Source organism: Pseudomonas sp. AB39(2026) (assembly GCF_059831485.1).
In genome coordinates, this window is record NZ_CP195212.1 from 4559300 (window position 1) to 4615700 (window position 56401).

Annotated in this window: 51 protein-coding genes and 3 tRNA genes (2 of these 54 cut by a window edge); 39 read left to right on the forward strand and 15 right to left on the reverse strand. The window is 62.3% G+C overall.

Annotated features, from left to right (window positions below):
- The 18 genes from leuC to ACSAMW_RS21130 form a co-directional block, all read left to right on the forward strand.
- Window positions 1-908: the 3' portion of a 3-isopropylmalate dehydratase large subunit gene (gene leuC / locus ACSAMW_RS21045; protein WP_500591918.1), read on the forward strand. Its footprint begins 526 nt before the window's first position; only the last 908 of its 1434 coding nucleotides appear in the window; the start codon falls outside the window, past its left edge; it ends in the stop codon at window positions 906-908.
- Complete coding sequence (gene leuD, locus ACSAMW_RS21050; protein ID WP_500591919.1) at window positions 905-1543, forward strand: 3-isopropylmalate dehydratase small subunit; 639 nt, start codon at window positions 905-907, stop codon at window positions 1541-1543. The genes leuC and leuD overlap by 4 nt, the downstream gene beginning before the upstream one ends.
- A 69-nt stretch (window positions 1544-1612) precedes the next feature.
- A complete protein-coding gene (gene leuB / locus ACSAMW_RS21055; protein ID WP_500591920.1) occupies window positions 1613-2695 on the forward strand; it encodes a 3-isopropylmalate dehydrogenase in 1083 nt (360 codons plus the stop codon).
- 66 nt (window positions 2696-2761) lie between these two features.
- Window positions 2762-3874, forward strand: a complete 1113-nt coding sequence (gene asd, locus ACSAMW_RS21060) for an aspartate-semialdehyde dehydrogenase (RefSeq protein ID WP_168081555.1) — start codon at window positions 2762-2764, stop codon at window positions 3872-3874.
- A gap of 84 nt (window positions 3875-3958) precedes the next feature.
- The gene (locus ACSAMW_RS21065) at window positions 3959-4960 is read left to right on the forward strand and encodes an aspartate-semialdehyde dehydrogenase (protein WP_500591921.1); all 1002 of its coding nucleotides are present in this window, start codon (window positions 3959-3961) and stop codon (window positions 4958-4960) included.
- A gap of 76 nt (window positions 4961-5036) precedes the next feature.
- A complete protein-coding gene (locus tag ACSAMW_RS21070) occupies window positions 5037-7655 on the forward strand; it encodes a motility hub landmark protein FimV (RefSeq protein WP_500591922.1) in 2619 nt (872 codons plus the stop codon).
- A gap of 71 nt (window positions 7656-7726) precedes the next feature.
- Entirely contained in the window at window positions 7727-8581 is an 855-nt protein-coding gene (gene truA, locus ACSAMW_RS21075; RefSeq protein WP_500591923.1) for a tRNA pseudouridine(38-40) synthase TruA, read from the forward strand.
- A gap of 57 nt (window positions 8582-8638) precedes the next feature.
- Window positions 8639-9262 carry a phosphoribosylanthranilate isomerase gene (locus tag ACSAMW_RS21080; RefSeq protein WP_500591924.1) on the forward strand — a complete coding sequence of 208 codons (624 nt, stop codon included), beginning with the start codon at window positions 8639-8641 and terminating at the stop codon, window positions 9260-9262.
- Window positions 9263-9468: 206 nt separating this feature from the next.
- Complete coding sequence (gene accD, locus ACSAMW_RS21085) at window positions 9469-10407, forward strand: acetyl-CoA carboxylase, carboxyltransferase subunit beta (RefSeq protein ID WP_500591925.1); 939 nt, start codon at window positions 9469-9471, stop codon at window positions 10405-10407.
- On the forward strand, window positions 10404-11711 hold the full coding sequence (folC, locus tag ACSAMW_RS21090; RefSeq protein ID WP_500591926.1) for a bifunctional tetrahydrofolate synthase/dihydrofolate synthase: 1308 nt from the start codon (window positions 10404-10406) through the stop codon (window positions 11709-11711). The genes accD and folC overlap by 4 nt, the downstream gene beginning before the upstream one ends.
- Window positions 11695-12366 carry an SPOR domain-containing protein gene (locus ACSAMW_RS21095; protein WP_500591927.1) on the forward strand — a complete coding sequence of 224 codons (672 nt, stop codon included), beginning with the start codon at window positions 11695-11697 and terminating at the stop codon, window positions 12364-12366. Before folC ends, ACSAMW_RS21095 begins: the two co-directional genes overlap by 17 nt.
- Before the next feature lie 99 nt (window positions 12367-12465).
- Window positions 12466-13047 carry a CvpA family protein gene (locus tag ACSAMW_RS21100; RefSeq protein ID WP_500591928.1) on the forward strand — a complete coding sequence of 194 codons (582 nt, stop codon included), beginning with the start codon at window positions 12466-12468 and terminating at the stop codon, window positions 13045-13047.
- Window positions 13048-13063: 16 nt separating this feature from the next.
- Complete coding sequence (purF, locus tag ACSAMW_RS21105; protein ID WP_500591929.1) at window positions 13064-14569, forward strand: amidophosphoribosyltransferase; 1506 nt, start codon at window positions 13064-13066, stop codon at window positions 14567-14569.
- 11 nt (window positions 14570-14580) lie between these two features.
- Entirely contained in the window at window positions 14581-15795 is a 1215-nt protein-coding gene (locus ACSAMW_RS21110; protein ID WP_500591930.1) for an O-succinylhomoserine sulfhydrylase, read from the forward strand.
- Window positions 15795-16568 (forward strand): SDR family oxidoreductase, encoded by a 774-nt coding sequence (locus ACSAMW_RS21115; protein ID WP_500594097.1) that lies wholly within the window; start codon window positions 15795-15797, stop codon window positions 16566-16568. Before ACSAMW_RS21110 ends, ACSAMW_RS21115 begins: the two co-directional genes overlap by 1 nt.
- Window positions 16569-16687: 119 nt before the next feature.
- Window positions 16688-16763, forward strand: a tRNA-Val gene (locus tag ACSAMW_RS21120).
- A gap of 45 nt (window positions 16764-16808) precedes the next feature.
- Window positions 16809-16885 (forward strand) — tRNA-Asp (locus tag ACSAMW_RS21125).
- 96 nt (window positions 16886-16981) lie between these two features.
- Window positions 16982-17058, forward strand: a tRNA-Asp gene (locus ACSAMW_RS21130).
- Between the two features lie 128 nt (window positions 17059-17186).
- Here the strand turns inward: ACSAMW_RS21130 and ACSAMW_RS21135 are convergent.
- Complete coding sequence (locus tag ACSAMW_RS21135; RefSeq protein WP_500591931.1) at window positions 17187-18278, reverse strand: sensor histidine kinase; 1092 nt, start codon at window positions 18276-18278, stop codon at window positions 17187-17189.
- Entirely contained in the window at window positions 18278-19063 is a 786-nt protein-coding gene (locus tag ACSAMW_RS21140) for a response regulator (protein WP_500591932.1), read from the reverse strand. The genes ACSAMW_RS21135 and ACSAMW_RS21140 overlap by 1 nt, the downstream gene beginning before the upstream one ends.
- Before the next feature lie 344 nt (window positions 19064-19407).
- Between ACSAMW_RS21140 and kdpA the strand changes: the two genes are divergently transcribed.
- The 5 genes from kdpA to ACSAMW_RS21165 are packed head-to-tail and all read left to right on the forward strand — an operon-like array spanning window position 19408 to window position 27104.
- Window positions 19408-21102 carry a potassium-transporting ATPase subunit KdpA gene (kdpA, locus tag ACSAMW_RS21145; protein ID WP_500591933.1) on the forward strand — a complete coding sequence of 565 codons (1695 nt, stop codon included), beginning with the start codon at window positions 19408-19410 and terminating at the stop codon, window positions 21100-21102.
- A gap of 9 nt (window positions 21103-21111) precedes the next feature.
- The gene (gene kdpB, locus ACSAMW_RS21150; protein ID WP_500591934.1) at window positions 21112-23157 is read left to right on the forward strand and encodes a potassium-transporting ATPase subunit KdpB; all 2046 of its coding nucleotides are present in this window, start codon (window positions 21112-21114) and stop codon (window positions 23155-23157) included.
- A 23-nt stretch (window positions 23158-23180) separates the two neighbouring features.
- On the forward strand, window positions 23181-23738 hold the full coding sequence (kdpC, locus tag ACSAMW_RS21155) for a potassium-transporting ATPase subunit KdpC (RefSeq protein ID WP_500591935.1): 558 nt from the start codon (window positions 23181-23183) through the stop codon (window positions 23736-23738).
- Window positions 23739-23757: 19 nt separating this feature from the next.
- Window positions 23758-26397 carry an ATP-binding protein gene (locus ACSAMW_RS21160; protein WP_500591936.1) on the forward strand — a complete coding sequence of 880 codons (2640 nt, stop codon included), beginning with the start codon at window positions 23758-23760 and terminating at the stop codon, window positions 26395-26397.
- 2 nt (window positions 26398-26399) lie between these two features.
- Window positions 26400-27104, forward strand: coding sequence for a response regulator (locus ACSAMW_RS21165; RefSeq protein ID WP_500591937.1), 705 nt, complete (start codon window positions 26400-26402; stop codon window positions 27102-27104).
- Between the two features lie 156 nt (window positions 27105-27260).
- Here ACSAMW_RS21165 and ACSAMW_RS21170 read toward each other — a convergent pair whose 3' ends face one another.
- A complete protein-coding gene (locus ACSAMW_RS21170) occupies window positions 27261-28367 on the reverse strand; it encodes a patatin-like phospholipase family protein (RefSeq protein ID WP_500591938.1) in 1107 nt (368 codons plus the stop codon).
- Window positions 28368-28514: 147 nt separating this feature from the next.
- Here ACSAMW_RS21170 and ACSAMW_RS21175 point away from each other — a divergent pair, with 147 nt between their 5' ends.
- The 4 genes from ACSAMW_RS21175 to ACSAMW_RS21190 all read left to right on the forward strand — a co-directional run bounded on the left by ACSAMW_RS21175 (window position 28515) and on the right by ACSAMW_RS21190 (window position 32714).
- Window positions 28515-28793, forward strand: a complete 279-nt coding sequence (locus ACSAMW_RS21175; RefSeq protein ID WP_168081518.1) for a hypothetical protein — start codon at window positions 28515-28517, stop codon at window positions 28791-28793.
- A 65-nt stretch (window positions 28794-28858) separates the two neighbouring features.
- A complete protein-coding gene (locus ACSAMW_RS21180; RefSeq protein WP_500591939.1) occupies window positions 28859-29776 on the forward strand; it encodes an AAA family ATPase in 918 nt (305 codons plus the stop codon).
- Window positions 29773-30723 carry a DUF58 domain-containing protein gene (locus ACSAMW_RS21185; RefSeq protein ID WP_500591940.1) on the forward strand — a complete coding sequence of 317 codons (951 nt, stop codon included), beginning with the start codon at window positions 29773-29775 and terminating at the stop codon, window positions 30721-30723. Before ACSAMW_RS21180 ends, ACSAMW_RS21185 begins: the two co-directional genes overlap by 4 nt.
- Window positions 30720-32714, forward strand: coding sequence for a transglutaminase TgpA family protein (locus ACSAMW_RS21190; protein ID WP_500591941.1), 1995 nt, complete (start codon window positions 30720-30722; stop codon window positions 32712-32714). The genes ACSAMW_RS21185 and ACSAMW_RS21190 overlap by 4 nt, the downstream gene beginning before the upstream one ends.
- A gap of 6 nt (window positions 32715-32720) precedes the next feature.
- On the opposite strand, the gene ACSAMW_RS21195 is transcribed toward ACSAMW_RS21190, so the two are convergent.
- Together ACSAMW_RS21195 and ACSAMW_RS21200 are read right to left on the reverse strand one after the other, a co-directional pair.
- A complete protein-coding gene (locus ACSAMW_RS21195; protein WP_500591942.1) occupies window positions 32721-32942 on the reverse strand; it encodes a hypothetical protein in 222 nt (73 codons plus the stop codon).
- A 141-nt stretch (window positions 32943-33083) separates the two neighbouring features.
- Entirely contained in the window at window positions 33084-33890 is an 807-nt protein-coding gene (locus ACSAMW_RS21200) for a TatD family hydrolase (protein ID WP_500591943.1), read from the reverse strand.
- Window positions 33891-34030: 140 nt separating this feature from the next.
- On the opposite strand from ACSAMW_RS21200, the gene ACSAMW_RS21205 reads away from it, so the two are divergent.
- Both ACSAMW_RS21205 and ACSAMW_RS21210 read left to right on the forward strand, forming a co-directional pair.
- Window positions 34031-35428, forward strand: a complete 1398-nt coding sequence (locus ACSAMW_RS21205; RefSeq protein ID WP_500591944.1) for an MltF family protein — start codon at window positions 34031-34033, stop codon at window positions 35426-35428.
- Between the two features lie 172 nt (window positions 35429-35600).
- Window positions 35601-35909: a class I SAM-dependent methyltransferase gene (locus ACSAMW_RS21210; RefSeq protein WP_500591945.1), complete on the forward strand. Its 309-nt coding sequence runs from the start codon at window positions 35601-35603 to the stop codon at window positions 35907-35909.
- 6 nt (window positions 35910-35915) lie between these two features.
- On the opposite strand, the gene greB is transcribed toward ACSAMW_RS21210, so the two are convergent.
- The 3 genes from greB to ACSAMW_RS21225 are packed head-to-tail and all read right to left on the reverse strand — an operon-like array spanning window position 35916 to window position 39595.
- Window positions 35916-36389, reverse strand: a complete 474-nt coding sequence (greB, locus tag ACSAMW_RS21215; RefSeq protein WP_500591946.1) for a transcription elongation factor GreB — start codon at window positions 36387-36389, stop codon at window positions 35916-35918.
- A 15-nt stretch (window positions 36390-36404) separates the two neighbouring features.
- A complete protein-coding gene (locus ACSAMW_RS21220; protein WP_500591947.1) occupies window positions 36405-38912 on the reverse strand; it encodes an ABC transporter permease in 2508 nt (835 codons plus the stop codon).
- Complete coding sequence (locus ACSAMW_RS21225) at window positions 38912-39595, reverse strand: ABC transporter ATP-binding protein (RefSeq protein ID WP_500591948.1); 684 nt, start codon at window positions 39593-39595, stop codon at window positions 38912-38914. Before ACSAMW_RS21225 ends, ACSAMW_RS21220 begins: the two co-directional genes overlap by 1 nt.
- Window positions 39596-39606: 11 nt before the next feature.
- Here ACSAMW_RS21225 and ACSAMW_RS21230 point away from each other — a divergent pair, with 11 nt between their 5' ends.
- The 3 genes from ACSAMW_RS21230 to ACSAMW_RS21240 all read left to right on the forward strand — a co-directional run bounded on the left by ACSAMW_RS21230 (window position 39607) and on the right by ACSAMW_RS21240 (window position 41659).
- The gene (locus ACSAMW_RS21230) at window positions 39607-40212 is read left to right on the forward strand and encodes an arylesterase (RefSeq protein WP_500591949.1); all 606 of its coding nucleotides are present in this window, start codon (window positions 39607-39609) and stop codon (window positions 40210-40212) included.
- Between the two features lie 92 nt (window positions 40213-40304).
- Window positions 40305-40601, forward strand: a complete 297-nt coding sequence (locus tag ACSAMW_RS21235) for a hypothetical protein (RefSeq protein ID WP_168084173.1) — start codon at window positions 40305-40307, stop codon at window positions 40599-40601.
- Between the two features lie 95 nt (window positions 40602-40696).
- Window positions 40697-41659, forward strand: a complete 963-nt coding sequence (locus ACSAMW_RS21240; RefSeq protein WP_500591950.1) for a L,D-transpeptidase family protein — start codon at window positions 40697-40699, stop codon at window positions 41657-41659.
- 64 nt (window positions 41660-41723) lie between these two features.
- Here the strand turns inward: ACSAMW_RS21240 and ACSAMW_RS21245 are convergent, their stop codons facing one another.
- Entirely contained in the window at window positions 41724-41975 is a 252-nt protein-coding gene (locus tag ACSAMW_RS21245) for an Lpp/OprI family alanine-zipper lipoprotein (RefSeq protein WP_168084175.1), read from the reverse strand.
- A gap of 436 nt (window positions 41976-42411) precedes the next feature.
- On the opposite strand from ACSAMW_RS21245, the gene ACSAMW_RS21250 reads away from it, so the two are divergent.
- Window positions 42412-42693 (forward strand): GNAT family N-acetyltransferase, encoded by a 282-nt coding sequence (locus ACSAMW_RS21250; RefSeq protein WP_168084176.1) that lies wholly within the window; start codon window positions 42412-42414, stop codon window positions 42691-42693.
- Window positions 42694-42738: 45 nt separating this feature from the next.
- Here the strand turns inward: ACSAMW_RS21250 and ACSAMW_RS21255 are convergent, their stop codons facing one another.
- Window positions 42739-43815 carry a 3-deoxy-7-phosphoheptulonate synthase gene (locus ACSAMW_RS21255; RefSeq protein ID WP_500591951.1) on the reverse strand — a complete coding sequence of 359 codons (1077 nt, stop codon included), beginning with the start codon at window positions 43813-43815 and terminating at the stop codon, window positions 42739-42741.
- Between the two features lie 228 nt (window positions 43816-44043).
- On the opposite strand from ACSAMW_RS21255, the gene ACSAMW_RS21260 reads away from it, so the two are divergent.
- Together ACSAMW_RS21260 and cysB are read left to right on the forward strand one after the other, a co-directional pair.
- Window positions 44044-44544 (forward strand): universal stress protein, encoded by a 501-nt coding sequence (locus tag ACSAMW_RS21260; RefSeq protein WP_500591952.1) that lies wholly within the window; start codon window positions 44044-44046, stop codon window positions 44542-44544.
- A gap of 114 nt (window positions 44545-44658) precedes the next feature.
- A complete protein-coding gene (gene cysB / locus ACSAMW_RS21265) occupies window positions 44659-45633 on the forward strand; it encodes an HTH-type transcriptional regulator CysB (RefSeq protein ID WP_500591953.1) in 975 nt (324 codons plus the stop codon).
- 32 nt (window positions 45634-45665) lie between these two features.
- Here the strand turns inward: cysB and ACSAMW_RS21270 are convergent, their stop codons facing one another.
- The 5 genes from ACSAMW_RS21270 to rloA all read right to left on the reverse strand — a co-directional run bounded on the left by ACSAMW_RS21270 (window position 45666) and on the right by rloA (window position 51111).
- Window positions 45666-46400 (reverse strand): phosphoadenylyl-sulfate reductase, encoded by a 735-nt coding sequence (locus ACSAMW_RS21270; protein ID WP_500591954.1) that lies wholly within the window; start codon window positions 46398-46400, stop codon window positions 45666-45668.
- 242 nt (window positions 46401-46642) lie between these two features.
- Window positions 46643-47986, reverse strand: a complete 1344-nt coding sequence (gene pabB / locus ACSAMW_RS21275; RefSeq protein WP_500591955.1) for an aminodeoxychorismate synthase component I — start codon at window positions 47984-47986, stop codon at window positions 46643-46645.
- Between the two features lie 64 nt (window positions 47987-48050).
- The gene (locus tag ACSAMW_RS21280; RefSeq protein ID WP_500594098.1) at window positions 48051-49025 is read right to left on the reverse strand and encodes an alpha-L-glutamate ligase-like protein; all 975 of its coding nucleotides are present in this window, start codon (window positions 49023-49025) and stop codon (window positions 48051-48053) included.
- A 2-nt stretch (window positions 49026-49027) separates the two neighbouring features.
- Entirely contained in the window at window positions 49028-50569 is a 1542-nt protein-coding gene (gene rloB / locus ACSAMW_RS21285) for an osmotic stress tolerance membrane protein RloB (RefSeq protein WP_500591956.1), read from the reverse strand.
- A 5-nt stretch (window positions 50570-50574) separates the two neighbouring features.
- Entirely contained in the window at window positions 50575-51111 is a 537-nt protein-coding gene (gene rloA / locus ACSAMW_RS21290) for a retropepsin-like aspartic peptidase RloA (RefSeq protein ID WP_168084183.1), read from the reverse strand.
- 217 nt (window positions 51112-51328) lie between these two features.
- Here rloA and ACSAMW_RS21295 point away from each other — a divergent pair, with 217 nt between their 5' ends.
- The 4 genes in view from ACSAMW_RS21295 to acnD are tightly spaced (at most 49 nt apart) and all read left to right on the forward strand, a layout consistent with a single transcriptional unit that may run on beyond the window.
- Window positions 51329-52048: a GntR family transcriptional regulator gene (locus ACSAMW_RS21295; protein ID WP_500591957.1), complete on the forward strand. Its 720-nt coding sequence runs from the start codon at window positions 51329-51331 to the stop codon at window positions 52046-52048.
- The gene (prpB, locus tag ACSAMW_RS21300) at window positions 52045-52932 is read left to right on the forward strand and encodes a methylisocitrate lyase (protein WP_500591958.1); all 888 of its coding nucleotides are present in this window, start codon (window positions 52045-52047) and stop codon (window positions 52930-52932) included. Before ACSAMW_RS21295 ends, prpB begins: the two co-directional genes overlap by 4 nt.
- 49 nt (window positions 52933-52981) lie before the next feature.
- Window positions 52982-54109, forward strand: coding sequence for a bifunctional 2-methylcitrate synthase/citrate synthase (prpC, locus tag ACSAMW_RS21305; protein WP_500591959.1), 1128 nt, complete (start codon window positions 52982-52984; stop codon window positions 54107-54109).
- 26 nt (window positions 54110-54135) lie between these two features.
- Window positions 54136-56401, forward strand: the 5' portion of a protein-coding gene (acnD, locus tag ACSAMW_RS21310; RefSeq protein WP_500594099.1) for a Fe/S-dependent 2-methylisocitrate dehydratase AcnD. The gene runs 335 nt beyond the window's last position; 2266 of the gene's 2601 nt are visible here — the first part of the coding sequence; it begins with the start codon at window positions 54136-54138; its stop codon lies off the right edge, out of view.

A 56401-nucleotide genomic window follows, 5' to 3' on the forward strand; every position in this document is an offset into this window, starting at 1 on the left:
AAGGCACCTTACCCTTTGGTGTAACGGCCAAAGACATTGTGCTGGCCGTAATCGGCAAAATCGGCACGGCGGGCGGTAATGGCCATGCCATTGAGTTTGCGGGCAGCGCCATTCGCGACCTTTCTGTCGAAGGCCGCATGACCATCTGCAACATGTCCATCGAGGCCGGCGCACGCGTAGGCCTGGTGGCCTGTGACGAGAAAACCATTGCCTACGTGAAAGGCCGGCCATTCTCACCGACGGGTGATAACTGGGCTAGGGCCGTAGACGCCTGGCAGTCGCTGAAATCTGACGACGATGCCCACTTCGACACGGTAGTGCGCCTGGAAGCGGCGCAGATCAAGCCGCAGGTCAGCTGGGGCACGTCGCCTGAAATGGTCCTAGCGGTTGACCAGGCTGTGCCGGACCCGGCCGCTGAAGCCGACCTGGTCAAGCGAGGGTCCATCGAACGTGCCCTGAAGTACATGGGGTTGCGCGCGAACCAGCCGATCACCGAGATTCGCCTGGACCGTATCTTTATCGGCTCCTGCACCAACTCGCGCATCGAAGACCTGCGCGCCGCAGCCGTCGTTGCCAAAGGCCGCAAGGTAGCCGCCACCGTGAAGCAGGCCATCGTGGTGCCCGGTTCCGGGCTGGTCAAAGCCCAGGCTGAGCAGGAAGGGCTGGATCGCGTCTTCATTGACGCCGGCTTCGAGTGGCGTGAGCCTGGTTGCTCCATGTGCCTGGCCATGAACCCGGACCGTTTGGAAGCCGGTGAGCATTGCGCGTCCACCTCCAACCGCAACTTTGAAGGGCGCCAGGGGGCCGGTGGCCGTACTCATCTGGTCAGCCCCGCCATGGCCGCCGCTGCGGCCGTGACCGGCCACTTCATCGATGTGCGTGAATTGACCCAGGAGAGCGCAGCATGAAAGCCTTCACCCAACACACCGGCTTGACCGTGCCGCTGGATCGCGCCAACGTTGACACCGATCAGATCATTCCCAAGCAGTTTCTCAAATCCATCAAGCGCACGGGGTTTGGTCCCAACCTGTTCGATGAATGGCGCTATCTGGACGTAGGCCAGCCCTACCAGGACAATTCCAAGCGCCCCTTGAATACCGAGTTCGTGCTCAACCAGCCACGCTACCAGGGCGCCAGCGTGCTGCTGGCCCGTGAAAACTTCGGTTGCGGCTCTAGCCGCGAACACGCGCCTTGGGCGTTGGATGAATATGGCTTCCGGTGTGTGATTGCGCCCAGCTATGCGGACATCTTCTTTAATAACAGCTTCAAGAACGGCCTGTTGCCGATCATTCTTGACGCTACCGACGTAGACGACCTGTTCAAACAGGTAGAGGCTGAGCCCGGCTACCAGCTGGCTATCGACCTGGATACCCAGAGCGTGACTCGCCCGGACGGCAAGGTGTACCGTTTCGAGGTAGACGCCTTCCGCAAACACTGCCTGCTTCATGGCTTGGATGACATCGGCCTGACCCTGCAGGATGCCGAGGCTATTCGCGCGTTCGAAGCAGGCCACAAGGTCAGCCAGCCCTGGCTGTTCCGCTGAAGCGAACCACCCACGCACGCATTTCTACCGGCACCCTGTGGGGTGCCGTTTGCCTATGAAGAGGAACGCATGAGCAAGCAGATCCTGGTTCTCCCCGGCGATGGTATCGGCCCTGAAATCATGGCCGAAGCTGTCAAGGTACTGAACGTTGCCAATGAGCGTTTCAGCCTCGGCCTGACGTTGACAGAAGATGTGATTGGCGGTGCCGCCATCGACCGTCATGGCGTGCCCCTGGCCGACGAGACCCTGGACCGTGCCCGGGCTGCCGATGCGGTGCTGCTAGGCGCTGTCGGTGGCCCCAAATGGGACAAGATCGAACGCGACATCCGCCCCGAGCGCGGGCTGCTGAAAATCCGCGCCCAGTTGGGCCTATTCGCCAACCTGCGACCGGCCATCCTGTACCCGCAATTGGCGGACGCCTCCTCGCTCAAGCCGGAGATCGTTGCCGGGCTGGACATTCTTATTGTGCGGGAGCTGACGGGCGGCATCTATTTCGGCGCCCCTCGGGGGACTCGTGAGCTGGAAAACGGAGAGCGTCAGGCCTATGACACCTTGCCCTACAGCGAGAGCGAAATCCGGCGTATCGCCCGAGTGGGCTTCGACATGGCCAAGGCGCGCGGCAAAAAGCTATGCTCTGTGGACAAGGCCAACGTGCTGGCCTCCAGCCAACTGTGGCGTGAAGTGGTGGAGGAGGTTGCAAAGGATTATCCTGAGGTCGAACTCAGCCATATGTACGTGGACAACGCTGCCATGCAGCTGGTGAAGGCGCCCAAGCAGTTCGACGTGGTGGTAACAGACAACCTGTTCGGTGACATTCTGTCCGACGAGGCGTCCATGCTTACCGGTTCCATCGGCATGCTGCCCTCGGCCTCCTTGGATGCCAGCAACAAAGGCATGTACGAACCCTGCCATGGTTCGGCCCCAGACATTGCAGGGCAGGGTATTGCCAATCCATTGGCGACCATCCTGTCGGTGTCAATGATGCTGCGCTACAGCTTCAACCAGGGCGACGCTGCCCAGGCCATCGAGACAGCGGTCGGGAAAGTGCTGGATCAGGGCCTGCGTACCGGCGACATCTGGTCGGCAGGTTGCACCAAGGTGGGTACACAGGAAATGGGCGACGCGGTAGTCGCGGCCCTGCGAAATCTGTAATCTCTCGGGCCCGCCGTCTCGCTTGCCAGAGCGGCGGCTCACATTTTTTCCAAGGGTACAGTTGCGATGAAACGTGTAGGTCTGATCGGTTGGCGCGGTATGGTCGGTTCCGTGCTCATGCAGCGGATGCTGGAAGAGCAGGACTTCGACCTGATCGAACCGGTGTTTTTCACTACCTCCAATGTGGGCGGCGAAGGCCCGGCCGTGGGCAAGGAGGTGGCACCGCTCAAGGATGCCTACAGCATCGATGAGTTGAAAACCCTGGACGTCATCCTCACCTGCCAGGGTGGCGACTACACCAGCGAAGTGTTCCCCAAATTGCGCGAGGCGGGCTGGCAGGGCTACTGGATCGATGCGGCCTCTACCCTGCGTATGCAGGACGACGCCGTGATCGTGCTGGACCCGGTCAACCGCAAGGTGATCGATCAGCAGCTCGATGCCGGTACCCGCAACTACATTGGTGGCAACTGCACGGTTAGCCTCATGCTCATGGGCCTGGGCGGGCTGTTCGAAGCCGGGCTGGTGGAGTGGATGAGCGCCATGACCTACCAGGCGGCCTCGGGTGCAGGTGCCCAGAACATGCGTGAGCTGATCCGGCAAATGGGCGCTACCCATGCCGCAGTGGCCGACGACTTGGCCAACCCGGCCAGCGCCATTCTGGACATCGACCGCAAGGTGGCCGAGGCCATGCGCGGTGAAGCCTTCCCTACCGAACAGTTCGGCGTGCCCCTGGCCGGTAGCCTGATTCCCTGGATCGACAAAGAGCTGCCCAACGGCCAGAGCCGCGAGGAATGGAAAGGGCATGCCGAGACCAACAAGATCCTAGGGCGCTTCAAGAACCCGGTGCCGGTCGATGGTATCTGCGTACGCATCGGCGCCATGCGGTGCCATAGCCAGGCGCTGACCATCAAGCTGAACAAGGATGTCCCCATTGCGGACATCGAAGGCATGATCAGCCAGCACAACCCATGGGTTAAACTGGTGCCCAACCATCGCGAAGCCAGCATGGCAGAGCTGAGCCCTACCCAGGTCACCGGTACGCTGAACATTCCCGTAGGCCGCCTGCGCAAGCTCAACATGGGCTCGCAGTTCCTGGGCGCCTTCACGGTAGGTGACCAGCTGCTGTGGGGCGCAGCCGAGCCGCTGCGCCGTATGCTGCGTATCCTGCTGGAGCGTTGATACCCGGCAAGGCCTGCGACAAACCCCTGCCGTATGGCGGGGGTTTTGTTTTCTGGCAACCTTATTTTTTCAACAGGAACCCTGATGTCTGCAACCTTTGACGTGGCGGTAATCGGTGCTACCGGCACCGTAGGCGAAACCCTTGTGCAAGTGCTCGAAGAGCGCGATTTTCCGCTTGGGCAGCTGCATGTGCTGGCAAGCGAAGCCTCAGTGGCGCAGTCCATACCTTTTCGTGGCCGGAACGTGCGGGTAAAGTCGCTGAACGGTTTCGATTTCAACCAGGTGAAGCTAGTGTTTTTCTGCGCTGGCGACGCCGTGACGGCCGCCTTCGCAGGTCAGGCGAGCGAGGCTGGCTGTCAGGTGATCGACCTGGCTGGTGGGACGGGCGCGCCGGTGGTGGTGCCTGAAGTGAATGCGCAAACCCTTCAGGGCCTGCCAGCGCCCAGCCGCGTAGGCACACCCGGCAGCATCGCAACGGCATTGGCCCTGGCCCTGGCACCCCTACAAGGGCTATTGGACATCGAGCACGTTACGGTCACCGCTTGCCTGCCCATGTCTGCCAGTAGCCGTGAGGCGGTACGCGAGCTGGCGCGGCAAACCACCGAGCTGCTGAACGCAAGGCCCCTGGAACCTCGGGTGTTCGACCGCCAGGTGGCCTTCAATATGCTCGCCCAGGTCGGCGAGCCGGATGCAGCGGGTCAACTGGCGCTGGAAAAACGTGCCCACCGGGAATTGCGCGAACTGTTGAACCTGCCTTTACTCAAGGTATCCATCAGTTGCATTCAGGCGCCTGTATTCTTTGGCGACAGCCTCACAGTGAGCGTACGTTCGCGCACCCCCGTGGATGTGCAAGCTGCTACACAGGCCCTTGAACAGGCGGCGGGTGTGGAGTGGACAGGCGCTGACGACTACCCAACGGTAGTGGGGGATGCCGTGGGCCAGGATGTGGTTTATGTGGGTCGCGTACGCGGCGGGTTGGGCGACCCTTGCGAGCTTAACCTCTGGCTGGTGCTGGATAACGTGCGCAAAGGTGCAGCCCTCAATGCAGTGCAAGTGGCTGAGTTGTTGATAAAACGCCTTTCGTAAAAGATACTTGGGCACTTTTTGTAAAAAAATTTCTCGGATTACGTTGCAAGCCCGGCACGCACAAAAGGATCTGGCCATGGTTCATGTTCGAAAACTGGTCTTGGCGATAGCCGCTGCCACCGCGCTGTCTTCCGGTATGGCGCAAGCCTTGGAACTGGGCGAGCTGACGCTCAAGTCAGCCGCCAACCAGCCGTTGGTGGCAGAGATCGAGCTGCGTGATGTGGCTCAGCTCACCGCACCTGAGATTGTGCCAGGCCTTGCCTCGCCGGATGAGTTCGCGCGCGCAGGCCTGGAGCGTCAGGCCTTCCTCAACCAGCTCAGTTTTACGCCCGTAATCAATCCCGGCGGGCGTAGCGTGATTCAGGTCACGTCGCCTGCGCCACTGTCCGAGCCGCTGCTCAAGTTCCTGGTGCAGGTGATCTACCCCAGCGGGCGCCTGATGCGCGACTACAGTGTTCTGGTCGATGCGTCCAAGTTCTCGCCGCAAACTGCAGAGGCGGCCACGCCAGCCGCCACCCCAGCGGTGACGGCGCCAGCGGCGTCCAATGGCCGGGAGTACACCACTACCAGCCGCGACACCTTGTGGGAAATCGCTGCACGTTTCCGTGAGCAAGCGTCTGTACAGCAGACCATGCTGGCCATTCAGGCCATGAACCCTTCTGCTTTCCAGGATGCCAATATCAACCGCCTGCGTGCCGGCCAGGTACTGCGTATCCCCGATAGCAACGACGCCACAGCATTGGCGCAGCCGCAGGCTATTGCAGAAGTGGCACGGCAGAACGCGGCCTGGCGCGAAGGCCGCCGACTGGGCCCCCGCGCGCAACAGTTGGACGCTACGCGGGGCAACGGGCGAGGCAATGCCCCTGCGCCTGCGCAAACCGATAACCTCAAACTGGTGTCTGGCGACGCTAATGCCGCCAACGCCAAGGGCCTTGCCGGTGATAACAAAGCCCTGACGGACAAGCTGGCGGTGACCCAGGAAGGCTTGGATACCGCCCGGCGCGAGAACAGCGAACTGCAAAGCCGATTGGCCGACTTGCAAAGCCAGTTGGACAAAGCCAATCGCCTGTTGCAGCTCAAGAGCGACCAGTTGGCGCGCCTTGAAGCGGGGGCGAACACAGCACCGGCGGTTACCGCGCCGGCACCTGCGGCAACCCCTGATGCAGTGGCCCCAGCGCCTGACGCGGCTGCGTCACCTGCCCAACCTGCGGTTGATGCTCAGCTCACGCCATCCACCCAAGCCCCTGTCGCCCAGCCGGACGCCACCACGCCGCCGGTCGTAGCGCCAGCCCCTGCCGCCGAAGACAACCACACCGGTTCCTGGCTACTGGGCACGGCTGCTGGCTTGGCAGTGGCGGCCGCCTTGCTGGCTGCCTGGCTGCTGGCACGTCGGCGCAGGGCCCAGCAGGAGTCCGAGCGCCACGCACGCATGGCGCGTGAGCTGGCTGAAGCACAGGAATTCCGGCCTGAAGATTTCGAAGCGCCGGTGGGCAGCTTTGACAGCCTGGGTACGTCTTCACCGTCGGTCCGCCTGGCCCCTGCCATGGTAGCGGCGTCTGTTGCCGCAGCGACTGCCGCCGAGGCCTCTGCAGGGGAGGCGCCGGTGTATGCACGGCCAGACCGCATCGCTGCCCGTCAGGAGGTGCCGTCTGTGGCGTCCTTGGTGGTAGCGCCTGCGGCTAGCGATCCGCTGGAACAGGCCCAGGCACACATCGACCACGATCGCTACATGAGCGCCAGAGACGTGCTTGAGGAGGCCGTAAGAAAAGAACCGGAACGTGGCGACCTTCGTCTCAAGCTCATGGAAGTCTATGGTCAGCAAGGCGATCGCGACGGCTTTGTCGCTCAGGAACGGCACCTGATGGCCCATGGTGGCAACCCGACACAGGTGAACGAGCTCAAAGCACGGTTCCCTGCCATGGCAGGGCTTGCAGCCGGATTGAGCGCCGCTGCCGTGGCGGCAGAGATGGATGCCCAGTACGTCAAGGAGCTGTTGCAGGATGACGCCAGTGCCCCTGAGCCTATCGGGGATGTGTTTGACACTAATTTCGACCTTAGCCTGGATGGCATAGAGCCTGTTGCCGCGGACGCCACGCCTGAAACATCCGAGCGTGCTACGCCCCGTGATGAGGTGGACTTCGAAACCCTGCTTAGAGAAAGCGCGGCTGAACGCAGCAATGTGGAGCCGGAACCAGAAGTGGGGCTGGAGCAGGCCGCTGATGCTGAGCAGGCGACAGCAAAGCCGGCACCTTCCGAAGCGAATGAATTGGACGCCCTTGGTCCCGTGGAAACGCCCCGCGTACTAGGGGAGGATGAGGCTTCAGCGGCCGAGCGTAGCCACCGCGAGCAATTGGACGACTTCGACCTGGCACTGTCCAGTGAGCAGTTGGAGGATCAGGATCGGTTTGCCGCCGACGTGAACGATGTCAACGCTCAGCTGGATGAGCTGTCCCACAGCCTTGGCCAAGCCTCTCTGGACAACGGCTTGCATGGCGAGGGCAGGGCAGGTGAAGGGCTGGACGAGTTCGATTTCCTGTCCGACTCCGACGAGGTCACGACCAAGCTCGACCTGGCGCGCGCCTACATCGAAATGGCCGATGCTGAAGGGGCGCGGGACATTCTGGATGAAGTGCTTAAAGAGGGCACAATGGCCCAGCAGAAAGAGGCACGCAAGATGCTGGCTACGTTAAGCTGACGCGCGCCGTGTATCACCCAACGGCAGCCAATTGGCTGCCGTTGTCGTTTTCCTGAATATGGGTTTATCACGTGGACATCTATCAAAGCGCAGCGGATGAAGTGGCTGCTGACGGCTATACCCGAATTGCCTTGGGCGTGGAATACAAAGGCTCACGCTACAAAGGCTGGCAGCGGCAGATCGACGGTGTGTGCAGCGTTCAGGAAACCCTTGAGAAGGCCTTGTCCAAGGTGGCTGCCAGCCCAGTGTCCGTGCTGTGCGCCGGCCGCACGGATGCTGGCGTGCACGCCTGTGGCCAGGTCGTCCATTTCGATACCCGTGCCGTACGCCCGGAGCGGGCCTGGGTGATGGGTACCAATAGTGAGTTGCCAGGCGATATTAGTGTCAGTTGGGCGCAGGTGATGCCCAGTGATTTTCATGCGCGGTTCAAGGCCGTGTCCCGCCGTTACCGCTATGTGATCTACAACGATCCTATCCGCCCTGCGCATTTGAGCGAAGAAGTCACCTGGAATCACCGGCCCCTGGATGTGGCGCGCATGGCGGCAGCGGCAGCGCCCCTGCATGGCACCCATGACTTCAGTGCGTTCAGGGCCAGCCAGTGCCAGGCCAAATCACCCATCAAGACCTTGCACCACCTGCGGGTCACACGCCATGGCAGCCTCATTGTCATTGATGTGCGTGCTAGTGCCTTTCTTCACCACATGGTGCGCAACCTGGCTGGCGTGCTGATGGCCATTGGTTCTGGGGACAAACCCATAGGCTGGGCAGCGGAAGTGCTGGAAGGTGGCGAGCGGCGACAGGGCGGGGTAACCGCGCATCCCTACGGGCTTTACCTTGTGAACGTTGAGTACCCGGAGCCCTATGAGGTGCCCAATAGATACATCGGGCCACATTTTCTGACCGGCTTCACGGGTTTGGACAGCTGACGGCCACAGGGGTATTTGCTACCATCGTGCCCGTTTTGTCAGTAGAGGTCTTACACAATGGGCGCCGTTCGCAGCAAGATCTGTGGTATTACCCGGCCGGAAGATGCCATCGTTGCCGCTCAGGCAGGTGCTGATGCCATTGGCCTGGTGTTTTATGCCCCCAGCCCTCGTGCAGTAAATGTGCAACAGGCGCGCGAAATCATCCGTGCCTTGCCGCCATTTGTCACGGTAGTGGGCCTGTTCGTGAATGCTTCTGCCTGTGAAATCAATGAAACCCTGGACGCCGTTCCCCTGGACCTGCTTCAGTTTCACGGTGATGAAAGCCCGGAGCAGTGCAGTGGCTACCATCGCCCGTACATCAAGGCTTTGCGGGTAAGGCCGGGGGATAATCTCGAAGCGGCCTGCGAACGCTACAGCAGTGCCAGCGGCCTGCTGCTGGATGCGTTCGTAGAGGGCGTGCCGGGTGGTACCGGGTTGGCGTTCGACTGGAACCTCGTGCCAGCTGCCTTGCCCAAGCCCATCATCCTGGCCGGTGGGCTGACGCCGGAAAACGTCAGCGAAGCCATTGAGCGAGTACGGCCCTTTGGCGTGGATGTAAGCGGCGGCGTAGAGCTGAGCAAGGGCATCAAGGATGCTCACCGTGTCCAGGCCTTCGTCAAGGCGGTGCGTTCGTGGCGTTGACTTGCACCCACCGTGTGGCAATGTGACGGCGGTGGCCTTATGGCCGTCGAACTTCTTCAGCGCGCCACGGGGCAGCCCCGCTGGCGCGCCTCCGTATTTTTAGTGAGGGTGAAGCGCATTGCGCTCCCCTGGTATTGAACGACCATGGTGGCTTCGAGCCCCGGTCCGGCCCGCACAGGGTTCGCCCAGTTACTGGAGAAACAGGCATGAGCAACTGGTTGGTAGACAAACTGATCCCTTCGATCATGCGTTCCGAAGTGAAGAAGAGCTCGGTTCCCGAGGGGCTGTGGCACAAGTGCCCCAACTGCGAAGCGGTGCTGTACCGCCCAGAGCTGGAAAAAACCCTCGACGTTTGCCCCAAGTGCAATCACCACATGCGCATTGGTGCCCGGGCACGCCTGGACATTTTCCTGGATGCCGAAGGGCGTGAAGAGCTGGGTGCAGACCTGGAACCGGTCGACCGCCTCAAGTTCCGCGATGGCAAGAAGTACAAGGATCGCCTCACCGGCGCCCAGAAGCAGACCGGCGAAAAAGACGCCTTGATCTCCATGAGCGGTAGCCTGATGGGCATGCCCGTGGTCACCAGTGCGTTCGAATTCAGCTTCATGGGCGGCTCCATGGGCGCCATCGTGGGGGAGCGTTTTGTGCGCGCTGCCAACTATGCGCTTGAAAACCGCTGCCCGATGATCTGCTTCGCGGCATCCGGTGGTGCACGCATGCAGGAGGCACTGATCTCCCTGATGCAGATGGCCAAGACCTCTGCCGTGCTGGCACGCCTGCGAGAGGAGGGGATTCCGTTCATCTCCGTACTGACCGACCCGGTGTATGGTGGTGTATCCGCCAGCCTGGCCATGCTGGGTGACGTGATTGTCGGCGAGCCCAAGGCCTTGATCGGTTTTGCCGGGCCGCGTGTCATCGAGCAGACCGTGCGCGAAAAACTGCCCGAAGGGTTCCAACGCAGCGAATTCCTGCTGGACCACGGCGCCATTGATTTGATTATCCATCGGCAAGAGCTTCGCCCGCGCCTGGCACGGCTGCTGGCACAGATGATGAACGTGGCCACCCCTAACCCGGCACTAAGCGTCGTACATCCTGTTGAACTGGACCCTGCGAGCGTCCCGGCAGGCGCCCCAGCAGCGGTATGAAACCACGTACCCTTGACGCATGGCTGGCGTACCTGGAACAGCTGCACCCGGTGGCCATCGACATGGGGCTGGAACGCTCCAGAACAGTGCTGGAGCGTTTGAATCTTGGGGCCCTCGCGCCGCGTGTCATCACCGTTACCGGCACCAATGGCAAGGGTTCCACCTGCGCGTTCATTGCTAGCCTGCTCGAGGCCCAAGGCCTTCGGGTAGGCGTGTACAGTTCGCCGCACCTGCTACGTTACAACGAGCGGGTTCGCCTTGAAGGCCAGGACGCGACAGATGCACAGCTGTGCGCAGCGTTCGAAGCCGTGGAGGCTGCACGCGGGGACACCACACTCACCTACTTTGAAATGGGCACCCTCGCAGCGTTCTGGCTGTTCGCAGGGGCGCAACTCGATGCGGTAGTGCTGGAAGTGGGCCTGGGTGGGCGTCTGGACACGGTCAACCTGGTAGATGCAGACCTGTCGGTAGTGACCAGCATCGGCATCGACCATGCCGACTACCTGGGCGATACCCGTGAGTCTGTGGCGTTCGAAAAGGCGGGCATCCTGCGTTCGGCAAAGCCTGCACTGTGTGGTGACCTCGATCCGCCAGCCCCTTTGTTGGATACCGCGCAGCGGCTGGGCTGCCCGCTGTACCGCACAGGCGCTGCCTTCGACCTGGCCGTTGGGCCACAAGCCTGGGCATGGCGCGGGCAGGCCATTGACGGTGCTGCGCTTTCGCTCGCCGAGCTGCCGCTGCTGGCCCTTCCCATGGAGAACGCTGCACTGGCCCTGCAGGCCTATGCGCTGCTGGGCTTGCCATGGGTGCCCTCCGTATTGACAAGTGCCTTGAGCCGTACCCGTGTCATGGGCCGCCTGGACCGTCGGCAGGCGCTGTGGAAAGGCAAACCGGTCCGGTTACTGCTGGACGTGGGCCATAACCCCCATGCGGCGCACTATCTGCGCAGCCGCTTGCCCGCGTTGCCGCTGCCTGGCATTCGCCGTGCGGTCTTCGGGCTGTTGGCAGACAAGGACCTTCCTGGTGTGATCGAGCCACTGCTGGGAAGCATCGCACACTGGGCCGTCGCTCCTCTGCCATCGCCTCGCACACAGCCGGCAGCGGCCTTGCAGGCAGCTTTGTCGAACCTTGGCGCAACGGTAACGTCACATGGCAGCGTCCATGACGCCCTGGCGCACCAGTGCGACCAGGCAGGCCCGGACGACGAAATACTGGTGTTTGGATCTTTCTTTTGTGTCGCCGAGGCCTTGTTATGGCTCGACCGGCACGGCGTGGAGGTAGCCGCCGATGGCTTTGCTGGATAACGTGGTCAAACAACGCATGGTAGGTGCCCTGGTGCTGGTCGCACTGGCGGTGGTATTCCTGCCCATGCTGTTCAGCCGCCCGGATGAAATGCGCGAAGTACGCGTGAATGCGCCAGCGGCCCCCGCTGTGCCTGTGGTACCGCAGGTCAAGGTACAGCCGGCTGCGGTGCCAGATGCCCCTGCACCCACGCCGGTGGTGGATGAAGCACCGCCTTCTCCACCAGTTACTGCCCGTGCTTCTGCCCAGGCGCGGGCGCCTAGCATGCCTATCTCCGCGGCGCCGACAGTCACGGCCCCGTCCGCACCGTCGCAAAAAGCCGCAGCCCCCGCGCCCGCGCCTTCCACTCCCGCACCTTCGACCTCAACAGCACCGACTGCCAAGGCGGACGCTGGCAGCAAGCTCGACGCAGGAGGCGTGCCCGTAAGCTGGTCGGTTCAGTTGGCCAGCCTTTCGAACCGTGCAGGAGCCGACACCCTGCAGAAAACCCTTCGTACCCAAGGCTACAATGCCTACGTGCGTTCAGCCGAAGGCAAGAACCGGGTATTTGTAGGGCCGCTCATTGACCGGGGCGAAGCCGAGCGCCTGCGTGATGTGATCAACCGTCAACAGAACCTTAAAGGGTTCGTAGTGCGCTTCGAGCCTGAACGCGGCTGAACCGCCGGCCATCTTGTGAGGGGGGATTGGATAATCTCCCTTAACCGGAACCTTCCTGTCTGCTAAAATGCGCGGCCTTATACGTCTGCGGGCCGAAACGTGGCATTTACCTGGGTTGACTGGGCGATCATCGTGGTCGTCGCTGTCTCGGCACTGATCAGCTTGAAGCGTGGCTTCGTCAAGGAAGCCCTCTCGCTGGTCACCTGGATAGTGGCAGGTGCCGTGGCCTGGATGTTTGGCGGCGGCCTGGCGCAGTACTTCGAGAACTATATTCAAACGCCGTCGGCCCGGGTGATTGCCGGCTGCGTGATTCTGTTCGTGGCTACGTTGCTGGTCGGCGCGATGGTCAATTACCTGATTGGCGAGCTGATTCGCGTCACGGGCCTTTCCGGCACCGACCGCTTCCTGGGCATGGTGTTCGGTGCAGCCCGGGGTGGCCTGCTGGTGGTGGTAGCTGCAGGGTTGCTTAGCTTGGGGCCGGTTCAGCAGGACCCTTGGTGGCAGCAGTCTCAGTTGTTACCGCGTTTTCTTCTGGTTGCAGACTGGTCAAAGAACCTCATTTTGGGGATGAGCAGTCAATGGCTGGCGGCCGGGGTCAGTTCGCCGGTCGAGATTCCGTTCAAGGAGCACCTACTGCCAGCGCCCAAGGCGCATGAGCAGGGGTCCGTTCAGGTTCACTAAGTAGGGGTTGCGTCGCATGTGTGGCATCGTCGGTATCGTCGGTAAGTCGAACGTGAATCAGGCGCTGTATGACGCGTTGACCGTCTTGCAGCATCGCGGCCAGGACGCTGCCGGTATTGTGACCAGCCATGAGGGCCGGTTATTCCTGCGCAAGGACAACGGCCTTGTGCGCGATGTGTTCCAGCAGCGGCACATGCAGCGGCTGGTGGGCAACATGGGCATCGGCCATGTGCGCTACCCCACCGCGGGCAGCTCCACCTCCGCCGAGGCGCAGCCGTTCTATGTGAACTCGCCCTACGGGATCACGCTTGCCCACAACGGCAACCTTACCAATGTGGAGCAGTTGGCCAAGGAGATCTACGAGTCCGACCTGCGCCATGTCAACACCAGCTCGGACTCCGAGGTGCTGCTGAACGTGTTTGCCCACGAGCTGGCCGTTCGCGGCAAGCTGCAGCCCACCGAAGAGGATGTGTTCGCGGCCGTGAAGGACACCCACAAGCGTTGCCGGGGTGGCTATGCGGTGGTGGCCATGGTCACCGGCTACGGCATTGTCGGTTTCCGGGACCCAAACGCCATTCGCCCGATCGTGTTCGGCCAACGCCAGACCGATGACGGGGTGGAGTACATGATCGCCTCCGAGAGCGTGGCCCTGGACGTGCTGGGCTTTACGCTCATTCGCGACCTGGCCCCCGGCGAAGCCGTCTACATCACCGCAGAAGGCCAACTGCACACCCGCCAGTGCGCGCCGAACCCCAAGTATGCCCCCTGCATTTTCGAGCATGTGTACCTGGCACGGCCGGATTCGATCATCGACGGTATCTCGGTGTACAAGGCCCGCCTGCGCATGGGTGAAAAGCTCGCCGAGAAAATCCAGCGCGAGCGCCCAGCCCACGACATCGACGTGGTTATCCCAATTCCGGACACCAGCCGCACATCGGCCTTGGAGCTGGCCAACCAGTTGGGCGTGAAATTCCGCGAAGGCTTTGTGAAAAACCGTTACATCGGCCGGACCTTCATCATGCCGGGCCAGGCAGCCCGCAAGAAGTCCGTGCGCCAGAAGCTCAACGCCATCGAGCTGGAATTCCGCGGCAAGAACGTGATGCTGGTGGATGACTCCATCGTCCGCGGTACCACCTGCAAGCAGATCATCCAAATGGCTCGCGAGGCCGGTGCCAAGAAAGTGTACTTCTGCTCGGCCGCCCCGGCAGTGCGTTACCCGAACGTGTATGGCATTGACATGCCAAGTGCCCATGAACTGATTGCCCACGACCGCAGTACCCAGGAAGTGGCGGACCTTATCGGTGCCGATTGGCTGATCTATCAGGACCTGCCCGACCTGATCGATGCAGTGGGCGGGGGCAAGGTGAAGATCGATCACTTCGATTGTGCCGTGTTCGATGGCCAGTACGTGACCGGCGATATCGATGCCACCTACCTGAGCAAGATCGACACGGCGCGTAACGATACCGCCAAGGTCCGGCCACAGGCGGCCAGCGCCATCATCGACCTGTACAACAACTGAGAGGACCGAGCATGAGCCAGGATTGGGACGCAGGGCGCCTCGACAGCGACCTGGACGGCGTAGGGTTCGACACGCTGGCAGTGAGAGCAGGCCAGCATCGCACCCCGGAAGGGGAGCACAGTGACCCGCTGTTCTTCACCTCCAGCTATGTGTTTCGTACGGCAGCCGATGCCGCTGCCCGTTTTGCCGGGGATGTGCCGGGCAATGTGTATTCGCGTTATACCAACCCCACGGTGCGTTCTTTCGAAGAGCGTATCGCGGCGCTGGAAGGCGCAGAGCAGGCTGTCGGCTTCGCCACGGGCATGGCCGCCATTACGGGCCTGGCCATGGGGCTGTGCAGTGCGGGCGATCATGTATTGATCTCCCAAAGCGTATTCGGCTCGACCATCAGCCTGTTCGACAAATACTTCAAGCGCTTTGGCATTGAAGTGAGCTACGCGCCGCTGGCTGACCTCGCAGGCTGGGAGCAGGCCATCCGGCCAAACACCCGGTTCCTGTTCGTGGAGTCACCCTCCAATCCACTGGCCGAGCTGGTGGATATTGCTGCGCTGGCCGAGATCGCCCATGCCAAAGGCACGCTGTTGGTGGTGGACAACTGCTTCAGCACACCCGCCCTGCAACAGCCGCTGAAGCTGGGGGCAGACATCGTGATGCATTCGGCGACCAAATTCATCGATGGTCAGGGCCGCTGCATGGGCGGTGTGGTGGCAGGCCGTGCCGAACACATGAAGGAAATGGTAGGCGTGGTGCGTACGGCAGGCGCCACCCTCAGCCCGTTCAACGCGTGGGTGTTCCTCAAAGGGCTGGAAACCTTGAAGCTGCGCATGCGTGCCCACTGTGCCAATGCACAGGCACTGGCCGAATGGCTGGAGCAGCAGCCAGGCATTGAAAAGGTGCACTACGCAGGCCTGGAAAGCCACCCTCAGCACGCCCTGGCCAAGCGCCAGATGCACGGCGGCTTTGGCGGAGTAGTGAGCTTCGAGGTAAAGGGCGGCAAGGCAGGGGCATGGGCATTCATCGACGCCACCCGTCTGGTGTCCATCACCGCCAACCTGGGCGACAGCAAAACCACTATCACCCACCCGGCCACTACGTCCCATGGGCGCCTGTCGCCACAGGAGCGTGACGCTGCCGGCATCCGTGACAGCCTTATTCGCGTGGCGGTGGGCCTGGAAGACCTGGCAGACCTGCAGGCAGACCTGGCCCGGGGCCTGGCAGCCCTGTGATTCCTGTCGAAATTGCGCGTAGCGGCTTTCGCGACGCACGGGTGGCGCTGGTTACAGGGGCTGCGCGTGGCATAGGCCTGGGCGTCGCGTGCTGGCTGCTGGTGGAAGGGTGGAAAGTGGTACTGGCCGACGTGGACGCGGAGCGGGGCGCGGTGATTGCCGAGGCCTTGGGTGAAAGCGCCGCCTTCGTGACTATGGACGTGGCCAATGACAAGCAGGTCGCTGCCGGGGTGGCTCAGGCGCTGGCACGTTTCGGGCGGCTAGACGCCTTGGTGTGCAATGCGGCAATAACCCATGCCCACAATGGCCCGCTCGAAAGCCTGCCATTGTCGCGCTGGCAGCGGGTGATCGACGTAAACCTCACCGGCACCATGCTGCTGGCCCGGCATTGCGCGCCCTACCTGCGCGCACGCAACGGAGCCATTGTGAACCTGTGCTCTACCCGCGCCCATCAGTCTGAACCCGATACGGAGGCCTATGCCGCCAGCAAGGGTGGAGTGCTGGCACTCAGTCACGCACTGGCAATCAGCCTGGCCCCGGAAATCCGGGTCAACGTAGTAAGCCCCGGCTGGATCGACGCCCGTGATCCGGCCCAGCGCCGCGCCGAACCGCTGACGGACACCGACCATGCACAGCATCCCACTGGGCGCGTAGGTACCGTAGAAGACGTAGCAGCCGCAGTGGCTTGGCTGCTGTCGCCTACGGCAGCGTTCGTGACGGGGCAGGAGCTGATCGTGGACGGCGGCATGACCCGCAAGATGATTTACGCCTAAACCTCAAGCGCAGCGGGAGGCTTCGAACTTAATTCAGGCTTTTTGAAAAAAACTTCAAGCAGGGTATTGACTTACAGTCGCCCCATCGCCAAAATGCGCACCACTTCGACGCAGTACACGGGTGATTAGCTCAGCTGGGAGAGCATCTGCCTTACAAGCAGAGGGTCGGCGGTTCGATCCCGTCATCACCCACCACTTCGAAGTGCTCTGATTCTAGAGCGGATGAAAGTCCACCGACGCGCAGCGGTAGTTCAGTCGGTTAGAATACCGGCCTGTCACGCCGGGGGTCGCGGGTTCGAGTCCCGTCCGCTGCGCCATTTTTCTCCAGGTGTCGTTCAGGCGTCATCTGAGATCGAAGCAACCACCCCGCTTCGGTCAGCCAGTTTCACTTCGGGCGAAAGCCTGAGCGATACGCAGCGGTAGTTCAGTCGGTTAGAATACCGGCCTGTCACGCCGGGGGTCGCGGGTTCGAGTCCCGTCCGCTGCGCCATCTTTGGTTCGAAACGTTGAACGGTTTCGGGCCTCAAAAAAACGACCTTCGGGTCGTTTTTTTTCGTCTGCCATTCGGTGTGGTTCTAATAAAGGGCTACCGGGAAGCCGATGTGTGCATTGGGTATCTTAAAGCCTTGGCAAACGCACGATAGCCGTCAGGCCGCCCCCAGGTGTTTCGTCGAGCGCCAGGCTGCCATTGAGCCGTTGAGCAGCCTCTCGCGCAATGGTCATGCCCAGCCCCACACCGCCGGAATTACGGTTGCGTGAGCCTTCCAGCCGGAAGAAGGGCTCGAACACAGCTTCGCGTTTTTCGGCGCTGATACCAGGCCCATGATCGATCACCCGAATGATGATGTGAGTAGGCCCGTCGGCCAGCTCAACCTGTGTTGCACCCCCGTAGCGCAGGGCATTGTCCAGCAGGTTGCTCAGGCACGAGCGCAGCGCCATGGGCTGGGTACGCAGGGGCGTGCAGTTTCCCCTTGCCTCAGCGGGCAAACCGTTATCCTGGGCGTTTTCACACAGCGACTCCACCAGTGCCTGCACATCGTATAGTTGCAGGGCTTCGCTGGTCCGTTGTTCATGCAGGTAAGTCAGGGTGGCGTCCAGCATGCCAATCATGTCGTCCAGGTCCTGACGCATCTGCATTTGCAGCTTCTCATCGCCCAATTGCTCCAGCCTCAGCTTCAACCGGGACAGGGGCGTGCGCAGGTCATGGGACACCGCACCCAGCATACGGGCACGCTGTTGCACCTGTTCGCGAATACGCTGCTGCATCTGGTTGAACGTATGGGCGGCCTTGCGGGCCTCTACAGGTCCGGTTTCCGCCATGGGCGGGCTGTCCAGGTTTTCGCTGAGGCGCTCAGCAGCCTCGCTGAAGCGGCGAATGGGCCGTGACAGGTAGCGCGCACCCCACCAGGCCGCGATCACCAGCGTAATGATCTGGAAGGTGAGCGGCACGATAGGCCCGTCGAAGACGTGGCGTTCACGACAAGGTTTAAATGGCCCTTCAGGCCCCGAGCCGCTTGGCCATGACCCCGGCAGGCCAGAAAACCCTGCCGTGCCTGGTGAAGGCATGGGCTCAGAAAAGGGCGGTGGGCAGCCGGGCGGCGGCGGGACCCCGTAGTAATGAAACCAGACCAAGGCCAGCAAGTGAGCCAGAAGAATGGCAATCACGGACACACCGAATAACCGGGCGAACAGCGTATCGGCGTTACGCATCAGCCAATGTCCCGAGCGTCGAACAGGTAGCCTTCACCCCGCACAGTCTTGATCAGCTGAGGCGCCTTGGGGTCATCGCCCAGCTTCTGGCGCAGCCGCGACACCAGCAGGTCGATGCTGCGGTCGAAGGCTTCGATGGAGCGCCCCCTGGCCGCATCGAGCAATTGTTCACGGCTCAAGACGCGCCGTGGCCGTTCCAGGAACACCCAGAGCAAGCGAAATTCGGCGTTGCTCAGGGGAACGACCAGGCCACTGGCCGAGGTCAATTGGCGCAGCACACTGTTCAGGCGCCAATTGTCAAAGCGCAAGTTGCCGCGTGGCTCCGTACGTTCATCACGCACGCGGCGCAGCACGGTTTGAATGCGCGCTACCAGTTCACGGGGCTCGAAGGGCTTGGCCATGTAGTCATCGGCACCTAGCTCCAGACCGATGATCCGGTCGGTGGGTTCGCAACGCGCCGTGAGCATCAGGATCGGAATGTCGGATTCGGCACGCAATTGCCTGCACAGCGCCAGTCCGTCCTCACCGGGCAACATCAGGTCCAGCACCACCACGTCATACGTGCTCTGGCTCAATGCCTGGCGCATGGCTTCTCCGTCGCTGGCGCCCACCCCAAGAATGCCGAAGCGGGCCAGGTAATCGATCAACAATTCGCGGATCGGCACGTCGTCATCGACGATCAGGGCACGAGTATTCCAGCGCTTGTCATCTTCGAGTTCAGAAAGCCGGTCAAGATCGGAAGTAAGACCGAAGGTGGGTACGGGCGTTGATTCAGAGGTTGTCATGGAAGGTCGTCTGCCTGGGCACCGGGCCCTTGGCCGGCGGTGTGTGTAAGAAAAGGGCTGCATGGGCACCTGCCGGGCCTGCGCGGGTGCAGCGCGGGTGCAGCGCCGGTACAGCATGCTCCTAGTCTGAAGGGCTGGCATGTCCTGTGGGTTTCCTGAATGTATCGGCCTTGATACAACCGGCTTGAACCTGACGCCGGGCGCAAACATTACGCGGTCTTTACGCCCCAGCCGCACCTGGCATCTCGTTCCTTTACAGCCCTAGCCTTAACAATAGCTGCCTTGAAGAGTGACCTCGAAGGAGAGGTTGATGAGCGCAAAGGTGCGGTACAGGAGCAGCCATCATGCACAGCTATGATTATTGGCTCATCATTGGCGTAGCGGCCTTGGTGCTGGTGCCGGCGCCCTGGCTGGGGCGGTTTTATTTTCGCGTGATGGAAGGCCAGCCTACGGTCGTGGGTCGGGTGCTGGGGCCTGTGGAGCGGGGCTGCTATCGCCTGGCGGCCATCGACCCGACGCGGCAGCAGAACTGGCGTGCCTACCTGGGCGCACTCCTGGCGTTCAACCTGGCCGGGCTTGCGCTGTTGTTTGCCTTACTCATGCTCCAAGGGTGGCTGCCTCTTAACCCGCAGCACTTGCCGGGCCTTGAATGGACCTTGGCACTCAATACAGCGGTCAGTTTCGTGACCAATACCAACTGGCAAGCCTACAGTGGCGAAGCGTCGCTCAGTTACCTGAGCCAGATGGCCGGCCTGGGAGTGCAGAACTTTGTAAGCGCGGCCACGGGCCTGGCCGTGCTGGCGGCGCTGTGCCGTGGCATCGCCAGCCGCGGCGGTGCCAGCCTGGGTAATTTCTGGGCAGACCTCACCCGTGCCACCCTGTATGGCCTGCTGCCGCTGTGCCTGGTATTTGCCGTGGTGCTGGTATGGCAGGGCGTGCCACAAACGTTTTCGGCCTACGTGCCAGCCGTCACGGTACAAGGTGCCGACCAGCTCATTCCCTTGGGCCCGGTAGCCAGCCAGGTTGCTATCAAGCAGTTGGGCACCAATGGGGGTGGCTTCTTTGGGGTGAACTCAGCACACCCGTTTGAAAACCCTACCGCGTTGAGCAACCTGTTCGAGCTGGCGGCTATCTTGAGCATCCCAGCCGCACTGGTGTTCATGTTCGGGCACTACGTAAAAGACCTGCGCCAGAGCCGCGCGATCCTGGCCAGCATGCTAGTGCTGCTGGCCGTAGGAGCAGGCGTGGCGCTGTGGGCCGAATTCCAGCCCAACGCGGCCTTGTCGGCGGCCAACGTTGCTTTGGAACCCTCACTGGAAGGCAAGGAAAGCCGCTTCGGCACCACCGCCACCACGCTGTGGGCCGTCATCACTACGGCAGCGTCCAATGGCTCGGTCAATGGCATGCATGACAGCCTCAACCCGTTGGCTGGCATGGTGGCCATGGTCAACATGATGTTGGGGGAAGTCATCTTCGGCGGGGTAGGGGCCGGGTTGTACGGCATGTTGCTGTTTGTGCTTACGGCCGTGTTCCTGGCAGGCCTGATGATCGGCCGCACGCCGGAATACCTAGGCAAGAAATTGCAGGCCACTGAAGTGCGCTTGCTGGTGGCGACCCTGCTGGTAATGCCCGTAGCCACACTGCTGCCTGCAGCCCTGGCCGCGGCCCTGCCCAGCACCCCGGCGGGGTTGAGCAACCCTGGGCCCCATGGCTTCAGTGAGCTGCTGTATGCCTATGTGTCGGCCGCCGCCAACAATGGCTCGGCCTTCGGCGGGTTGAGCGCCAATACCGCCGTGCACAATCTGTTGCTGGCCCTGGCCATGATGATCGGGCGTTTCGGTTACATCATCCCAGTGATTGCCTTGGCCGGTTGCCTGGCCGCGAAAAAGCCCGCCCCTGCCGGCATCGACAGTTTCCCTACCCATGGCCCGCTGTTCGTAGCGCTGCTGACCCTGACCATTGTGCTGGTAGGCGGTCTGACCTTCCTTCCTGCACTGGCGCTGGGCCCCATCGCCGACCAACTGACCCACGCCTTTTGAGAACTCGCCATGAACCTGCCGCTTGAACCGACCGTGGTGGCTGCCGCAACACCGGCCACTGGCGTCACCCTTAAACACCTGTGGTTGCCAGCGCTGGGCCAGGCGTTCGTAAAGCTGGACCCACGCCAGTTGCGCCGCTCCCCGGTCATGCTGGTGGTGGCCATTACCGCCGTGGCCACGACCGTGCTGTGCCTGCTGCCTGACAGCGGTGTCAGTGCCGGGGTCGGGGCGCAACTGGCGCTCTGGCTATGGTTTACCGTGCTGTTTGCCAACTTCGCCGAAGCCTTGGCCGAAGGCCGTGGGCGGGCGCGTGCCGACAGCCTGCGCAGCGGCAGCCAAGGCCTGATGGCCCGCCGGCGTACCACCAGCGGTGCCATGGAAACCGTGCCCGCCGGCAGCCTGCGTATCGGCGATATGGTACGGGTCGAGGTGGGGGAAATGATCCCTGCTGACGGCGAGGTGGTCGAAGGCATCGCTGCAGTGGACGAGGCTGCTATTACAGGGGAGTCTGCCCCGGTGATTCGGGAATCCGGCGGGGACCGCTCGGCGGTGACCGGCAACACGCGGCTGGTATCGGACTGGCTGCTGGTGCGGGTCACCAGCAATCCGGGCGAGTCCACGGTGGACCGCATGATTGCGTTAGTGGAAGGCGCACGCCGGCAGAAAACCCCTAACGAAATCGCCCTCGACAGCCTGCTGATCGGCCTGACGCTCATTTTCATCATTGTGGTGGCAACCCTGCAGCCGTTTGCACGGTTTTCAGGAGGGGAACTGCCGCTGATCTACCTGATGGCGCTGCTGGTGACCCTGATACCCACCACCATCGGCGGGTTGCTCTCGGCCATCGGTATCGCCGGCATGGACCGGCTGGTACGGCTGAACGTCATTGCCAAATCTGGCCGGGCCGTGGAAGCGGCGGGCGACGTGCAGGTGCTGTTGCTGGACAAGACCGGCACCATCACTTTTGGTAACCGCCGCTGCACGGCACTGATCACGGCGCCTGGCATTGCCAAGGCCACTTTGGAAGAAGGCGCGGCTTATGCGTCCCTGGCAGACACCACCGCCGAGGGTAAATCCGTTCTGCAGTTCGTGGGCCGTGACCTCAGCGGCGCCATGGGCGGCACCAGCGTGCCGTTCACTGCCGAAACTCGTCTGTCAGGCCTGGACCTGGGCGCAACTCGCTACCGCAAAGGCGCGGTGGATGCCGTACTGGGCTTTATCGGCAGCCAGCGCAGTGAATTGCCCGGCGCCTTGGCCCGGGAGATCGACCGCATTGCCCAACAGGGCGGTACACCGTTACTGGTCAGCCAGGACAACCAGCTGCTAGGGGCTATCGAGCTGACCGACGTGGTCAAGCCCGGCATTCGCGAACGCTTCGCGGCCCTGCGCGCGCTGGGCATTCGCACGGTGATGGTGACCGGAGACAACCCGCTTACGGCGGCAGCCATTGCCGCCCAGGCCGGCGTGGACGACATGATTGCCGAAGCCACGCCGCAGAAAAAGTTGGAGCGCATTCGGCTGGAGCAGGATCAGGGGCGTTTGGTGGCCATGTGTGGCGACGGCGCCAACGATGCACCGGCGCTGGCGCAGGCTGATGTGGGGGTGGCCATGAACGAAGGCACCCAGGCCGCGCGTGAGGCCGCCAACATGGTGGACCTGGACAGCGACCCCACCAAGCTGCTGGACGTGGTACGGGTGGGCAAGGAATTGCTGGTTACCCGAGGTGCCCTGACCACCTTCTCGGTGGCCAACGACGTGGCCAAGTACTTCGCCATCCTCCCCGCCTTGTTCGCCGGCGTGTACCCCTCGCTGAACCTGCTCAATGTGATGCACCTGGCTACACCCCAGAGCGCCATTCTGTCGGCGATCGTTTTCAACGCGCTCATCATTATTGTGCTGGTGCCCCTGGCCCTGCGTGGGGTGAAGGTGCAGGCACGCAGCGCTGCACACCTGCTGCGCCGCAACCTGTTGATCTACGGCGTCGGCGGGCTGATCGTACCGTTCGTGGGTATAAAGCTGATTGACCTGATACTGACTGGCCTGGGCCTAGTGTGATGCTGTTTCGTGGAGAGAACGCAATGTTGACCCTTATACGTCCTGCCCTGAGCCTTCTGCTGATCATGACCGTGTTGACCGGTGTGGCTTACCCACTGGCCGTGACAGCCGTCGCCCGCCTGGGGTTTTCCGCCCAGGCCGGGGGCAGCCTGGTGCATGATGCCCAGGGCCAGGTTCGAGGCTCTGCACTGTTGGCCCAGCCGTTCACAGGGCCTGAGTGGTTCCAGCCACGCCCCTCGGCGGGGGATTTCGCGACGGTGTCCAGTGCTGCCAGCAACCTGGCCAGCACCAACCCGGCCCTGGCGACGCGGGTACAGGCTAGCGTGGCCTCGCTGTATAACACTGCGGCCGGCCCGGTGCCCTTGGCCTTGCTGACCACCTCGGCCAGCGGGCTGGACCCGGACCTGCCCCCGGCTGCTGTGCTGTACCAGGTCGCGCGAGTCGCCAAGGCCCGTGGGCTGGCCGAAGACCAGGTCCATACCCTGGCGATGAACCAGGTGCGCCAGCCGCTGTTTGGCCCGCCAGTGATCAATGTGCTGGGGTTGAACCTGGCGCTGGATGCGTTAACGTCAGCGCGCTGACCACACACAAGGGGTATACGTGACCAACTCCGAACAGGCCGACGCGCTGCTGGCCGCTTTACCGGTACCTGGCCAGGGGCGCCTGAAGGTGTTCCTTGGCGCTGCCGCCGGGGTAGGCAAGACCTTCGCCATGTTGCAAGCGGCGCAGGACCGGCAGCGCCAGGGCGTCAAGGTGCTGGCGGCCATGGTGGTCACACATGGCCGGGCCGAGACCGAAGCCCGCCTCACAGGGCTGACGCGGCTGCCGCTGCGCCGGGTGCAGTACCGCGACCGCTGGCTAGAAGAGCTGGACTTGGATGCACTGCTGCAGGCCAAGCCACAACTGGCCCTGATCGATGAGCTGGCCCATGACAACGTACCCGGCAGCCGTCACGGCAAGCGTTGGCAAGACGTGCAGGAAGTGCTCGCCGCCGGGATCGACGTGTACACCACCGTCAACGTCCAGCACCTGGAATCCCTCAATGATCGGGTACGGGGTATCACCGGCGTGCAGGTACGTGAAACCGTACCGGACTGGCTGGTATTGAGCGCCAGCGAGCTGGTGTTGATCGACTTACCCCCTCACGACCTACTGGAACGCTTGCGTGACGGCAAGGTGTACGTGCCTGAACAGGCCCGTGCGGCCATCGAAGCCTTTTTCTCACCCCGCAACCTTACAGCCCTGCGCGAGCTGGCCCTGCAAACAGCCGCGGCACAGGTCGATGCAGGCCAGCACGTGTTCGGCCCGGTGGCTGGTGCCAACCGGCTGCGGGGGCGGCTGCTGGTGGGCATAGAGGCGGACGGCGACGCCGACCGCTTGGTACGCCATGCCAGCCTGGTTGCCCAGCGTCGCCACCTGCCGTGGAGCGTGGTGCACGTGGACACCGGCAGGCCGAGTGACGAAGCCAGCCGCCAGCGCCTGTCCACGGCCCAGCAACTGGCTGAGCGCCTGGGCGCTGAGGTGGTCACCCTGCGCGGAGCCGACCCGGCGCGCACGCTGCTGGAGCATGCACGCGAGCGCCAGGCCAGCGTGCTGGTGGTAGGGCAAACGGCGCGCACCCGCGGCTGGCGGCGTGGGGTGGCCAGCCGCCTGCTGCGTCTGGGGCCTACAGTGGAGCTGTCGGTGCTTGAGCGTGATCCGGCCATTGCCCGGCCCAAGGTCCAGCGAATGTCGCCGTCGCGGCGCCCGGCGGCTTACTTGTGGGCATTGGTCGCCGCCGGCGTGGCGGGCTTGGTGGCCTGCGCCGTGCCGGGCTGGCTGGAACTGCCCAATGTGTCGCTGATCTTTCTGACCGCCGTTTTGCTGGTGGCCATTCGCAGTGCCACGGGGCCTGCATTGGTCTGCGCCTTGGCGTCGTTTCTGTTGTACGACCTGCTGTTCATTCCGCCGCACTTTTCGCTGGCCATTCAACGGGAGCAGGATGTACTGACGCTGGTGTTCTTCTTGATCATGGCCACACTCACCGGTCAGCTGGCCGGTCGGCAGCGCCACCAAGTGCAAGCCCTGCGCGATACCCAGGCCGATACCACAGACCTGTTGGACCTGTCCCGTGGCTTGGCAGCGGCCAGTGACCTTGAAGGGGTCTTCGAGGTAGCCCGTGTTCACTTGGCTCGCTGGTCAGAGGTAGGGACCTGTGTGCTGTCGCGCGACCCTGAACGTCGCCTGTTGGGTTCAAATGCCGCCCTGGTCACCCTGGAGGCAACCGAGCAGGCTGCCGCTGACTGGGCCTGGCAACATGGCCAGCCAGCAGGGCAGGGCACAGGTACGCTGCCAGGCGGGCGCTGGTGGTGGTGGCCCCTGGTGGCTAATGGCCGAACTCTGGGCCTGATCGGGCTAGCGGCGTCAGGCCAGCAGGCCGTCAGCCAGCAACGGCGGCAGCGTGTGATGGCCCTTGCGCAACCCCTGGCACAGGCGCTGGCGCGGGCCAACCTGGCCCAGGAGCTGGAAGCGGCACGGTTGCATGGCGAGACTGAGCAGTTGCGCAGTGCCTTGCTGGCCTCGGTATCCCATGACCTGCGTACCCCGCTGACCGCCATGCGCGGCAGTATCGAAAGCCTGCAGACCCTGGGCAGCCTGTTGTCGGCCAGTGACCGGGAGCAATTACTGGAGAGCACCCGACTGGAGTGCGAGCGGCTGGACCGCTATATCCAGAACCTGCTGGACATGACCCGGCTGGGCCACGGGGCACTGACCCTGGCCCGAGACTGGATCGCCCCCGGCGAGTTGGTGGGTGCAGCTGTGCAGCGCTTACGTTCGGTGTTGGCGCCGCTGGCGGTGGAGGTTCGGGTGCCTGCCGAGCTGCCCCTGCTGTGGGTTCACCCTGCGTTGATCGAGCAGGCCCTGATCAATGTGCTGGAAAACGCTGCCCGCTTTTCACCACCGGGTGGGCGCTTGCAAGTGGAAGCCACCCAAGAGGGTGATCGCCTGTGCCTGGCCGTTATCGATCAGGGCCCAGGCATTCCAGAAGCGGAGCGCGAGCGTATCTTCGACATGTTTTACACGGCCGCCCGTGGCGACCGGGGTGGGCAGGGCACCGGGCTGGGCCTGGCCATTTGCCAAGGCATGGTGGGCGCCCATGGCGGGCAAGTGACGGTCAGTGAAGGTGATGATGGCCTGGGCACGCGCATCGCCTTATGCTTGCCGCTTCATCCGCCTCCGGTTGCACAGAGTGAAGCCTGAACATGCCTGACCCCACCAAGGTACTGGTGATCGACGACGAACCCCAGATTCGCGCGTTCCTACGCATCAGCCTGGGCTCCCAGGGCTACAAAGTGCTAGAAGCTGCCACCGGTGTTGCCGGGCTTGAACAGGCGGCCTTGAACGGGCCGGACCTGGTGGTGCTGGACCTGGGCCTGCCCGACATGGATGGCCAGGCGGTTCTGGTTCAACTGCGCGAGTGGAGCCAGGTGCCGGTGCTGGTGCTGTCTGTGCGGGCCAGCGAAGTGCAGAAGGTGCAGGCGCTGGACGCCGGCGCCAATGACTATGTGACCAAACCCTTTGGCATCCAGGAGTTTCTGGCCCGCGTGAGGGCCTTGTTGCGACGCACCGCCTCGGCACCTGGGGAGCCTGCTACGGTGCTGCTGGGCGAATTGGCCGTGGACCTGGCCAGCCGCCGCGTGACGTTGGGCGGTTCGCCTTTGAGCCTCACGCGCAAGGAGTACGCCGTGCTGGCGCAATTGGCCCAGTATCCAGGGCGGGTGATTACCCAGCGCCAACTGCTGGTGGAGATCTGGGGGCCGAGCCATGTGGAGGACACCCACTACCTGCGCATCGTTATCGGGCACCTGCGCCAGAAGCTGGGCGACGATCCGGCCAGCCCGCGGTATATACAGACGGAGCCGGGGGTAGGTTACCGCTTGATGGAGGCTATGCCCGAAAAGTCCTGACACTCGGTGATGCTGCGTTGAAAACAGCTTCGGAATGCTCATTTACAACCAGTAAACTCCGCTTCCTCAGCTGTTTTCGCCTTGCCTGACCTTCGCGTCAGAACATTTCATACACAGCCTAGCCCTATCAGGGCCTAGCTGATATTGCTGCCCTTGCTAGCGCCGCCCCTCATACCGGTCAAAGGCATCCCTGGCGATACGTCGGCCAAGGGCGATCAGTTCAGGGGCTTTGTAGAACTCGAAGAAGCGACAGACCCGCTTGGGCACTTCGATCAGCACATCCGGTGGGTAGCCGGCGATCTTGTACTGGGCCAATGACGTTTGCATCACCTCGAAGCTCTGGTTGACCAGGTCCAGCAACGAGGCCGGGCCCACGGCATCGACCACTACGGCATCAGTGGCTGAGGTCGGTGCGGTTTCGTCCGGGTCGGGCAACGGCGGTCGACGCCGCGGCCGCACCCGAACCACCTGCTCATCGGCACCGTGCGCGAAAGCCTGCACCGGGATCTCAGGCAAAGGTTCGCACAGGTCTTCGGGGAACCATGGGCCAGGTGCCATGCTGGTGGGTGACAGTATATTGCGCTCCATCTGCAACACTGCCTGGGCCTGCCGTCGGCGCGAAGGCAGTCGCGAATTGAGGGACTCCAGCAACCGGTCGAAACGGCTGCGAAACGCCGCAGGCCGTTCAATCATCGGTATTTCATAGGGCAGGGCGCTGGTGCCGTTGAGGTTGACGGCCACCACCAGGTCGCAATGGCTGGCCACCACGGGAACAATGGGCAGCGGGTTGAGCAGGCCGCCGTCGACCAGCGTGCGGTTGCCGATCATTACCGGCGTAAACAAGCTGGGAATGGCGGCTGATGCCCGCATGGCCTGGTGCAGGCAGCCTTCCTGAAACCACACTTCTTTCTGGTGGGTCAGGTCGGTGGCCACTGCCGTGTAGGGAATCCGAAGGTCCTCAATGTTGAGGTCGCCCAGCAACCGGCGGATCTGCCCGAACACCTTGTCTCCGCGAATGGCGCCCATGCGGAAGCTCACATCTACCAGCCTCAGGATATCGAGGTAGTCCAGGCGCTCGATCCATTGGCGGTACTCGTCCAGCCGGCCCGCGGCATAGATGCCGCCCACCACCGCGCCCATTGAACAGCCGGCAACGCAGCGGATGGCATACCCACGGCGCTCGATCTCTTCGATGGCACCTATGTGCGCGTAACCACGGGCACCCCCTGCGCCCAGCACCAATGCCACGGTTTTCTTTGTCACGGTGCCTCCGCTTGGGTGTCCTTTGAGCCGTATACTATGCCGCCGCTGACCTCGCCCCGCGACTGCCAGGGTTCTGCATGGCTGGCACTTTTCATGGGCGTTACCGTCTTATCTGCACGCTGTCTCTTTTCTGGAGTGTTCGAATTAATGAAAGCCTGGGTCTGCCTGCCTTTGCTCGCTGTACTGATCACCGGTTGCGCCGGTAAAACCGCTTACCGTGAAAGCTGCGGCACCCAGCTTGATGCCGCCTGGCATGAACTGGATGTTGCCAAGGCCGAAGGGTTTGCGGGCACCGTGAGCTATTCCAAAGCCCTGTCGCTATTGACCGGCGCCAAGACCCAGCAGCAGTTCGAAGCCTTCGAAGGTTGTACCACCAAAGCCGAAAAGGCGCGCTTCTATATCCGTGAGTCTCGCGAAGGGCGGTAGGGCTTATACCCACTCCGCTCCCGCCCGCAGGGTAGCGCGCCTTTGGCAGTAGCGCAGAGGTACCGATGGCCGATTCACTGCAGGCTTGCCTTAGGGCTGTTAACCAGATAGTGCTGGGCAAGCCCACTCAAATACGCCTGGCTTTGGCCTGCCTGGTGGCCGACGGCCATTTACTGATCGAAGACGTGCCCGGCATGGGCAAGACCACGCTCAGCCATACCCTGGCCAGAGTACTGGGGTTGGGCTTTCAACGTATCCAGTTCACCTCCGATCTTCTCCCGGGGGATATCCTGGGCACCTCTGTATTTGACAAGGACAGTGGCCAGTTTGCCTTTCACCCTGGCCCCATCTTCGCCCAGTTGGTGCTGGCGGACGAAATCAACCGTGCAACCCCAAAAAGCCAGAGTGCGCTGCTGGAGGCCATGGAAGAGGGGCAGGTGACCATAGAGGGCGCTACACGCCCACTGCCACAGCCTTTCTTCGTGATTGCCACGCAAAACCCCACCAGCCAGGGTGGCACCTTCCCTTTGCCTGAGTCTCAACTGGACCGCTTTCTCATGCGTGTGTCCTTGGGCTACCCGGCCCACGCGGCCGAGCGCGCGTTGCTATTGGGGGAAGCGCGGCGGGACATGCTGCCACGCCTGGCACCTGTGCTGAACCTTGAACAATTGGCGGCCATTCAGGTCCGCGCCAAAGCCATTCGGGTCAGCGAAGCCGTGGTGGATTATGTGCTGCGCCTGGCCGAGGCCACCCGTACCCAGCCTCATTTCGCTATGGGCCTGTCACCCCGTGGCAGCCTGGCCCTGCTGTCTGCAGCCCGTGCGTGGGCCCTGCTAGATGAACGTGAATACGTGATACCCGAAGACATTCAAGCCGTACTTCCCGCTGTGGCTGGCCATCGCCTGCGTGACCGTACCGACCCCGGCAGCCAGCAGGGCGGTGCCTTGGTGCAGTGGCTGTTGCGAGAGGTGCCGGCCCTGTGACCACGCACTGGCGGCAGCGGGTTGCGGCCTGGCAAGCCCGCCGCTCGCCCCCGGCCCCAGACGTTGTGCTGGACCACCGGCGGATCTACATTCTGCCCAGCGGCGCAGGCTACGGTTTTTTCGTCACCCTGGCGCTGGTGTTGCTGGCAGCCATCAACTATCAGAACAGCATGGCCTATGCGCTCGCGTTTACGCTGGCGGGTCTGTTTGTGGTCGCCATGCTGCATACGTATCGCAACCTGAGCGGGTTGTGGATCAGAGCACAGGCACCGGCCCCTGTGTTCGCCCATGAAGCGGCTCAGTTCGGGCTGATGCTGGAAAGCCAGGGCCGCCCGCACCTAGCCGTCTACGTGGGATGGTCCAAGGCGCAATTGCAGCGCCTGGACCTGGCAGTGGGGCAGGCGCAGCGCATCACACTGGGGCTGGCAGCACCACACCGGGGCTGGATGGCTGCGCCGCGCATTCGCTTGGAAACGCGTTTCCCGCTGGGGTTGCTACGGGCCTGGAGCTGGGTTGACCTGAGCCAGCAGGTGCTGGTGTACCCCGCGCCCCAGCCGGCTGTGTTGCCCCCACGTCACGGGCCGGCCGGTGATGCCGAGGATCACGGTTGGCATGTGCTGGACACAGGGGTAGATGATTTTCAGGGCCTGCAAGCCTATCGGCCGGGAGGCTCGTGGCGGCGCCTGCACTGGAAGGCGTTTTCCAAAGGCCAGGCATTGCTGATCAAGTCGTTTGCAGAGGTGCGCGGGCAGGACGTGGCTTTGGACATCGCTGTCCTTGAAGGGCCGCTTGAACAGCGGCTGTCCGTATTGTGTCATTGGGTGCTGGCGCTGAGCAGCCGGGGCGAGTCGTTTTCCCTGCACCTGACCAGTACCTCGCTGGCCACCGCTACGGGTGAGCCACATCGAGACGCGTGCCTGTATGCCTTGGCGATGGAAGGGCTATGAGTACGGTGGCCAGGGTACCGGACCTGCCGCGCAGTGCACTGCACTGGCTGCTGGGCGCCGAAGCCTTGGTGCTGGTTCCGTTATGGCCCAATGTGCCCGTATGGCTGCTGGGCCTGTGGCTTGCGTGCAGTGGCTGGCGGCTCTGGGTAGAGCGCCGAGGGCGCGGCGCCCCAGGCTGGGTGGTCAAAGGGGTTCTGCTGGTTGCCATGGTGGCCGGCCTTTACCGCGCCGTAGGCACGGTCATCGGCCTGGAGTTCGCCGCCGCCTTGCTGGTGGCCGCTTCAGTGCTGAAACTGTTGGAAGTGCAAGCCCCGCGGGATGTGCGGGTGGTGGTTATGCTGGGGTTTTTCTGCCTCGCCGTTGGTTACCTGTTTGACGCCAGCCTGCCATGGGCGCTTTATAGCCTGCTACCACTGAGTGCCTTGCTGGCCACCTTGATTGCTTTGGAGCTGCCGTCGGCGTCCATGAACTGGACCCTGCCGTTGAAGCGCGCCGGGCTACTTATCGGCCAGGCCCTGCCGTTGCTGCTGGTGCTGTTTGTGCTCTTTCCCCGGATTGGCCCCTTGTGGTCATTGCCCATGCCAGGAGACCGCGCAAGCACCGGGCTGAGTGATACCGTTGCACCAGGCGATATTGCCGAGTTGGCACAGTCGCCAGAACTGGCTTTCCGGGTGGCATTCGAAGGCCCTTTACCCCCTCGCCAGGCCTTGTACTGGCGTGCCCTGGCGTTGGACCGGTTCGACGGTACACGCTGGACCCAGAGCGATCCGGGGGCGGTACGCACGGCGCCCGAGTGGCAGCCCCAAGGCTCTGCCTACCGCTACCGAGTGATTCAGGAGGCGAGCCATCAGCCCTGGTTGTTCATGCTGGACACCAGCCGCCTGGAGAGCGCCGATGCTCGGCAAGGGTACGACCTTCGCTGGCAGCGTTCCCGGCCCATCGACCAGGCGTTCAGCTATGACGCCACGGGCTGGCCACAGGCGTTGCGTGAGCCTGTTTTAAGCGAGGCTGCTCGTCGCCAGGCCTTGGCGCTGCCGCAGGCCGGGAACGCCCGGAGCAGAGCACTGGCCCAAACCCTGGCCCATGGCAATCCGTCGCCTGATCAGCAGGTACAGGCGGTGTTGCACCTGTTCAACCAGCAGGATTTTCATTACACCCTGCGGCCTACGCCCTTGGGCGCTGATAGCATCGATGGTTTTCTGTTTGAGAGCCGCCGTGGCTTCTGCCTCCATTACGCAGGCGCGCTGACGTTCCTGTTGCGCAGCATGGGGGTGCCTGCCCGGATTGTGATGGGCTACCAGGGTGGCGAATTCAACCCCCGCGGCGGGTACCTGAGCGTGCGCCAATACGACGCCCATGCGTGGGTTGAATACTGGGTAGCAGGCCGTGGTTGGACCCAGGCCGACCCTACGGCCGCCGTAGCGCCCCAGCGGGTGGAGGCCGGCTTGGCCGAGGCCCTGGCCGCCGACGAGCCTTTTCTAAGCGCGTCACCTTTCTCAGCCCTGCGCTACCGCCATTTTCAATGGCTTAACGAGGTGCGCCTGGGATGGGAGAACCTTAACTACGGGTGGGAGCGCTGGGTACTGGGGTATCAGGAAGCCCAGCAGCAACAGTGGCTGAGCCGGTGGTTTGCAGGCGCTACAAGCTGGCTGCTACCGGTTGCAGGTGGTGGAACACTGGCACTACTGGCGCTGGTCCTGCTTCGGCCCGGCCGGCGGGTGGTTGACCCTGAGCTTAAACTGTACCGGCGCTTTGAGCGCGTATTGGCTCGCAAAGGGCTGCGCGCCCGTTCAGGTGAGGGGCCTCATGATTTTGCGGCGCGTGCTGTGTTAGCTTTTCCTGATCACACCGCAGAGATAAAGGCGTTCATTGAGGCATTCAGCCGTTTCCGCTACGGGGGTGACACTGGAGCCAAGCGTCTGGCAACGCTGGCACTCGCCAGGCTGGAAAGAGGGCTACGCACGGCGCATCGCTACCCACACCCTGGCTGATCCTTGTTAACGAGAATGTGCAGCCTTGGGTTTGCTAAGGGCCGCTACCAGGCAAATAGCGCCGATTGCCGCTGAGGGGGCGCTGTGAGTAGCGATACCTAAGCCAACCAGTGCGATGGCAATCAGCAACAGTGGGAAGGTGAACAAGGCCGCAGCAGGCGTGGCGGTGGCCAACAGGTTATCGGCGGGCATGCGACCTGCAGTACGGCAAGCGAGGCGTCTAAGCATGATCTGGCTCCATCAGGGATGCGAATGATTCATGTTTGAAGCGTAGCCAACTGACGTGCTCCACGCGAATCACAGTTCTCTATGGGCCCCATAGCTGGTTTGAAAGTTTCGTTCAAGGGGCGAACGGGCAATGGCCGTTTTTCAGATAGGTTCAGGCAGCCCGAAAAATGCCCGGGCGCATGCCGTGGTATGGGCTGCCACATCCGCCTCGGATTCCTGGCGATGCTCAGCTACCGCCTTCAACACTTCGGGCAGGTAGGCCGGTTCGTTGCGGCCGTTTTTAGGCTTTGGGCGCAGGGTACGAGGCAACAACCAAGGCGCATCGCTTTCCAGCATCAACCGGCCGCGAGGAATGCTGCCCACCAAGGGATGCAAATGGCTGCCACGGCGTTCATCGCAGATCCAGCCTGTGATGCCGATATGAAGGTCCAGGTCCAGGTAGGCGAACAGGGCTTCGCGGTCGGCCGTAAAGCAGTGCACCACCGCATGGGTCAGGCGATCGCGCCACTCGGCCAGAATAGGAAGCATCCGTGCCACGGCCTCTCGCTCATGCAGGAATACCGGTAGCTGATGCTCTGAGGCAAGTGCCAATTGCTCCTCGAACGCTTTCTCCTGCTGGGGGCGGGGAGAAAAGTCCCGGTTGAAATCCAGTCCGCATTCGCCAACGGCGCGTACCCGCGAATGGCGCAGCAAGGCATCGATACGTCGCCTTGTATCGCTGTTCCAGGCCGTGGCGTCGTGAGGGTGAACGCCGGCGGTGGCAAACAGCTGCTTTTCCTCGGGGTCAAGCCGTTCGGCCAACTCAATGGCCTGCTCGCTGACCTCGGCACTGGTGCCGGTAATGACCATTTGCACTACACCGGCCGCCACGGCCCGCGCTATAAACGCAGCGTGCTGCTCGTCGAATGACGAGTGAGTCAGGTTGACGCCGATGTCGATGAGTTGCATGGTGGCTCCTTTCAGGCTGAGGCCGGAAAGCATACCAAACCTGGATTTCAAACAATAAAACCCGTTGCAGGCTTGGCCCGCACGGTTTTGGTAGTTCTCAGGCGGCGCGCCTGGGGGTGGCTTTTAACCTCGGAGCACACATGAAAGGTCCTGCTGCTGGCCAGGGATTGACCCTGGCTACACTCGCGCTTTTCGTCTTCACCTGTACCGCTGCGCTGGCTGAGCCTCGGCATGCCGCTCCCCCTGCACGCGACCTGGCGCAGATCCGCCAGGCCAAAGTGCTCAGGGTGGTGGTGAACCAGAGCCGTAACAGCTCCACCACCGTAGCGGGCGAAGCGTTGGGCACTGAAGACCAGCGCCTGCAAGCGTTCGAACACTACCTCAATGCCCAGCCGGGGCGGCACCCACAGGTTCGCCTTAAGGCCGTACCGCGCCCTAAGGGCCAACTACTGGCGGCCCTGCAGCGCGGCGAGGCAGACCTGGCTGCACCAGGCGAAGCCCTGCCAGCCGATACCTATGGCCAGGCCGTAGAGGCTGCCACCACGGTGGCCAGCACCGTGCTGGTACTGGTGCAGCCTCGCAAGCACCGTGCCGTGACCCGCCTGGACCAGCTGGCCGGCAAGCACGTGGTGCTGGTGGCCGGCAGTGCGGCCCAGGAAGCCGTAAAGCAGGCCAATGCCCAACTGGCCGCACGCCACAAAGCCCCCATGGTGGTGGAGTGGGCAGACCCCACCCTGGGGGTTGAGGATGTGCTGGACATGGTCAGCGCTGGGGTATACGGCCTTACGTTAGTGGAGCAACCCATTGCCGAGCGCTGGGTGAAGCTGATGCCGGACCTGCGCATCGAACGGCGCGTACCCTTTCGCGCACCCACGCCCATGAGCTGGTACGTGCGCCAGGGCGCCCCTCAGTTAAGCGATAGTGTGCGCCAGTTCTTGGGGCAGTACCGAGCACCGGTTAATCAGGACAAGGACCTGCTCGACGCCTGGCGCGGGCTGTATCAAACCCAATACCCCCTGCACCGGGACGACCGCGAGCGCCTGGAAACCCTGCGCCCTGTGCTGCAACGCAATGCCCGGCAGCAGGGCCTGGACTGGTTGGACCTGGCTGCACTGGCCTACAAGGAGTCAGATCTGGAGCCGGACGCCCGTGGTGGTGGCGGTGCCAGCGGGCCCTTGCAAATCACCCCTGCCGCCGCACGCCGGGTGGGGGTGAAGAGTGTGGCTGAACTGGACGATAACGTGAAAGCTGCTGCCCGGTACCTGGCCCTTATCCGGCGCAATTTCTTCAATGCCAAGGGCATGGATGAGCGCGAGCGTATGGCCTTTGTATTGGCGGCCTACAACATGGGGCCGGAGCGCGTACAGCGGTTTCGCGCCCAGGCCAGGCAGCGTGGGCTGGACCCTAACCGTTGGTTCTTCCAGGTAGAGCGGGTTGCCATGGAGAACGTAGGGCTGGCGCCAGTGCGATATGTGAACAACGTGAACAAATACTACTTGGCCTTCGACCGGGCACGCGACAGCCTGGAGCGCAGGTAATGCCGATATTGACTCTCAAACCTGCCCCTACTAGGATCAGACACATGCGCCGATTTAGACAGCTACTTGCGGGGCGCCTGGGCGTTGTTCATCGCCTGAAATACCGCTAAAGCGCTGGCTCGGTGTTACCTCGCACCCGCCCGCGAAACCCGTGAGGTGGAGTACCCCGCCAATGAGTTGCCCACGCCCCGTCTGCTGCCTGGCCCCGCTGCCGGGTTCTGTGCTTACCTCTCATGTCCCCAGCATCCTGTTGATTGGCCAGCATCAGCCCACGCTGTTGCGCTACCTGGATGGCTGGCCCCGGCGCCATGGCAAGGCCACGCCGTTTTCGGTACGGTTCATGGACCCCGGCCAAGGCCTGGCGCACGTGGCGGACGACCGGTTTGACCTGGCCGTGGTGCAGTCGCCCTCGGCTGAGCATGCCCCGGCTCTTATCGCTGACCTGGTGCGTGTGGCACGCCAAGGGCTGCTGCGCTTCTGAAGAACGCTAACCCTCGTACTCTACCTGGTTGACGATCCAACACACGTCGCCTGTGGGGGTGGGTACCATCACCTCGTCACCTTCCTCTTTCTTGAGCAAGGCACGGGCCATGGGGGCATCGATAGAGATGTAGTCGTTGCGCCCGTAGATTTCGTCATAGCCCACGATGCGAAACCGGCGGGTCTCGCCCTCCAGGTTCTCGACTTCGACCCACGCCCCGAAAAACACCCTGCCTTCCTGCTCAGGTGAGTAGTCAACCACCTTGACGTCTTCCAGCCGCTTGCGCAGGTAGCGCACGCGGCGGTCGATCTCGCGCAACAGTTTTTTGTTGTACTGGTAATCCGCGTTCTCGCTGCGGTCGCCCAGCGAGGCCGCCCATTGCACTTTCTGGGTCACATCCGGGCGGGTCACCCGCCACAGTTCGTCCAGTTCGGCCTTCAGGGCATCGAACCCCTTGCGGGTAATAATGTTGGTACTCACGCCCACACCACCTCTCTATCCTTCACGTAGCACCTGCAACGGGCTGGCCGTCAGCGCTCGCCGGGTACCGAATACGCCAGCCACACCCACCACTAGTGCGCCCAGCAATGGCAGCAGCAGCAACCAGGCATGGGGATGCCACGGCAGGTTCAAGGCAAAACGGTACAGTGCCCAACTGGCCGCTTCGGCAGCGATGGCCGCCAGCACGCCGCTGGTGACGCCTAGTACGCAGAATTCGATGCGCCGGGCCCTTACCAGCAACTGACGGCTGGCACCCAGCGCGCGGAGCAGGGCGCCTTGGTGAATGCGCTCATCCAGCGTGGCTTGCAAACCTGAGAACAGTACCGCGAGCCCAGCCGCCAGTACGAACACCAGCACGTACTCCACCGCCAGGGTGACTTGCGCCAGAATGCTGCGCAATTGTTCCAGCAACGCCTGCACCTGCAACAGGGTCATGGCTGGGAACGCACGGGCCAGGGCGACCACTTGCGCATCGTGCCCAGGGGGCAGGTAGAAGCTGGTGAGGTAGGTGACCGGGAAGTCTTCGAGCGTGCCAGGCTCGAAGATCATGAAGAAATTAGGCTGGAAGTTGTCCCAGGTCACCGTACGGAGGCTGGCTATGCGGGTATCCCGTACGGTGCCGCCCACGCTGAACGTGAGGGTGTCCCCTACGTTCACGCCAAGGCTTTCGGCCAGCTTCTGTTCTATGGAGACGCCTGGCAGCGGGCCTGGCGAAGCGCTCCACCATTGGCCCGCGATCAGGCGATTGCCCGTAGGCAGGTCGGTGGCCCAGGTGAGGTTCAGGTCCCGTTGGGTTGCCCGTTGCCCCTGGCTGTCCTCGGTTACCACTTCGTCTACAGGCTTGCCGTTGATGGCCGTCAATCGGCCTGCCACGATTGGGTACAGCGGTGCGCCGGTGGCCCCATTGGCCTTGAGCTGTGCCGCAAAGGCCTCGCGCTCGGCGGGTAGAATGTTCAGGGCAAAGAAATTGGGTGCATCGGCGGGCAACTGGTGCTGCCAGGTGTCTAGCAGCTCTCCCCTCAGCAGCGCCACCAGCGCCATGGCAAACAATATCAAGCCGAATGCCAGGGCTTGCCCCGCCGCCGCGAAGGGGTGCCGCAACAGTTGCCCTACGCCCAGGCGCCAGGGCAGTGTGGCATGGGCCAACGCGTGGCGAAGGCGCTGAAGGCCCAGCACCAATACGCCACCCAGTACCAAGGCGGCCAGAGCACCAGCGCCCAGCAAGGCCACGGTGAGCAAAGGGTCCAGGCTCAGCCGCCACATGATCAGGCCCAAGGCGGCCAGGGCGCTGCCATAGACGAACCAGGTGCTTGCGGGCAGGGGCTGCAGGTCGCCTCGCAGTACCCGCAGGGGCGGTACCCGGCCTAGGGCAGCCAGGGGCGGCAAGGCAAAACCGGCCAGGGCCACCATCCCGGTGCCAATGCCGGCCAGGGCAGGCAGCAGCCCGCCATCCGGGACCACGCTGGGCAGCAGGCCGTGCAGCAGTGCAAAAATACCGAACTGCGCCAGCCAGCCGATCAATGCACCGGCCACTGCGGCGACCAGGCCCAGCATGGCCAGTTGCAGGGAGAAAACCCACATCACATCCCGTCGGGACAGGCCCAGGCAACGTAACAGCGCACTGGCATCGTAGCGGCGGGTAGCGAACCGCGCGGCAGACAGCGCTACGGCCACGCCGGCCAACAGCACCGCGACCAGGCTAGCCATATTCAAATAGCGTTCGGCCTTGCTCAAGGCACCGCCCACCTGGCGGTTGCTGTCACGGGCGTCGCGCAACACCTGGTTGGCATTGAGCCCCACCTTCACCAGTTCCCGGTATTGCTCCAGGTTCTGAGGCGCCCCCCGCCAAAGGTCACGAAACGTCACGCGGCTACCAGGCTGCACCACGCCAGTGGCGTCCAGGTCCTCTAGGTTCATCATCACCCGTGGCGTCAGGCTATAGAAGTTGCCGGCCCGGTCGGGCTCGTAAGTCAGCACTCGTGCCAGGCGCAAGTGCGTGTTGCCAATGCTCACCGTGTCGCCAATGTTCAGGTTCAAGGCGCTCAACAAGCGGGGCTCTACCCAGGCTTCGCCTCGCCCTGGTGCGCCGCCTTCCACCTCTTCAGCATAGGGCTGGGCTGCACTGCGCAACTGCCCACGCAAGGGGTAGGCGCTGTCTACAGCCTTGACGCTCGCCAGTTCGATACCTTCGTCGGTGGCAACCACGCTGCTGAACTCCACCACACGGGCGTGATCCAGGCTCAGCTCCAGGCCGGTGCGTATCTGCTCGGAGCGGGCAGGGGTACTGCCTTGGAGTACCAGGTCTGCCGCCAGAAATTCCGTGGCACGCAGTTGCATGGCGCCGTTGAGGCGAGCGCCGAAGTAGCCGATGGCGGTGCTGGCCACCACTGCGACGAGCAGCGAAAAGAACAGCACGCGCAATTCACCGGCACGGGCTTCCCGTACCAGCTGGCGCCCAGCCAGTCGCAGGAGGCGCCCCAGGCCTTGACTGCCTGCAGCCATCAATTGGCCCCGGTGGCAACCAGTTGCCCCGCCTCCAGCCGGATCCAGCGGCGGCAACGCTGTGCCAGCCGCTCATCGTGAGTCACCAGGACCAGCGTGGTGCCGCGCTCGCGGTTGAGGGTGAACAGCAGGTCGGTAATGGTTTGGCCGGTGTGCGTATCCAAGTTGCCCGTGGGCTCGTCGGCGAACAGCACGGCCGGTTCAGCCGCAAAGGCACGAGCGAGGGCAACCCGTTGCTGTTCGCCGCCCGAGAGCTGACGAGGCCAGTGCCCCAACCGTTCACCCAGCCCTACACGCTGTAATAGCTGCGTGGCCTGGGTGCGTGCATCGGCCCTGCCATGCAGCTCCAAGGGCAGCATCACGTTCTCCAGTGCGGTAAGGGTTTCTAGCAACTGGAACGACTGGAAAACGAAACCAACGTTTTCAGCCCTGACCTGAGCCCGCTGGTCTTCGTTCAGGCCCGTGAGCACCTGCCCGGCCAAGGTGACGTCGCCCTCGCTAGGCTGGTCCAGCCCGGCCAGCAGCCCTAGCAGGGTCGATTTGCCAGAGCCTGAGGCGCCTACAATGGCCAGGCTGTCGCCCGCAGCGACCTCCAGAGACAGCGCTTGAAGAATATGCAAATCGCCTTCCGCCCCGGAAACCACTTTGCTAAGGTTCCGCGCTGTGAGAATGCTTGCGCCCATGGAGATTCCGAATGCGTATGTGGAAAGTGGCCGCCGTGGTGTGGGCGGTGTGCCTGGCTCAAAGCGCCGTTGCAGGGACTGTGCTTGTGCTGGGGGATAGTATCAGCGCAGGTTTCGGCCTGGATACCTCAAAGGGCTGGGTTGCACTACTGCAACAACGCCTGCGCGATGAGGGTTATACCGACCGGGTGGTCAACGCGTCCATTACCGGTGACACCAGCGCCAACGGCCGTGCGCGGCTTGAGCCGCTGTTGGCGGCGAACACGCCAGACCTCGTGGTACTGGAGTTGGGTGGCAACGATGGCCTGCGGGGGCAGCCCCCTGCACAGTTGCAACAGAACCTGTCATGGATCGTCGACAAGGCCCGTGAGAGCGGGGCCCATGTGCTGTTGCTCGGGGTGCCACTGCCACCCAATTACGGTGCGGCGTATATCAATGCGTTCACTGGTGTTTACAAGCAGGTAGCGCTGGACAAGCAGATTCCCCTAGTAACGTCTTTCCTTGAAGGCGTAGGCGGGGTGCCTGAACTGATGCAGGCCGACGGTATTCACCCCCGTGTAGAAGCTCAGCCCAGGCTGTTGGAAAACGTGTGGCCCACCCTCAAGCCGCTGCTGTGACCTGAGCGTTTTCACGTTTGGCATTTGGCCTGCACGGGCTCTTTTCTCCGACCAGCCTTTGAGCTAAGGTTGCGCCCCCTTTCGGAGCCTCTATGCCACGTCCTGCCTGGTCCCTGCATGCCTACCAACTGATCGAGCCCGACGAACAGCTGGACCTGTTCGCCTGCCAGGAGGTGCGCGTCCATGTGGCCGCCCGGCAACTGGAACTGGGAGGGTCGATCGATCGCACGCTATGCGGTGGCCTGCTGCCGGCGCAGCCTCGCTGGCAGCCCGTGGGGCGCGGCATTTTTCGGGATACCCGGTTGTGCCCCTTGTGCCGGGCCATTCTTTTTGCCCAGCGCAAGGGAACCCGGCCAGTGTGGCCGGGCCTACAGAACGAATACGATTGAGCGCGCCGTTGGCCGTGTGGCTCACCCACTGCCAGGGGCTGAGTGTACAATCGTCGGCGTGTGCCTTGGTTCATTGCATTTAAGGATTTCCCAGGATGTTGCCGTGCTTCCCCGCGTTTAGCCGTTGCCTGTCTCTGGCCGCTGCCCTGGTGGCAGGGCCGGCCGCAGCGCTGGAGTTCCCACTGCCCCCGGCGGGCGAAGACGTGGTGGGCCAGGTCCAGACCGTCACAGCCAAGTATGAAGATACGTTTGCCGACCTGGCCCAGGCCTACGACCTGGGCTACAACGAAATGTTGGCGGCCAACCCTGGCGTGGATGCCTGGCTGCCCAAGCCCGGTACTGAGATTGTGCTGCCTACGCGGTTCATTCTTCCGCCCGGGCCACGTACGGGGATCGTGATCAACCTGGCTGAATACCGCCTGTACTACTACCCCAAGGGCGAAGAGGTGGTGCGTACCTACCCGCTGGGCATTGGCCGGGAAGGGTGGGGCTCTCCTATCGCGACTACCAAGATCATTTCCAAGGTCGCCAACCCATCCTGGACGCCCCCAGCGTCAGTGAAGGCCGAGCATGCGGCCGATGGCGACCCGTTGCCCAACGTAGTGCCACCGGGGCCAGATAACCCCCTGGGGCCTTACAAGTTCGGGTTGGGCCTGCCTGGGTATCTGATCCATGGCTCCAACAAGAAGTTTGGCATAGGCACGCGCACCAGCCACGGGTGCTTCCGCATGTACAACGAGAACGTACTGGAACTGTCCACGATGGTTCCAGTGGGCACGCCTGTACGCATCATCAACGAACCCTACAAGTTTGGCGTGAGTGCAGGCCAGGTGTACCTGGAAGCTCATACGCCACTGGACGCAGAAGGCGACCCCTCGCGGGAAGACAAGCACACGGCTGTGGTCAACGCCTTGGTGAATCGCAAGGACCTCACCGGTGTGGTCAGTGTCGACTGGGATCGGGTGCGTGATGTGATCGGCGCTGAGGATGGCCTGCCGGTAGTCATCGGCGCCCCCAGCGGCCCTGCTGTAACAACGGCGCCTGTTACGCCGCTTTAACCTGGCGCAATAAAAAACCGGCCCCTTGAGAGGGCCGGTTTTTTTGCAGCAAGGTCCCGAAGGATTACTTGCGGCTAGCCTTGTCGAGCATACGCAGGGCGCGCTCGTTGGCTTCGTCAGCAGTCTGCTGGGCTTTCTGGGCAGCAGCCAGTGCTTCGTCAGCCTTGCGGTAGGCTTCGTCGGCACGTGCCTGGGCGCGAGCGGAAGCGTCTTCGGTCGCGGTCAGGCGAGCTTCGGACTCTTTGGACGCGCTGCTGCAGCCGGTAGCCAGAACGGCAGCCAGAGCCAGAGCAGAGAATTTCAGAACGTTGTTCATCGTGTTCCCCTTCAAAGGACTTTCTATTTAAGAGCCATTTCTCAGTATGAGAAACTGGCCGGCGTACATAGTACTCATTACTTGTAGTAAGTAAACTCAGTGTCCGCAAGAAACAGCAAAAAATACGCTGCACAGCGCCTCGGGCAAGCTACACCAATGCCACCTTTTGCCAGGCTGGCTGGGGGTGGCAGGGTGTTTATGAAGTTGAAAGGCACTTGCACCTCACACTTGCAACTAAACTTAGTTGTGAACTCATTGCGGCTTTTACTGTCAAGCCAAGATTATGCAACCAAAGGCTACAAGCTGGTTCATAAACACGGGTATGTGATCCAAGGCCTGCAGGTTGCGACAGGTGCACCTATGTGGCCAGTGGTTCCAAAGGCACAGAAACAGCGGTATGGTAAGGGTCTAACTCCAAGACCCGCGAGGATTCGACATGAGCGAGGCGCTGTCCATTCATCATGACCAGGCAGGTCACCAGTTTGAAACCAACGTGGACGGTCATCGTGCCTACCTGACCTACATGGACCTGGGTAAGCAGACGCTTGATATCTACCGTACCTTTGTCCCCAATGCGCTACGCGGCCGTGGCATTGCGGCCGCGCTGACGGAAACCGCGCTGGCCTACGCCGAAGGCATGGGCTATACGGTAATCCCGTCCTGCTCGTACGTTGAGCGGTACATGGAGCGCCACCAGCGCCGCGCTGCAAAGCTGTAACACCACGGCTTAAGCAGGGTGGGGGCTGTATCAGCCCCCTCTGCGTCAGTGCCTTTTGCGTGTTGGCAACACGGCTTTGAGCTTGTCGCGCATGGCGCGAATGCTTTGCTCGGTCGTTTCCCAGCCAATGCAGCCATCCGTAATGGATACCCCGTATTGCAGGTCTGACAGGTCCTTGGGGATACCCTGAGCGCCCGCATTGATGTGGCTTTCGACCATCAGGCCAATGATGGAGGTATTGCCTTCGAGCACCTGATTGGCCACGTTCTCCATTACCAGCGGCTGCAGGGCCGGGTCCTTGTTGGAGTTGGCATGACTGCAGTCGATCATCAGGTTCGAGCGAACCTTTGCTTTCTCCAGTGCCTGCTCGCACAGCGCGACGCTGACCGAGTCGTAGTTGGGCTTGCCGTTGCCACCCCGCAAAACTACGTGGCCATAGGCGTTGCCTTTGGTTGTCACGATGGACACGCCGCCTTCGGGGTTGATGCCCAAAAAGCGATGAGGGCTGGAGACCGACTGCAGTGCATTGATGGCGACCGTAAGGCCACCATCGGTGCCGTTCTTGAAGCCCACTGCTGACGAAAGGCCGGACGCCATTTCTCGGTGGGTCTGGGACTCTGTGGTGCGTGCGCCGATGGCCGACCAGCTGATCAGGTCCTGCAGGTACTGGGGTGAAATCGGGTCCAGGGCCTCGGTAGCTGTGGGCAGGCCAGCCTCGGCCAGGTCCAGCAATAGCTGGCGGCCGATATGCAAGCCATCGGCGATCTTGAAGGAGTCATCCAAGTAAGGGTCGTTGATCAAGCCCTTCCAGCCCACAGTAGTGCGTGGCTTTTCAAAATACACCCGCATGACCAGATAGAGCGTGTCCGAAACTTCTTCGGCCAGTGCCTTGAGGCGCCGAGCATAATCGTGTGCAGCCTTGATGTCGTGAATGGAGCAGGGGCCGATCACTACGAAAATGCGGTGGTCAGTGCCGTCCAAAATGTTGCGGATCACTTCCCGCCCCTTGGTGACGGTCGCTTGCGCCGCTTCGCTCAGGGGAATGTCGCGCTTGAGTTGATCGGGCGTGATCAGAGTCTCGTTGGAGGCGACGTTAAGGTCGTTGATCGGTAAATCGGCCATGGGGGTACTCGTCTATCAGGCAGGTCAGGCGCGCCCGGGGCGGGCGGTGCGCGCGAAGGTGCCGAACCTTAGCGCGTTCTACGCCTGTTCGACAATGGCCGGTCGTGCCCTTTAGGCTGGCGTTCAGGCTCAAGCATTGCCTCAAAGGGGGGAAACCTGCCTACTCACCTAGCCACTGCTAGACTAGGCCCTATTGCTGCCCGAGACAGGCAGTGCGGGGGAGCCGGAATGATCCGTTCAATGTTGTACGCCACTGACCTTGGCGCCTATGCACCCCTTGTGTTGCAGCACGCGCTAGCCCTGGCCCGAACGTTCGAAGCTGAATTGCACGTGATTCACGCGGTTGAGCCCATGGGCACTTTCGCTGAATCCGTACTACAAAGCTATCTGGATGCGCCCACCCTGACCGAACTCCAAGGTCGGGGGGTAGACGCCATGATGGCCAACATTGAAAAGCGGGTGCTGGACAATTTCAGTGAAGAACTTGCCGATGGCGAGCGCGACCTGGACCTGATTCGCGCGGTGTGTGTGCGTCAAGGTGACCCGGCCGACGTTATCCTGGACCAGGCTCGGCGGCTTCACGTGGACTTGCTGGTTCTAGGTAGCCATAGCCGGGTGGCAGAAGCAGGGGTGCCGTTGGGTCGTACGGCGGCCAGGGTGATGCGGCTCACGCCTGCGCCGGTGTATCTGGTGCCCCTTAATCAGTCACCCGCAGGCCGTTATCTGTGACACATCTTGCAAAAAGTTCTAGATTCTCGCCCCAACCATCAATATAGTTATATCCGTTGCCGTGACTTGCTGGCTAAGCAAGGCCTTGGCGTATTGGCCTTTGGGGGGTCGCGAATGAAGCTTCAGCAACTGCGCTATATCTGGGAAGTCGCTCACCACGACTTGAATGTCTCCGCAACGGCGCAGAGCCTCTATACCTCCCAGCCTGGGATCAGCAAGCAGATCCGCCTGCTGGAGGATGAGCTAGGGGTGGAAGTCTTTGCCCGCAGTGGCAAGCACCTGACACGTGTGACTCCGGCAGGCGAGCGCATCATCACCACAGCGGGTGAAATCCTGCGCAAGGTGGAAAGCATCAAGCAGATCGCCCAGGAATTCTCGAACGAGAAAAAGGGCACGTTGTCCATCGCCACCACCCATACCCAGGCACGCTATGCCCTGCCGCCTGTGATAAGCGCCTTTATCAAGCAGTACCCAGACGTAGCACTGCACATGCACCAAGGCTCGCCTATGCAGATTGCCGAAATGGCTGCAGACGGCACCGTAGATTTCGCCATTGCCACCGAAGCACTGGAGCTGTTCGGCGACCTTATCATGATGCCTTGCTACCGCTGGAACCGTTGCATAGCCGTACCCCAGGGCCACCCTTTGGCCAAAGCGCCCAAGCTCACCTTGGAGCTGTTGGCCGAGCACCCTATCGTCACCTACGTATTTGGCTTTACCGGCCGCTCAAAACTGGACGAAGCCTTTAGCCACCGGGGCCTGACACCCAAGGTGGTGTTTACAGCTGCTGATGCGGACGTGATCAAGACCTACGTGCGCCTTGGGCTGGGCGTAGGCATTGTGGCGCACATGGCCGTCGACCCTAAGCTGGACAGCGACCTGGTGGTATTGAACGCAGACCACCTGTTCGAGCCCAGCATTACCAAGATCGGCTTCCGCCGCGGCACCTTCCTGCGGGGCTTCATGTGTGACTTCATCGAGCGCTTTGCGCCTCATCTCACCCGCGAGGTGATGGCCAAGGCGGTGGCTTGCCATAACAAGCAGGAGCTTGAAGCCCTGTTCGAAGGCGTGGAACTGCCAGTTCACTAAACGCACCGTGGCTGGCATTGGGGCGGAGTAGCCTATTGCTTGGCGATAAGGTTGCCGGCGTGCAAGCCACACTCTTTCTGCGTGGCTTCCTCCCACCACCAGCGGCCTTCGCGCTCGTGCTGGTTTGGCAATACCGGCCGGGTGCAAGGTTCGCAGCCAATGCTGATGAACCCACGCTCGTGCAGGGCGTTGTAGGGCAGTTCCATCATGCGGATATACGCCCACACCTCTGCGCTGCTCATCTGGGCCAGTGGGTTGAATTTGTATAGCGTGTTGTCGGGAGTCGAGAACGCAGTATCAACCTCCACCACTGCCACTTGGCTGCGGGTGCCAGGGCTCTGGTCACGGCGCTGGCCCGTGGCCCAGGCCCGCACGTTGGCGAGTTTGCGGCGCAACGGCGCAATTTTGCGAATGCCGCAGCATTCGCCATGGCCGTCACGGTAAAAGCTGAACAGCCCTTTTTCCTTCACCATGGCTTCCAGCGGCTCGCGCTCCGGGTTGAGCACTTCAATGGCAATGCCATAGTGCTCCCGTACCTGCTCGATGAACCGATAGGTTTCCGGGTGCAGGCGGCCGGTGTCCAAGGTGAAGACCTTGACCTGCTTGTTCAGCGTGTGGGCCATGTCCAGCAGCACCACATCTTCGGCGCCACTGAAGGAGATCCAGAGGTCGTCACCGAAGTGATCGAATGCCAGTTTCAGGATGTCTTGCGGGGATTTGCTGGCATAGCTGGCCGCCGCTTCGGCGACATCAAAGAGGTGGTTCATCAGGCGGTTCCAATGTGATGGCGCCTTGTGGCGCTCGAATGGCAGCAAGGTTACCAAATTGTGCGCTCGCGTGCTGGCAGGCCCTATAGCATCGAGGGCAGCCGCTGTACTGCGATGGCCTGTTCCCGGTCTCCGCCTTCGGCTGCACCCGGTCCCACAGCGCTCAAGCCTGGCGCCGATCTGGTGTAGGAGTTCGCGCAGCGGACGAACCAGGGCAACCGCTGTACCGCGACGGCCTGTTCCTACAACGCTTCCAGCGTGTCCATCAGTACCTTCACCTTGATCAGTGACTCCTGGTACTCGTCCTCGGCGCGGGAGTCCATGACCACGGCGCCTCCGCCCCAGCAGGCGACACGTTCGTCTTCAATGAGCAAGGTACGGATGGCGATGGAGCTGTCCAGGTGGCCCCGCACATCCAGGTACAGGAACGCGCCACAATAGATGGCGCGGCGGTGCGCTTCGAGCTCATCGATGATTTCCATGGCCCGGATCTTGGGGGCACCTGTTATGGACCCTCCAGGAAAGCTACCAGCCAATAGGTCCAGCGCATCCTTGCCAGGGGCCAGCTGGCCCACCACGCTGCTGACCAAGTGGTGAACATTGGGGTAGGACTCCAACACGAACAGCTCGGGTACTTGCACACTACCGATGGCACAGGTACGCCCCAGGTCATTGCGCAGCAGGTCCACGATCATCAGGTTTTCGGCCCGGTCCTTTTCGCTGGTCAGCAGCGCAGCGGCTTCTGCCGCATCTGCCTCAGGCTGTGCGCAGCGAGGGCGCGTGCCCTTGATGGGCCGGGTTTCCACAGCACCCTTGTGCACCTGCACAAACCGTTCAGGGGAGTGGCTGAGGAGGGCGGTGTTGGCGTTGACCTGCATGAAAGCCGAATAGGGTGTGGGGCAGGCGCTGCGTAAAGCCTGGTAAGCCGCCCACGGATCGCCCTCACAGCGGCCGGCGAAGCGCCGCGTGAGGTTGACCTGATAGGTGTCGCCGGCACGGATGTAAGCCTGCACCTTGTCGAACGCCAGCCGGTAGGCGGGCTCGCCGAGTTCGTTGGCAAAGGGGGAGGTCATGTGAAACGGTTTGGTCAGGGGAGGCGACGGTGTTTCGAACAGTGCAATCAGGCGCTGCTGTTCGCTGACAGGCAGCGAGGGGTGCAGCACCAGCCAGGTGCACTGCTGCATATGGTCGCTGACCACGGCCCAGCCATAGAGCCCAAGCTGAGCATCGGGTAACGTGAAGTCCTTGGGTGGCCCCTCGCCAAACTGCTCGAAACGCCGCCCCAGGTCATAGGCCATAAAACCGATAAGGCCACCGGCAAAAGGTAGCTCGCAGCCGTCTGGCAGGGTCGCATTGCCCAGCCGGGCAAGGGCTGCCCTCAAGCGCTGAAAATAGGCGTTGCCTGTTTCTTGGGCCGTAGGCGCAAGGGTTTCCAGTGGCCAGGCGCTCAACAGGTCGAACCGACCTCGTTCAGCGTCGGGCTTTGCGCTGTCCAGCAGAACAGCGCCTGGCGCCTCTCTTAGGTACGCGAAGTAATGGGCCGGGTTGGCATGGTAAGGCAGAGGGTGCAGGCTGCAACTGGGCATGGGCAATCAGCGGTTTACGCAGGGGGGGCGATTGTAGAGCCTGGGCCCCCAGGCCTCCAGCCCTTCATGGCGTCACGTGGCCAAATGCTGCCTGAGCGAAGCGAGCGCGGGCTTCGGGTGTTTCGCTGCGCTCCTCGGCCGCCAGCATGGCCAGATGAGCCTCGATCGCGGAAGTGCGGTGCGCCAGGCCACAGTCGTTGGCGATCTGGATGTTCAAGCCTGGGCGGGCGTTGAGTTCGAGAATCAGTGGCCCCTTGTGCTGGTCCAGCACCATGTCCACCCCAATATACCCCAGGCCACACAGCTCGTAGCAACTGGCGGCCAAGTTCATGAAACCGTCCCAGTAGGGCAGTTGAACCCCTTGCACGTCGTTGGTGGTGTCTGGATGCTTTCGAATGATGCTGTTGAGCCAGGTGCCCTGCAGGGTGACGCCTGTGGCCAGGTCCACGCCTACCCCGATGGCACCCTGGTGCAGGTTCGCCTTGCCGTTGGACTGCCGTGTAGGCAAGCGGACCATGGCCATCACGGGGTAACCCATCAGCACGATAATGCGAATATCAGGTACGCCTTCGTAGCTGATGCTTTTGAAGATAGGGTCTGGCGTGACCCGGTATTCGATCAAGGCGCGATCACGGTGCCCGCCCAGGGAATACAGGCCAGTGAGGATGCTGGAAAGCTGGTATTCGATTTCCGAGCGGCTGACGATTTTGCCGGACACGGTACGGAACCGGTCCTCGAAACGATCGCCAATTACCAGGATGCCGTCGCCCCCCGCACCCTGTGCTGGCTTGATAACGAAATCCGGGCGATCGCCGACGATCTGGTCCAGCCGCTCGATTTCCTTCTCCGTAGAAATTACCCCGTACAGTTCAGGTACCTGGATACCCGCCGCAATGGCTCGCTCCTTGGTGATGATCTTGTCATCCACAATAGGGTACAGGCGCCGGTTGTTGTACTTGAGCACGTAGTCGGCATTGCGCTGGTTGATGCCCATGATGCCCCGCGCATGCAGGGCCTTCCACGTTTTGATAAGCCCCAGCATCAGGCGTCTGTCTCCCGGCCTTTCACGAACGCCTTGAAGCGCAGCAGCTCGGTCAGGCGGTAGCCCCGGTAGCGGCCCATGGCAAGCATGAAGGCTACCAGCACCAGCAGCACGGCCGGGAACGTGAACACGAAGTAGGTCAGCTCCGGTACGGTCATCAACAGGTGTGCCAGGGACGCTGCCAGCAAGGTGCCCGCTGCCACTTTCATGGCATGGGTGCCGCCGCGCTCTTCCCAGCTAATGGATAGCCGCTCGATGGTCATGGTGAGAATCACCATGGGGAACAGCGCTACCGACAGCCCGCGCTCCAGGCCCAGCTTGTGACTGAGCAGGCTGATGGCAGCGATCAGTACCACCACGAAGGTAAGGACCACGGACAGGCGCGGCAGCATTTGCAACTTGAGGTGTTCAAGGTAGGAGCGTAGTGACAGCCCCAAAGCCGTGATCAGGGTGAACAGTACGATACCGTAGCCCAGCTGTGTTTCCCGGAATGCCAGGGCGATCAGCACGGGGGTGAAGGTGCCCAGGGTCTGCAGGCCGATCAGGTTGCGCAGGATAAGGATCACCAGCACGCCGATGGGAATCATCACCATCACCATGAAGGTTTGCTGGGTTTGCAGCGGCAGCCCGTACAGGGAGTATTCGAGAAAGTCTGCGTCTGTGCTGGCATCGGTCAGCTTGGCCAGGCGAATGGCGTTCATTTCGCTGTTGTTGAGGGTGAAGGTGACGGCGATTTTCTTGCCACCTTCGAGCGTGACCAGTGGCTCATCGCCGGTCCACCAAAGCAGGCGGTCGGCAGGCATACCCTGTTCGCCGGTCTCCGGGTTGAAGTACAGCCACTTGGTGCCGTTGAAGCTGCGCAGCCACAGTTCCGGCGCCTGCGGCTGGTCGGCCACCAGCCGCAGGGTGTGGGCGCGTTCCATGGGCACATGGGCAATGGACAGCAGCAGGTCGATCACGCCGGCTTTGTGCTGGGGGGAAGGGTCCCCGGCCAGCAGCAGTTTCACGTTGTCGTCTGCCAGGTTGTTCACCCGGCGAATGGTTTCGCTGATGAAGGTTTCCACGTCGGCCGAATGCTGGCGAATGGGCGCCAGCAAGGCTTCGGCGGCGATTTTTTCAGGCCCTTCCAGTACCAGGCTGTCCCGGAAGATGGGGCCCTTCACCTTCGCTTTGTTATCGCTGTAGCGTTTGGTCAGGACCAGCCGGTAATACAGGGTCTGGTTGCCCGAGACCCGCCGGGAAGACCAGGTGACCTTGCGGTTGTTGTCAATGCGGTTGACGCTTACGCCATAATTATTGGAGATGAAGCTTTCGTTCAGGCTCACGTAGTCGCTGGTGAGCGGCGGCACGAACATCTGCACTTTTACCGGCGCTTTGGGCGTGGGCACGAACTCGACCTTGGCATCGATATTCCACAGGTCATCGGTTTCGTCCTCGGACACCGGAATGCCCAGTGCGAAGATCTGGTAACCCGTGATACCGGCGCCCAGCAACAGCAGGATCAAGATAAGCAGCTTGAGGTGGAGGGTCAGGGAACGCATTCAGGCTACTCGGCGTTGGACGCTTGTGGGGCGCAGGCGGGCTTGCCAGCGGTGTATTTCAAGGCAGGGTCCACTAGCGCGTCGAACCGCACCAGGGCTTCGGAGCCTACCAGCAAGGGATACTGAAAGGCGCTGCGATCGGTGAGGTTAACGTCGATGCGGCGCAGCGCCTTGCCAATGCAGACATTCAAAGCGATGACCGGGCGCGCGGTGTAGTGCTTGCCGCCCTCGGGGTCATAGTCCCCGGCACGGCGCTTGATGCGGCTCACACGCTCCAGCGGGCGTTCGATAGGGTGCTGATGGGCATCGTCGATGGCCAGGTAGAACCGCACCCAGGATTCGCCCTTGCGCTTGAACCGCTTGATGTCCCGGGCACTGAGCGAAGCGGTGATGGCGCCTGTGTCCAGCTTGGCAGCCACCTCCAGGTCGATTTCGTCCAGCCGAGCATATTCGTTCAAGCCGTAGGCCGTTTTTTCAGAGGCCAGGCTCAGGCCCGGGACCAGCAGCAAGCCGAGCAGGGAGGGGAATCTGGGTGTTCTCATGAGACCTGGGCAGTGGCGGGGCAAGGTAGAAGCGAACGCCCAGACAGCAACCTCTGGGGCGGTGCATTCTAGCACGATGCTTTCATGGCGCCAGTGAAGCTGGTGGGCAGGTTGATACCTAAACTGTTACAGAATTTTCATGATTGTCGACAATCGATTTGACACTTAGCACCTTCTTGCTGATTATTGGGGTGTTAGTGGGTGGGGTGTCGACAATATGCAGGTTGCTCAAGGTCAGGACCACAGGGTTGAGGTAGATTCTGAAACCATTGCCGAGTCGGTCTTTCGGCGCATTCAGGCCGCCATCGTGAAGGGTGACATCGCGCCTGGCAGCAAGATCTCGGAGCCGGAGCTGGCACGTACTTATGGCGTCAGCCGCGGGCCGCTGCGCGAAGCCATCCATCGGTTGGAAGGCCAGCGCCTGCTGGTGCGCATTCCTCATGTAGGTGCCCGGGTGGTGTCGCTGAGCCAGGCCGAGCTGATAGAACTGTATGACATTCGAGAGTCCCTGGAAGGGATGGCCTGCCGGCTGGCGGCAGCACGCATGACCGCTGCGGAAGTGGATGAGCTGCGCCGAGTGCTGGACACCCACGAGCGCGACGCCGGGTTCCAGGCCGGTGTGGGCTACTACCAGCAGGAGGGCGACTTCGACTTCCACTACCGCATTATCCAGTGCAGCGGTAACCGCACCCTGGCCCAGTTGCTGTGTGGCGAGCTGTACCAATTGGTGCGCATGTACCGTATCCGTTTCTCCACCACACCTAATCGCCCCCGCCAAGCATTTGCCGAACACCACCGCATCCTGGACGCCATCGCTGACCGGGACGGTGAGCTGGCCGAGCTGTTGATGCGCCGCCATATTGCCGGCTCCCGGCGCAATGTTGAGCAGCACATGGCCGGGCGCGTGCACGAACAAACACAACGAGGTGAGCCATGACCCAGCACAGTACCCCCGGCCAGCGTTTCCGCGACGCCGTGGCCAGTGAACACCCTCTGCAAGTGGTGGGGGCTATCAATGCCAACCACGCCTTGCTGGCACAGCGGGCCGGCTTCAAAGCCATTTACCTGTCTGGCGGTGGCGTAGCGGCAGGGTCCCTGGGGCTGCCGGACCTAGGCATCAGCAACCTGGACGACGTGCTCACGGACGTGCGCCGCATCACCGATGTGTGTGAGCTGCCGCTGCTGGTGGACGTGGACACGGGCTTCGGGTCTTCGGCCTTCAACGTGGCCCGTACCGTGCGCACCATGATCAAGTTCGGGGCGGCCGCGCTGCATATCGAGGACCAGGTTGGCGCCAAGCGCTGCGGTCATCGCCCCAACAAGGAAATTGTGACCCTGGGCGAGATGGTGGACCGCATCAAGGCGGCCGTGGACGCCCGCACCGATCCCAGTTTCGTGATCATGGCCCGCACCGACGCACTGGCCGTGGAAGGGTTGAATGCTGCATTGGACCGGGCCCAGGCCTGTGTAGAAGCCGGGGCCGACATGGTGTTCCCTGAAGCGATCACCGAGCTGGCCATGTACAAAACGTTTGCCAGCCGGGTGAACGCCCCCATTCTGGCCAACATCACCGAATTCGGCGCCACCCCTTTGTACACCACCGAAGAGCTGGGCGCGGTGGACGTTTCCTTGGTGCTGTACCCCCTGTCGGCGTTCCGTGCCATGAACAAAGCTGCCGAGAATGTGTACGCGGCCTTGCGCCGTGACGGCACGCAGAAAAACGTGGTAGACAGCATGCAAACGCGCATGGAGCTGTACGACGCCATCGGTTACCACGACTTTGAACAGAAGCTGGACGCCTTGTTCGCGCAACAGCGCTGACAGGCGTAGCGATCAATCCCCTAACAACTTCAAAAAAAGGATTCACGCAATGGCCGAAGCAAAAGTATTGAGCGGGGCAGGATTGAGAGGCCAGGTGGCAGGGCAGACGGCCTTGTCTACGGTGGGCCAGGCCGGCGCCGGGCTGACCTACCGGGGTTATGACGTAAAAGACCTGGCCGCCCATGCTGGTTTCGAGGAAGTGGCCTACCTGCTGCTAGAGGGCGAGTTGCCGAACCAGGCACAGTTGAACACCTACCAGGCACGCCTGCGTAGCCTGCGCGACCTGCCCCAGGCCTTGAAAGACGTGCTGGAACGTATTCCGAGCAGCGCCCACCCTATGGACGTGATGCGCACCGGCGCCTCCATGTTGGGCAACCTGGAACCGGAAGGCAGCTTCGAGCACCAGCGCAAAGCGACCGAGCGCTTGCTGGCCGCGTTCCCGGCCATCCTGTGCTACTGGTACCACTTCAGCCATAACGCCCAGCGTATTGAGTGTGCCAGCGACGAGCCCACCCTGGGCGGGCATTTCCTGCACTTGCTGCATGGAAAAGCGCCTAGCGACCTGCACCGCAAAGTGATGGATGTGTCACTGATTCTCTACGCCGAGCACGAATTCAACGCCTCTACCTTTACCGCCCGGGTATGTGCCTCAACCTTGTCGGACCTGTATTCGTGCGTGGTGGCGGCCATCGGCTCGTTGCGCGGCCCGCTGCACGGCGGGGCCAACGAAGCGGCCATGGCCATGATTGAACAATTCTCGTCCGCTGAAGAAGCGACCGCGGGCACGCTGGCCATGCTGGCGCGCAAGGACAAGATCATGGGCTTCGGCCACGCGATCTACAAGGACAGTGACCCGCGTAACGAGGTGATCAAGCAATGGTCGCGAACCCTGGCAGAGGCCGTGGGCGATACCGTGCTGTTCCCGGTGTCCGAAGCCATTGACAAGGTAATGTGGGACGAGAAAAAGCTGTTCCCCAACGCCGATTTCTACCATGCCTCGGCTTACCACTTCATGGGCATTCCTACCCCGTTGTTCACGCCTATATTCGTGTGTTCACGGGTCACGGGCTGGGCTGCCCACGTGTTTGAGCAGCGTGCTAACAACCGCATCATACGCCCCAGTGCCGAATACACGGGCGTCGAGCAGCGTGCCTTCATCCCCCTTGAACAGCGCTGAACTTCACTGTGACCGAGCCTGCCGCCATGAATACCGAGTACTGCCTACCTCTGCCAGGCACTGGCCTGATGTATTTCGACACCCGCACTGCCGTGGACGCCATTCAGCCAGGCGCCTACGCGCGCCTGCCCTACACCTCGCGGGTATTTGCCGAAAACCTGGTGCGCCGCTGCGACCCGGCCACCTTGCGCGCCTCACTGTTGCAGCTGATCGAGCGCAAGCGTGACCTGGACTTTCCCTGGTTCCCGGCGCGGGTGGTGTGCCATGACATCTTGGGGCAGACCGCCCTGGTAGACCTGGCGGGGCTGCGCGACGCCATTGCAGAGCGAGGTGGCGACCCGGCCCAGGTGAACCCGGTCGTGCCCACGCAACTGATCGTGGACCACTCCCTGGCTGTTGAATGCGGCGGCTACGACCCCGATGCTTTTGCCAAGAACCGCGCCATCGAAGACCGTCGCAACGAAGATCGCTTCCATTTCATCGACTGGACCAAGCGTGCGTTCAAGAACGTGGACGTGATTCCACCGGGCAACGGCATTCTTCATCAGATCAACCTGGAGCGCATGTCGCCGGTGATCCAGGTGCGTGACGGTGTGGCGTTCCCGGACACCCTGGTGGGCACCGATTCACACACCCCCATGGTGGACGCTCTAGGGGTAATCGCCATTGGCGTGGGTGGGTTGGAAGCGGAAAGCGTGATGCTGGGGCGGGCGTCCTGGATGCGCCTGCCGGAGATCGTCGGCGTAACGCTTACCGGCCGGCCGGCTCCCGGCATCACGGCTACAGATATGGTGCTGTCGCTGACCGAGTTCCTCCGCCAGCAGAAGGTAGTGGGCGCTTACCTGGAGTTCAACGGGGAGGGGGCTAGCAGCCTTACGTTAGGCGATCGGGCCACCATCGCCAACATGGCCCCGGAATATGGCGCCACGGCGGCTATGTTCGCCATTGATGAACAAACTATTGCCTACCTGCGCCTGACTGGGCGTGAGGATGAGCAGGTCGGGTTGGTTGAAACCTACGCCAAGGTCGCAGGGCTATGGGCAGCAGACCTGGCAAACGTGCAGTATGAACGGGTGTTGAGCTTTGACCTGGGCACGGTGGTACGTACCCTGGCAGGCCCTTCGAACCCGCACCGGCGCCTGCCGGTCAGTGAACTGGCGGCCCGAGGCGTGTCTGGCGTGGTCGAGAACGAACCGGGCAAGTTGCCAGACGGCGCAGTGATCATTGCGGCCATTACCAGCTGCACCAACACCAACAACCCTCGCAACATGGTGGCGGCAGGGTTGCTGGCCCGCAACGCTAATCGCCTGGGCCTGGCGCGCAAGCCGTGGGTGAAAACCTCCCTGGCGCCGGGCTCCAAAACCGTGGCGCTGTACCTGGAAGAAGGGCAGTTGCTGCCCGAGCTGGAAGCCTTGGGGTTTGGGGTGGTCGCCTTTGCCTGTACCACCTGCAACGGCATGTCCGGGGCGCTGGACCCGGCTATCCAGCAGGAAATCATCGACCGGGACCTGTATGCCACGGCAGTGCTGTCTGGCAACCGCAACTTCGACGGGCGCATTCATCCTTACGCGCGCCAGGCGTTTCTCGCCTCACCGCCCTTGGTCGTGGCCTATGCCATTGCTGGGACCATTCGCTTCGACATCGAGAAAGACGTGCTGGGCCTTGGCCCGGATGGCCAGGAAATACGCCTCAAAGACCTGTGGCCCAGCGACGAGGAAATCGATGCGGTGGTACACGCTTCGGTCAAGCCTGAACAGTTCCGCCGTGTGTACATTCCCATGTTCGCGGTGCAGCCCGGCAGCACCGAGCACGTCAGCCCCCTCTACCCGTGGCGGCCGCAAAGCACGTACATTCGCCGCCCGCCGTACTGGGAGGGCGCATTGGCCGGCGCGCGCAGCCTGGCCGGCATGCGCCCGCTGGCCCTGCTGGGGGACAACATCACCACCGACCACTTGTCACCGTCCAACGCCATTCTGCTGGACTCGGCCGCGGGCGAGTACCTGGCCGCCATGGGCCTGCCCGAAGAAGACTTCAACTCCTACGCCACCCACCGCGGCGACCACCTTACCGCGCAGCGTGCAACCTTTGCCAACCCCAAGCTGTACAACGAAATGGTGCGCGACCTGGCCGGTGAAGTGAAGCAAGGCTCGTTGGCGCGCGTGGAGCCCGAGGGGCAGACGATGCGCATGTGGGAGGCCATTGAAACCTACCTGCAGCGCAAACAGCCGCTGATCATCGTGGCAGGTGCAGACTATGGCCAGGGCTCGTCGCGGGACTGGGCCGCCAAGGGTG

What these genes read in the sequence shown, in the direction of transcription:
- ACSAMW_RS21200 (WP_500591943.1), bottom strand. Translation starts at nt 33,890, where the DNA reads ATGCAACTCATCGACATCGGCGTCAACCTGACTCACTCGTCATTCGAC.
- rloA (WP_168084183.1), bottom strand. Translation starts at nt 51,111, where the DNA reads ATGAGAACACCCAGATTCCCCTCCCTGCTCGGCTTGCTGCTGGTCCCG.
- purF (WP_500591929.1), top strand. Translation starts at nt 13,064, where the DNA reads ATGTGTGGCATCGTCGGTATCGTCGGTAAGTCGAACGTGAATCAGGCG.
- ACSAMW_RS21205 (WP_500591944.1), top strand. Translation starts at nt 34,031, where the DNA reads ATGAAAGGTCCTGCTGCTGGCCAGGGATTGACCCTGGCTACACTCGCG.
- ACSAMW_RS21245 (WP_168084175.1), bottom strand. Translation starts at nt 41,975, where the DNA reads ATGAACAACGTTCTGAAATTCTCTGCTCTGGCTCTGGCTGCCGTTCTG.
- ACSAMW_RS21230 (WP_500591949.1), top strand. Translation starts at nt 39,607, where the DNA reads ATGCGTATGTGGAAAGTGGCCGCCGTGGTGTGGGCGGTGTGCCTGGCT.
- kdpA (WP_500591933.1), top strand. Translation starts at nt 19,408, where the DNA reads ATGCACAGCTATGATTATTGGCTCATCATTGGCGTAGCGGCCTTGGTG.
- ACSAMW_RS21220 (WP_500591947.1), bottom strand. Translation starts at nt 38,912, where the DNA reads ATGGCTGCAGGCAGTCAAGGCCTGGGGCGCCTCCTGCGACTGGCTGGG.
- ACSAMW_RS21070 (WP_500591922.1), top strand. Translation starts at nt 5,037, where the DNA reads ATGGTTCATGTTCGAAAACTGGTCTTGGCGATAGCCGCTGCCACCGCG.
- kdpC (WP_500591935.1), top strand. Translation starts at nt 23,181, where the DNA reads ATGTTGACCCTTATACGTCCTGCCCTGAGCCTTCTGCTGATCATGACC.
- ACSAMW_RS21210 (WP_500591945.1), top strand. Translation starts at nt 35,601, where the DNA reads ATGAGTTGCCCACGCCCCGTCTGCTGCCTGGCCCCGCTGCCGGGTTCT.
- ACSAMW_RS21240 (WP_500591950.1), top strand. Translation starts at nt 40,697, where the DNA reads ATGTTGCCGTGCTTCCCCGCGTTTAGCCGTTGCCTGTCTCTGGCCGCT.
- ACSAMW_RS21235 (WP_168084173.1), top strand. Translation starts at nt 40,305, where the DNA reads ATGCCACGTCCTGCCTGGTCCCTGCATGCCTACCAACTGATCGAGCCC.
- leuD (WP_500591919.1), top strand. Translation starts at nt 905, where the DNA reads ATGAAAGCCTTCACCCAACACACCGGCTTGACCGTGCCGCTGGATCGC.
- ACSAMW_RS21065 (WP_500591921.1), top strand. Translation starts at nt 3,959, where the DNA reads ATGTCTGCAACCTTTGACGTGGCGGTAATCGGTGCTACCGGCACCGTA.
- rloB (WP_500591956.1), bottom strand. Translation starts at nt 50,569, where the DNA reads ATGCGTTCCCTGACCCTCCACCTCAAGCTGCTTATCTTGATCCTGCTG.
- asd (WP_168081555.1), top strand. Translation starts at nt 2,762, where the DNA reads ATGAAACGTGTAGGTCTGATCGGTTGGCGCGGTATGGTCGGTTCCGTG.
- ACSAMW_RS21225 (WP_500591948.1), bottom strand. Translation starts at nt 39,595, where the DNA reads ATGGGCGCAAGCATTCTCACAGCGCGGAACCTTAGCAAAGTGGTTTCC.
- ACSAMW_RS21190 (WP_500591941.1), top strand. Translation starts at nt 30,720, where the DNA reads ATGAGTACGGTGGCCAGGGTACCGGACCTGCCGCGCAGTGCACTGCAC.
- ACSAMW_RS21255 (WP_500591951.1), bottom strand. Translation starts at nt 43,815, where the DNA reads ATGGCCGATTTACCGATCAACGACCTTAACGTCGCCTCCAACGAGACT.
- ACSAMW_RS21165 (WP_500591937.1), top strand. Translation starts at nt 26,400, where the DNA reads ATGCCTGACCCCACCAAGGTACTGGTGATCGACGACGAACCCCAGATT.
- ACSAMW_RS21095 (WP_500591927.1), top strand. Translation starts at nt 11,695, where the DNA reads ATGGCTTTGCTGGATAACGTGGTCAAACAACGCATGGTAGGTGCCCTG.
- ACSAMW_RS21110 (WP_500591930.1), top strand. Translation starts at nt 14,581, where the DNA reads ATGAGCCAGGATTGGGACGCAGGGCGCCTCGACAGCGACCTGGACGGC.
- ACSAMW_RS21260 (WP_500591952.1), top strand. Translation starts at nt 44,044, where the DNA reads ATGATCCGTTCAATGTTGTACGCCACTGACCTTGGCGCCTATGCACCC.
- ACSAMW_RS21135 (WP_500591931.1), bottom strand. Translation starts at nt 18,278, where the DNA reads ATGCGTAACGCCGATACGCTGTTCGCCCGGTTATTCGGTGTGTCCGTG.
- ACSAMW_RS21140 (WP_500591932.1), bottom strand. Translation starts at nt 19,063, where the DNA reads ATGACAACCTCTGAATCAACGCCCGTACCCACCTTCGGTCTTACTTCC.
- ACSAMW_RS21175 (WP_168081518.1), top strand. Translation starts at nt 28,515, where the DNA reads ATGAAAGCCTGGGTCTGCCTGCCTTTGCTCGCTGTACTGATCACCGGT.
- kdpB (WP_500591934.1), top strand. Translation starts at nt 21,112, where the DNA reads ATGAACCTGCCGCTTGAACCGACCGTGGTGGCTGCCGCAACACCGGCC.
- pabB (WP_500591955.1), bottom strand. Translation starts at nt 47,986, where the DNA reads ATGCCCAGTTGCAGCCTGCACCCTCTGCCTTACCATGCCAACCCGGCC.
- ACSAMW_RS21295 (WP_500591957.1), top strand. Translation starts at nt 51,329, where the DNA reads ATGCAGGTTGCTCAAGGTCAGGACCACAGGGTTGAGGTAGATTCTGAA.
- leuB (WP_500591920.1), top strand. Translation starts at nt 1,613, where the DNA reads ATGAGCAAGCAGATCCTGGTTCTCCCCGGCGATGGTATCGGCCCTGAA.
- cysB (WP_500591953.1), top strand. Translation starts at nt 44,659, where the DNA reads ATGAAGCTTCAGCAACTGCGCTATATCTGGGAAGTCGCTCACCACGAC.
- accD (WP_500591925.1), top strand. Translation starts at nt 9,469, where the DNA reads ATGAGCAACTGGTTGGTAGACAAACTGATCCCTTCGATCATGCGTTCC.
- ACSAMW_RS21195 (WP_500591942.1), bottom strand. Translation starts at nt 32,942, where the DNA reads ATGCTTAGACGCCTCGCTTGCCGTACTGCAGGTCGCATGCCCGCCGAT.
- ACSAMW_RS21270 (WP_500591954.1), bottom strand. Translation starts at nt 46,400, where the DNA reads ATGAACCACCTCTTTGATGTCGCCGAAGCGGCGGCCAGCTATGCCAGC.
- ACSAMW_RS21250 (WP_168084176.1), top strand. Translation starts at nt 42,412, where the DNA reads ATGAGCGAGGCGCTGTCCATTCATCATGACCAGGCAGGTCACCAGTTT.
- ACSAMW_RS21080 (WP_500591924.1), top strand. Translation starts at nt 8,639, where the DNA reads ATGGGCGCCGTTCGCAGCAAGATCTGTGGTATTACCCGGCCGGAAGAT.
- folC (WP_500591926.1), top strand. Translation starts at nt 10,404, where the DNA reads ATGAAACCACGTACCCTTGACGCATGGCTGGCGTACCTGGAACAGCTG.
- prpB (WP_500591958.1), top strand. Translation starts at nt 52,045, where the DNA reads ATGACCCAGCACAGTACCCCCGGCCAGCGTTTCCGCGACGCCGTGGCC.
- prpC (WP_500591959.1), top strand. Translation starts at nt 52,982, where the DNA reads ATGGCCGAAGCAAAAGTATTGAGCGGGGCAGGATTGAGAGGCCAGGTG.
- ACSAMW_RS21180 (WP_500591939.1), top strand. Translation starts at nt 28,859, where the DNA reads ATGGCCGATTCACTGCAGGCTTGCCTTAGGGCTGTTAACCAGATAGTG.